Genomic DNA, 57,671 nt, shown 5'->3' on the forward strand with positions numbered 1-57,671 from the left:
GCTAAATTCAAAAAAGAAGCAACGGATGAGTGTTTAGCCACTCCTTACGATAAAGATAATCTGCCTGACTACAAACAGTTTTAAGGCGCCGCAATAAGATCGATCATAAAAAAGAGGGAAGCGTAAGTTTCCCTTTTTTTTTCGAAATTAATTACAAATTTTGATTAGCATTAAAATAGAAAAGCTTATATAAAAATAAGATAAATAAACAAAAGGAGCGGAACAATGGAAGTGGTCGCATACCTGAATAATGCCGATCTTCTGCTTGAAGATGCCAATGGTGTTGCTGTAATTAATGGCAGCCATTATGTCCTAAGTTTAGGGGATCGAGTCTATCTTAAAAATATGATCAATGAACATGCCAAAATTTATGAGGTACACATTAGTTTTGCCTGTGCCGAACACCGCATGTTACATGATGATGAAATTCTGGTCAGATTCGAAGGAACACGAGAAAGTCTGCAACAATATTTAGATCGCACGACTGTCCACTAAGGTTGAATAGTCAAAAAAGGATTTAAAAGGCAACATCTTGTTGCCTTTTATTTATTTCAGATCCGTAAAAGCTTCATGTTAATGTCAGAATTGTTCGATAAAACAACATATTGAACAATGAGTAATCAGAAGAGAGATCATTTAGTAAGAAAATAATGGTCATCACAAAGAAACACTCTTCTTGCATTAACTTTTAACCGGAATTTTAGTAAAATTTAGCAGTCCATATTATTTGCAGGCTTTATAAGCAGGATATTGCAAGTAATTTTTTAAAGAAGAGGAATAACACCGTGCTAGAAGCTTACCGCCAACACGTTGAAGAACGTGCCGCACTCGGAGTCCCACCGAAGCCACTTGATGACGCTCAAACAGCTGCATTAGTTGAATTATTAAAAAATCCACCAGCTGGCGAAGAAGCATTCTTAGTTGATTTGCTTGAAAACCGTGTTCCAGCAGGTGTTGACCAAGCTGCTTACGTAAAAGCTGCTTTCTTGGCTGCTTTGGCGAAAGGTGAAGCGACTTCTCCATTAGTTTCTAAAGAGCGTGCGGTTTACTTACTAGGTACTATGCTTGGTGGTTACAACGTTGCTCCTTTAGTAGAATTATTAGAAGACGCAGCGCTTGGTGCTTTAGCTGCTGAAGCGCTTAAGAAAACACTTCTTGTTTTCGATGCGTTCCATGACGTTGCTGATAAAGCAAAAGCAGGTAACGAAAACGCGAAAGCTGTGCTTCAATCTTGGGCTGACGCTGAATGGTTCACTAGCCGTAAAGACGTTCCAGAAGAAATCAAACTTACAGTTTTCAAAGTTACTGGCGAAACAAATACAGATGACTTGTCTCCAGCTCAAGACGCTTGGAGCCGCCCAGACATTCCGTTACACGCTAACGCAATGTTGAAAAACGAACGTGATGGTATTAAGCCAGAAGTTCCAGGTGAAGTTGGTCCATTAACTCAAATCAAAGAATTAATCGCGAAAGGCAATACTGTTGCTTACGTGGGTGACGTTGTTGGTACAGGTTCATCTCGTAAATCAGCAACAAACTCTGTGCTTTGGTTCTTTGGTGACGAAATCGCTCACATTCCAAACAAGAAAGAAGGCGGTTACTGCTTAGGTTCTAAGATTGCTCCGATTTTCTTCAACACTATGGAAGACGCTGGTGCGTTACCTGTTGAGATCGACGTTGCAAACATGAACATGGGCGACGAAATCACGTTGAAGATTGACAAAGCGACTGCAAAAGTTACAGCGTTCAAAGATGGCGCTCAAATTGCTGAAGCTGAGTTAAAAACTCCAGTACTTCTAGACGAAGTACGTGCGGGTGGTCGTATTAACTTGATCATTGGTCGTGGTTTGACTACTAAAGCACGTGAAGAATTGGGTCTTCCTGCTTCTGACTTGTTCCGTACTCCAGTGCAACCAGCTGCAACTGGCAAAGGCTTCACGCTTGCTCAGAAGATGGTTGGTCGTGCTTGTGGTCTTCCAGAAGGTCAAGGTGTACTTCCAGGTACTTACTGCGAACCTAAGATGACAACTGTTGGTTCTCAAGATACAACAGGTCCAATGACGCGTGACGAATTGAAAGACTTAGCTTGCTTAGGTTTCTCTGCTGACCTCGTAATGCAATCTTTCTGTCATACTGCTGCGTATCCAAAACCAGTTGACGTTCAAATGCAACACACGCTTCCTGATTTCATCATGAACCGTGGTGGTGTATCACTGCGTCCAGGTGACGGTATTATCCACTCTTGGTTAAACCGTATGCTTCTTCCAGATACAGTAGGTACTGGTGGTGACTCGCATACTCGATTCCCAATCGGTATTTCTTTCCCAGCGGGTTCTGGTCTTGTAGCGTTCGCTGCAGCAACTGGTGTTATGCCACTTGATATGCCTGAATCTGTACTTGTGAAGTTCAAAGGTAAAATGCAACCTGGTATCACTTTACGTGACCTAGTACATGCGATTCCTTACTACGCAATTAAAGAAGGTGACTTAACTGTAGAGAAGAAAGGTAAGAAAAATATCTTCTCTGGTCGTATCTTAGAGATCGACTTATCAGAAATGGAAACTGACTTAACTGTTGAGCAAGCATTCGAACTTTCTGATGCTTCTGCTGAACGTTCTGCTGCTGGTTGTGCGATCACACTTTCTGAAGAAAAAGTTGCTGAATACCTTCGTTCAAACATCACAATGTTGAAGTGGATGATCTCTGAAGGTTATGGCGATGCTCGTACTATGGCACGCCGTGTTGAGAACATGGAAAAATGGTTAGCGAACCCATCACTTCTTAAAGCTGATGCTGATGCTGAATACACGAAAGTGTATGAAATCGACCTTGCTGACATCAAAGAACCTATCCTTTGCTGCCCGAACGATCCAGATGATGCAAAACTTCTTTCTGACGTTCAAGGCGACAAAATTGATGAAGTATTCATCGGTTCTTGTATGACGAACATCGGTCATTTCCGTGCAGCTGGTAAACTTTTAGACAAAGTACCTGGTGGCTCTTTATCTACTCGTCTTTGGTTAGCTCCTCCAACTCGTATGGACGAACGCCAATTGATGGAAGAAGGTTTCTACAATACTTATGGTAAAGCTGGCGCGCGTACAGAAATGCCAGGTTGTTCATTATGTATGGGTAACCAAGCACGTGTAGCTCCAAATACAACTGTTGTATCTACTTCTACGCGTAACTTCCCGAACCGTTTAGGTCAAGGTGCAAACGTTTACTTGGCTTCTGCTGAGCTTGCATCTGTTGCTGCGGTACTTGGTAAGTTGCCAACTCCTGAAGAATACCAACAGTATGCTGCTCAAATCGACAGCATGTCTGCGGATATCTACAAGTACTTGAACTTCGATCAAATGAACGACTATACAGAAGCTGCTAAAGACGTTGATACGAAGAAAATTGCTGCTGCTCAATTAAGCTAAGTTATTGAAAAATAATTTATATTGAGTTAGAAATAAGGGCTGAGTAATCAGCCCTTATTTTTGTGTGTTAAAAAATGAAAAAATATTTAATGGTAAGAAGTCCAGAATCTTTAATAAAAGAGAATAGAATTGGATATGGTTGGAAGCAGGTAAACTTTTCACTACATCAAAATATAAAAACTGTGATTCAAGAAATTATCGAGAAAAATGGTTCGATTGGTCGTATGACTAATCAAGTTAAGAACTATTTTGAATTAAAGAGTGAAGATATTGTTATTGTTCCTTTAGGTAAAAAGATTGCGATTGCTAAAGTAATAGGAACCAAAAAATATGATCCTCTATTTAAAGGAGGACATGGTGCTAATCAAATCGATGTAGAGTTTTTTAGAAAAGATGGAAAAGTAATTTATATTCCACGCTCTAAGCTAAAAGAAAATTTAGAAAGCAGATTAAAGCTTAGAACTACAATAGGTGATCTAACAAGATTTTCCCAAGAGATAGATCATATTATTCAAAACTTAAAGGACTTAGGGGATTTTGATATAAAGAGTAGTTTTCAAGAAAAAATCGATCAATATGAAAATGAATTTAAAACAGAATTATTGAATGCCTTATGGAAAGGGAATACACGTTTAAAAGCTGGCGGTAGGGGTTTAGAGGAATTGATTAAAGAACTCTTAGAAATACAAGGTTACTCAAGTGTATTGATTTTAGATAAAAAGAATGGTGAAGGCATAGCGGATATTGATATAGAAGCAACATCAGAAAACAACCCATTTTTAAAAAATATTTTAGTTCAAGTGAAACATCATAGGGGGGAAACAGATAAACATGCAATAAACCAATTGATTGCCTATGAAGAAGAAATAGGTATCAGAACTTACAAATGGGTTATAACAACAGGATATCTTTCAAAAGAGTCGAAAGAATTTGCTGAGTTAAACCAAGTAAATATTATGGAAGGTGAACAATTGGTAGATTGGATTTATGCAAATTTATCAAAATTAAAATCATCGACTAAAGAAGCACTAGGCATTGTGGATGTTCCTAAGTTGAGTTGGGTGTAAAGTTATCTAGAAAGAGAATAATAATGAAAGATTTGATTGATGCAATTAATACACGCGTTAAAGAACCATATTGGGGATTCTTTTTATTATCGTTTTTAGCATTTAATTGGCGTGCCTTATTTTTATTGTGTTTTGCTAAAGGAACAGCGCAAGAAAAAATCTTTTTATTTGATGATCAAACAACTTTTTTAAGTTTAATTGTTTTTCCAATCATTACGGCAGTTGCAATAATGTTGGTAACGCCTTGGTTAAAAGTTTTGTTTGGATTGGTTTCTGGTTTAGCTTATGAAAAATTAAATTCTCAAGAATTGGCTAGGGAGCACAAATATATCGCTGAAAAAAATAAATTAGAACAAGAAAGAACATTAGAAATAGCTAATAAAGAAAAAGACTTAATTGATAAAGCTAAAAGAGATGCAGATATAGAGACAATTGAACATGAAGAAGTTAAAGAAAATCTTAAGAAAGATATTGAAGAGTTAAGAGTGCTTAAAAATGCAGAGAAAGAAATTTTACAAGCAGCCTCTATGGATAAAAACGGTCAAATAATACGTCGGACTTTTATTGGTGGTCGATTTATTCAAGTTGGTAATTTACAGTTAGGTACTCAAAATAATATGGAATTTTTAAAATATGATGAAGCTTTGAACTCTCTTAGAGTTAAGGGATTAATTCAGGATGTTGGTCAAAAGGGTGAAATATTTGAGATTTCTTATAAGGGGTGGGAGTTTATTTCTAAATTTGGATTAGATAAATAAAATTAATAAATCAAAATGTTTATTGACTTTGCTTTACAGTTAAACTTATTAATCGTTTAATCGCAACTTTGAAAAAGATTGATAAAGTTGATCTAACAATGCCTACACAATCCCGCTTCCTCTGTATCGGTGGATTCCTCAACGGAACTCAAGTCAAAGACCAAGGCGACAGCTTTGTTTGTATGACCAATGGAAAGAATGAAACTTATACGAAGAAGGTCATTTTCCATCAAGAAGCATGGGATCATGACTACTACGTGTTTGAAAACATCACCGACCAACAAGCAAAAGAGTGGGTGTTTCAAAAATATGGAGAAACCGTCATCTACCGAAAAAGAAAGCCCATGAAAAAGCCCCGTAATCATTGAATTAACGGGGCTAGTCGTACCACTCGCGTGATACTCATATAAGGCTCATCTCATACTGCCTGCATTAAAACACATTCACACAGATTCGTCATGCTGAATCGAATATAAATTCAAATTGACTACTGTGAAAAGCTTACAAGCCCATAACCATAAATAAAACAGACAGCAACAATCTAAAAATGTGAAATAAATAGAATAAGCAAAAAATGAACACAGCATGAATATAATGAAAACGCTACTTACCTTAAGTTTAATCAGTCTATCGCTCATTGCATGTTCAAGCGTGGAGATTAAAAATTATGATTCAGAAGAAGATGCACGTTATCAGAAATATAAAGATGAAACAGTAAACATGTCTGAATACGATAAACAGCGCTATTACAATCAGCACCACCTAGGTGTAGTCGAGCCAGATCGAGTTCGCGAATCAATTCGAGAACTAAGAAGAAAACAATCGCAATAAACCAACAGTGCAGTACAAATAAATGTACTGCCTATAAATCATTGAAAAATTACATTTCAGTAGCTGAATAAAGCAAAAATCTTTGTGAAAATTGATTAAAATTAAAACATTAGGAAAATACAATGAATTTTGAAGTTGATGCCTTTGGCACCATCGTGATTGCCGTATTTTTTCTATTTATTGGGCGATACCTTGTCAACCGAGTCCAATTCTTTAAAAACTACAATTTACCTGAACCTGTGATTGGCGGTTTAGTCGCAGCAATTACAGCATTCATCTTATTTAAATTCTTTAATATTAGTGCCACCTTTGATGCGCAAATTCAAAGCATTTTAATGCTGATGTTCTTTACCTCTGTGGGCTTAGGTGCAGATTTTGTTAAATTAAAAGATGGCGGGAAAGCCCTATTTATATTTTTGTTCTGTGTGATCGGATTTGTGATCGTTCAAAATATTGTTGGGGTGAGTTTAGCGACGGTTTTAGGCTTAGATCCTCTTATTGGTTTAATTGTGGGTTCAATCACCTTAACGGGTGGTCATGGCACGGCAGGTGCATGGGGGCAAGTGCTTGAAACCCAGCATGGCATTCAAGGTGCTATTGTATTGGGTATGGCAAGTGCAACCTTTGGTCTGATTATTGGTGGTATTGTTGGTGGTCCAGTTGCTAAATTTTTAATTAAACGTCATCAATTGGCTGACAAAATTGAAAATGAGCAAAACGAATCACAATTAGATGATCAGTTAAAATCTGCACCATTTGAATATCCCAAAAAGACACGATTAATTACTGCAAGTAATGCGGTTTCGACCCTTGGTATGTTTGCACTTTGTATATTCACGGCAAACTTAATGACAGATTTTAGTCAGGGTAAATGGTTTGAGCTTCCAACCTTTGTTTGGGCGCTAGGTTCAGGTGTGATTTTGAGAAATCTGCTTGAACATGTATTCAAAGTAAATATCTTTGATCGTGCGATTGACGTGTTTGGAAATGCATCTTTATCACTTTATTTATCTATGGCATTGTTATCACTACAACTGTGGTTATTAGCAGATTTGGCAGGTCCGTTAGTCACGATTCTGATTGTGCAAATGCTGGTATTGATTTTATACACTGCTTTTGTGACATTTAAGGTGATGGGGAGCAACTACGATGCTGCAGTTTTATCAGCAGGTCACTGTGGTTTTGGTATGGGTGCGACGCCAACGGCTATTGCCAATATTCAAGCAGTAACCAATACCTATGGTCCTTCACACAAAGCATTCTTACTCATTCCACTGACAGGTGCTTTTTTCATTGATATTGTAAATGCGATAGTGATCCAGCTCTCCATTGGGATATTGGGATAGAGCAAGTTTAAAAAAACCGCCTTAAAGGCGGTTTTTTACTTATGGAGACTTATATATGCAGTTGAGATTCGATCATCGGCCAAATATTTTGATGCGACTGTTTGAACATCATCATGTGTCCAATCGCTTTATGGCCAAGCTCTTTGGGTTTGAGTTCGATCGCTTCAGTAGGTGCATTAGGATACAAACGAAGTAAATCCTGAACATTTGCTTCGGTTGCAATCTCATCATCACTTGCCCAAATGGCCGTGACAGGAATTCGTATCTCTTTGTGATAATCTTGATCTAGGGTAACCGTTTTGCCAATTGCATTAATAACATAGCCTGGTTGACTACAAAATTGAGCCCAGTCACGTGCAACATCTTTCGGTAGATTTTCCCCCATACCAATGGCTTGGGTAGGGCCGTAACCGAGCATCATACGTGCGAGAGGAAAAATACCTTTAAACATCACAGGGGCAAGTAGTTTCGTACGGCCTTTGAGCCCTTTTACATGCCCAGTCGAACCTGCAATTGCAACGACTTTTGCAACTTTATCATGGTTGGGGGTAATACCAATGAGTTGTCCGCCGGCGCTGTGACCGACAAGAATAACTTGCTTGGCATGGGTGAGTTGTAAGAGTTGATCAATCGCAGCGGGAATATCTAACTGTCCCCATTGCACAATACTTGCTTTGGATTGCTTCAATGGGCCATAAAGAGAAGCACCAATACCACTAAAATCAAACACCATTACGGCATAGCCTTGTTGGTTAAGCCATTCGCAAAATCGATGATAAAACTTTTGAGTAATTCCAGTGGCAGGGCACACCAAGACGGGAAGACGCTTTGAATGCTCGGTAGGAAAAAAGGTAGCAGCGAGTTCGTATTGATCCTGACGAATAATTTTAATTTTTTGCATAATTTAAACTGTGCAAGTATCCGTAATCAAAATACTTTACTGCAGTTCTAAAAGATTAAACCAACAAATAATGACTGTTGCGTTTGTGAAATGACTGTTCAGTCGTGAAAGCAACCTGTTTCAAGAAGTGCCAATAATAATGGAAAGTATTCCTGCTGCAATTAAAGGTCCAACAGGGACGCCACGTAAAATAGCCACACCTGCTACAGTACCAATCAGAAGTCCAGCAACAATATTTGGCTGATTCGCCATAAGCGTTACGCCACGACCACCTAACCATGCCACCAGTAACCCGATTCCAATAGCTAAAATTGAGTTTAAGCTCAAGAATGATTTGAGGATATCTTTACCCGGAATGGTGCCACTGGCAATTGGCGTGAGTACGCCAATGGTGAGGATAATAATGCCGATATTTAAACCATGCTGTTGAAGCAATGGAAAATACTCGTTTAAAGGGGTGATACGAAAAACAATAAGTACTGCGACTGCAATTGTGACAGCTGTATTTTGACTGAATATTCCACATGCCAATAAAATGATTAGAACGATTAAATTGAGGTCTAATTGAGACATAAAGAAGATCCAGTGCTTATCAGGACAGTACTTGAAAGTTATAATAGTTTAACTGATTTAAAGTCTGCATTCAGATGGCATCCTTTAAATTTCAACGAATATTGTAAGTAATGGAAGTGATTCATGGTTCTGGAAAAAATGTTACAGTCTCAAGGCTTTGGATCACGAAAATATTGTCAACAATTAATTAAAGCTGGTGCAGTGGTCATTGATGGTACTGTGATCACGGACCCGAAATATAAACTGAAGCTTCAAGGTCTTAGCTTCCACGTGTATAACGATGAATATACTTATCGTGAAAAAGTTTATATAGCACTCAATAAACCTGTAGGCTATGAATGCTCGCATCAAGCGACGCATCACTTCAGCGTGTTTGAATTAATCGATGACATATTGTTGCAAAGGGGAGTGCAAACAGTCGGACGTTTAGATCAAGACACGACTGGTATATTGTTACTTACAGATGATGGACAATTTCTGCAAGCGCTGACTCATCCTAAAAAACATGTTCCTAAAGTTTATCAAATGCATACAGTAGATCCAGTCACTGAGCAGCAAATCATTCAATTGGGTCAAGGTGTAGAGCTTCGCAATGAAACAGGATTGTTTCAAGCAACAGACATTCAACTCATAAGCGAACAACACCTACAATTTACAGTGCATCAAGGCGTTTATCATCAAGTAAAGCGAATGGTTGCTGCTGTGGGAAATCGTGTTGAATCATTGCATCGACTGCAAATTGGACAATTAAAATTAGATCAGCTTGCTGAAGGTGAATATTGCTATCTCACTGAACAGCAAATACTCGCCGCAAAAAATCAAAGTCCTGATGCTCAACTCCTTAAGATTTAAATCATCAATGCTAAAGACTCTATTCTCAAGACGATATGTTATGTAATGCCTTAAGATAGAAAGCAATGATAGGTTTGGAATTCATTGTCTTTGACGAAGCCCATCTTTTCGTAAAGTTGGTGAGATTGAAAGTTACTTCGTTGTGTCTCTAATGAAATTCGACTGGCTTTTTCGGATTGTGCAAACAAAATTGCAGTGTCAATTAGTTGTTTAGCTGAACCTTGTCTTCTATAAATTGGAGTGACATATACATCATCTAAAATGTAGTAGCTTGAACAAGCATGGGACGAAAAACCTAGATAAAGAATCACGAACCCAGTGATTACATCATTTTTGATGTGAATAAAAATAACACTTTGTTGGTTTTCGAATCGCTGTTTTAGAAAATCATAGGATTGTTGAATATTGGATGATGCACCATAAAACTGTCGGTATTCATCAAAAAGTACAGCGAGTTGATTGAGATCTTCTGTTGTGGCTTTCCGTACTATCACTGTTGAGCTCTCCTCAGATCATTATTTTTAATCTTGTTATGATGAAGAGCTAAACATATTTGCGCAGGGCGCTGTAAATTAAATTGTTTAGAAATACGACAAAGTTAACTTATGTCAAAAATTAATCTTTATCGCTTTCACCCAAAAGTGCATTCAATTCTGCAAAAAAATCGTCGTCATCTAAACTCGAAGTTGTAGTATTGGATTCTTGTTGTTCTTGCTTAAGCTTTTTGAGTTTCAACAATTGATCCATGTTGATCGTTTGATTTTCGATTGCAAAAGGAATGGACTTTGTCAGTACAACTTGTTTGAAAAATAAACGCACTGCTTGCGCTGGTGTAATCCCCAATTGCTTAAAAACTGCAAAGGCTTGTTTTTTTTCTTGTGAGTCAAGTCGGACTTGATAAACTTCTGTTTTTCTCATGAATTAAAACCAAACGACTCTAAATTTAAGTGCTTATTTTAATCTAAGTAAATGTAATTTCAATGTCTGAACGTGAAAATTATATAAATTTGTCATTACAATGAATCTACAATGTCAGTGTTTGCGTGCTTTTAAAGTGCATTTCAATATTTAATATCGGATCAATAAATTGAAGCTCATCAGCAAGTAATTGCAACGGAGCACTGAAATCATCCTCAGCTTTATGCGCGATTAGCGGATAAAAAGGATCATTTTTGATTGGAATGTTGAGCGCATTGAGGTGAACGCGGAGTTGATGTTGCTTACCGGTCAGTGGTTTCAAAATATATCGTCCCCACTGTGAATTGTGTTCTATCAGGTCAATTTCAGTGACAGAATTGGTGACGCCTTCACATACTTTCATTATATAAAATGGATTTCCCTTTTCCATGCGCAATTCTACTGTTTGTGGAAAGACTAAATCTTTTGAGTAAGGTGCGATGGCTTGATATGTTTTGGATACCTTTCGATCTGCAAAAAGTTGTTGATAGACTCCGCGACTTTCGACTTTTTTTGAAAATAAAACAACACCTGCTGTTTCGCGGTCTAAACGATGAATCGGTGTGAGATGAGGATTATCAGTGAACTGCTTTAATCTCACCAATAAGGTTTCTTGAACATATTGACCTGTCGGACTCATGGTTAAAAAATGAGGTTTATCCACCACGAGCAGTTCATCGTTTTCGTATAAAATTTTTTCCTTAAACGGAACATGAATTTCGTTTGCTAAAAAACGATAATAAAAAATATGAGAATTAGGTTGATACGCCGAGTTGATGGAAAGTTTGTTGCCATCTGCATTATAAATAAGACCATCTTGAAAACGTTGTTGCCACGCCAGTGCGTCTATATGAGAAAAGGCTTGAATGAGAAAATCATAAATCGTAATTGGGGAGATTTGTAGATTTGGAAGAAATACTTTGCTGGCTGTTACACCATTGATCATCGGTGGCGTAAAACTTGGGGCACTTTCTGAATTTGATTTTGGCATAACAAGACAACTGAATAAAAAAATGATCAGATGAATGAGTTTTTGAACAAGTCTAGATAGGCACTGTTCAGGAGCATGCTATTATACCTCTTCAACAGATGTCTAATGTGATCCAGATGCAATATTCTTTTCAACTCAACTTAAATGATGAAGCAGATACTCAAAAATTAGCTGCATGTTTAGGGCAGTGTATTGAAAAGGGTGTCATATACCTCATTGGAGATTTGGGTGCGGGTAAAACCACCCTGACGCGTTATTGGCTGCAAAATTTAGGTCATCGTGGTGCGGTTAAAAGCCCGACTTATACACTGGTTGAACCCTATAAAATCAATCAGCAGGATGTCTTTCATTTTGATTTGTATCGTTTGAATGATCCTTATGAACTTGAGTTGATGGGTCTTCGTGATTATCTGGATATTGCTGATGCGCTATTCTTGTTTGAATGGCCCTCTAAAGGTAGTGACGAAATTCCAGAAGCAGATGTTATCTTGAATATTGAGAAATCTGATGATGAGTCAGTGCGTCATGTCACGATTTCTTCAAATGATGAAGCTTTACTCGCAAAATTAAAGACACAGTTTTAAATAAATCTATGGCGCATGATCTTAGCTTGAATCGAATTCAAACCTTATCTCCTGCATTAGCAAACCAAATTGCTGCGGGAGAGGTAATTGAACGTCCTGCATCAGTGGTGAAGGAACTTCTAGAAAACTCCATTGATGCAGGTGCGACTGAATTAATCATTCGAGTCGAACAAGGCGGTAGTACGCTGATTGAGATTATCGATAATGGCAAAGGGATTCATCCTGAGGATCTTCCGCTTGCGGTCATGCGTCATGCGACCAGTAAAATTCAAACTGCTGAAGATTTACATGCAATTGTGAGCTTAGGTTTTCGCGGAGAAGCCTTGGCTTCCATTGCTGCTGTTTCGCGCTTGACCTTGACCAGTAGTCGTGATGATTCAGGAATTGGTTATCAGGTCGAAGTAAACGGCACGGCCTTTGATCATCAAGAGATTCAAGCTGTTGCTACTCAGCAAGGCACACACATACGTGTACAAGATTTATTTTTTAATGTGCCAGCAAGACGAAAGTTTTTAAAAAAGCCAAATACGGAATTTGGTCACATTGAAGAAATCGTACGGCGCTTAGCCTTAACGCATTTCGATATTCGGATTGTGCTGGAACATAATGGTGCTATTCGTTTAAATTTGCCTGTCGCAGACAGTGGTCAACTCAGATTTCAACGTGTACAGCAGCTTTTAGGTCGACAATTTACGGAAAATGCGTATTGGATCGATGCTGATAGTGTCAATATGCGCTTATCAGGATGGTTAGGTCATCCTTCTGATGCTCGAGCACAAAGTGATTTGCAGTATGTGTACGTGAATGGTCGTATCGTAAAAGATAAAACAATCTCTCATGCTTTGCGAATGGCCTATGATGGCATCTTGCATGGGCATCAACATGCAGCTTATTTGTTGTTCTTAGAAGTTGATCCTGAATTTATTGATGTGAATGTGCATCCGACTAAACATGAAATTCGATTTTTGAATCAACGTGAAGTACACGAATTTGTACGTCATTTTGCCAAAGAAACTTTGTCGCAATTTCAAACTGCGACTGCGGATTTAGCCCAGGCTTTAAAGCTTGATCAAGATGTCATCGCACCATCAGTACAGTTACCACGTTATCAAGAGCAATTTAATCTGCATCAAAATGCTCCAGCATCGCCCCCTATGTCCCAGACGTTGCAGGAATCGAGTCATGAGGGGTATTTAACAGATTTTAGTGTTAAACAGCCTCAGTCAGTTCAATATAGTGCGCCGAGCCAGCCTTATTCAAATTCTAATATCAGTAATGCACTCAAGTCTTATTTGGCACCTTTGAAAGAAACGTCATCTAATTTTGAAGTTCCTCATGATGCTGAGATGGAATCAACATCGTCTAGAGTTGATGAGTTCCCCTTGGGGATTGCAATTGCACAACTTCATGGAATTTATATTCTGGCGCAAAATTCTGAAGGTTTGATCATTGTGGATATGCATGCTGCGCATGAGCGAATCTTGTTGCAGCAAATGAAATCTGCTTGGGATAAACCTGAATTTTGGACATCACAGCAGTTGCTGATTCCAAAAGTGATTTCAATTACACGCATGCAAGCCACGCGTATCGAAGACCTTAAGCCTCAGTTGGCGCGGCTTGGTTTAGAAATTGATCAATATGGCGATGAGCAAGTGATAGTGCGAGGTGTGCCTGCTATTTTGCACAAAGCTGATTTTAATGCATTAATCCCAGAACTTTTGAATGATCTTGATCCCAATGATGAGGCCAGTGCTTTACAACAAAAAAGAGACCATATCTTGGCAGGGATGGCATGTCATGGCGCAGTGCGTGCGCATCGAATGTTAAGTATTTCTGAAATGAATGCACTGTTGAGGCAGATGGAACAAACTGAGTTTGCAAGTCAATGTAATCATGGACGACCGACTTGGAGAGCTTTTCCACTTAGTCAATTAGATAAATTATTTGCTCGAGGAGAGTAATTGTACATGTCAAATCAAATGCCAGTCATTAACTTAATGGGGCCGACTGCGAGTGGGAAAACTGCTTTGGCATGCGAGCTATATGAGCGCGGTAATTTTGAAATTGTTTCAGTGGATTCTGCGTTAATCTATAAGGACATGGATATCGGTTCGGCAAAGCCATCAAAAGAAGAGCAGGAACGATATCCACATCACTTGATTGATATTATTACACCGCTCGAGGTTTATTCGGCAGCTCAATTCGTTGAAGATGCATCGCTGCTGATTGATGAAATACATTCACGCGGTAAGACCCCAATTTTGGTGGGTGGGACGATGTTGTACTACAAAGCACTGTTGGAAGGCTTGGCAACGAATCTCCCTAATGCTGATGAAAAGGTACGTCAACAAATTGAAAATGAAGCCATGGCATTGGGTTGGGAGAGCGTCTACGAAGAGTTAAAATGTGTCGATCCTATGGCAGGTGAGAAGTTTAAAGTGAGTGATCGTCAGCGCATTATACGTGCGCTAGAGGTCTATCGTCTGACAGGTCGACCTATCACTGAGCTTCAAGCTGAACAGCCTAAAAAACAGCCATATCGTTACAATTTTCATAATTATGCGCTATTACCTGATCGTGTAGAATTACACAAAAGAATTGAACTGCGCCTAAAAATAATGTGGGATATCGGTTTTTTAAATGAGGTGGAGTATCTGATTGAAAAATACGATTTAAACGATAATTTGCCATCGGCGAGATCTGTTGGATATCGCCAAGCTTTAGATTTCCTTAAAAATAGTGATAGAAGTCTCAAATCTAAGCAAGATATGGAAGACAAGTGTTTGTTTGCAACACGACAACTTGCTAAACGTCAATACACTTGGTTACGTTCTTTGCAAGAAGCGCACAGTTTTCAAACTTTTTTGACGATAAAGCAAGCTCAAGAAGACTTGCGAAACTTATATGGATAAAGCAAAATTTACTCACTATCTTTTTTATAAATTTTAATTGAAAAATAAAGATAGTTTTTTTGCGCTGATTTTATTTTTTGGAGTATAACATGTCTAAAGGTCAAACTTTACAAGATCCGTTCTTAAACTCTCTCCGTAAGGAACGTATTCCAGTTTCAATCTTTTTAGTCAACGGTATTAAATTACAAGGTCATATCGAATCATTTGATCAATACGTTGTATTATTAAAAAACACGGTAAGCCAAATGGTTTACAAACACGCTATTTCAACAGTTGTACCTGCACGTAATCCACGTCCTGCTGGTGCTCCTGCAGGCGCTCCTGCTGGTGCTCAAGGCGGCTTCGGTGGTCAACAAGGTGGCTTCGGTGGTCAAGGTGGCTTCGGTGGTCAAGGCGGCTTCGGTGGTCAAGGTGGCTTTGGCGGTCAAGGTGGCTTTGGCGGTCAAGGTGGCTTCGGTGGCGGTCAAGGTTTTGGCAGTCAAGGTGGCTTCGGTGGTCAAGGTGGCTTCGGTGGTCAAGGTGGCTTTGGTGCGACTTCTACACCAAACTTTGATGGCGAAACAAAATTTGATGATGCTCAAGAAGACGATAACAATCGTTAATTTTTGAGTAATCAAAAAGGCACCTGATGAAGGTGCCTTTTTTTATATGAACAGCCTAAAAATTAAAATTAAAGCCCCCATAGTGGAGGCTCTCAATTAAGAAAAAATTAGTTTTGGTTGGGTTGTTTAATTTCAACGTATGTACTTGCGCGAAGCTCTCTTAACCAGCCATCTAACTCTGCATCAAATTGACGGTCACCAAGAATTTGGCGCGCTATGCGTTTTTGCTGTTCCTGAGTCATGTCTTGCTGACGTGCATCAGTAACTTGCAAAATGTGCCAACCAAACTGTGTTTGAAAAGGTTCACTGACTTCGCCAATTTTCGCAGTCTGCATTTTTTGATCAAACTCTGGCACCATCATTCCTGGTGACACCCAACCTAAGCTACCACCATCACGTGCAGAGCCTGGATCATTTGAATAAGTTGCAGCAAGGACTGCAAAATCGTCACCTGCCTTTACACGGCTATAGATACTGTCAATAGTGTGTTTGGCATTTTCAGGGCTCACCACTTCAGAAGTCTTAATCAGAATATGGCGAGTTTGGTATTGTGGCACAATTGTCTTTTTCTCATTTGACTTGCGCTCTAAGAGTTTCAATAAGTGGATGCCATCTCGAGCCTGAATTAAATCAGTAGTATTGCCTGGTGAAACTAAAGCGATACTCGATGCAAGTTCTTCTGGAATATCTGCGATTGAGCGCGAGCCCATATCTGCACCTTCAACTTTAATTGTAGATGTAGAAAATTGTTTCTGTATCGCATCTACATCATTCGAAGCTTGAAGTGCATCTTGAACTTGTTGCGCGACTTGAGTGAGTTCTTGTTGAGAGGCTTCACCAGAAATTCTGAAGTGAATCACGTGAGCTTGAGTACCCACAGCAGCTTGACCTTCCGGTGATTTGAGGAAGTTTTCAACATCTTGGTCGCTGATTTTAATGCGTGACATCACTTGTTGTTGACGTAAGCGCTGAATAGCAAGATCATCAGCGACTTTAGCACGTAGGTTTTCATAAGTGCCTGGAGCCATACGGTCAAGCTTTTGCTGGAAGTCTTCTAGGCTATTACTGTTCGACTGGCGAGCAACATTAAGCACAGCATCATTTAAAGTTTTTTCATCAACTTGAATGCCATAGCGTTTTACTTGTTCAAGTTGCGCATTTTGGATGATAAGTTTATTCAGAGCTTGATTTTCAAGTACCTGAAGTGGTGGTACATCCTGTTTTTGAGCTTTAAGCTGATGTTGTAGCTCAGCGACACCTTGTGCAATGTCACTTTTTAAAATGGCGCTTTTGCCAACAATAGCAACGATTTGATCTGATGGGTTTGCATAACTTGACACTGATGCAGAAATAACAAGTGCTAACGCTGAAGCTTTAAAGAGTTGTTTTAAATTTTGCATCTTCATTAATTCGTCCAATTTTGTTTAACTTTATCGAAACCCAAGATTCGATTTTCCAGTAAAGAGCTTAACTTACTGTTTAAGCCACCAAGTCCTTTAAGTGTAAACTCTGCCATTACAGCACGTTTTTGTTTGGTGTCTGGTGCATTAACATCATCTAAGTCATTGTAATAAGAGCGACCATAGACCGAAACACCCCAGCAGCACGACTCATAATTAATACCTAAAAGGTACTCGCGTGCAACACTGTTGTCTAGATCATATTGCATATGACCCATCAAATTCCAATTACCTTTCACAGGTTGTATAAAGGATGCTGTAACTTGGTCATAGTGGTCTTGACGATCTTCAAGTCGCTTACGATTAAAATAACCAAAGTTGTATAGGTTACCTTGATCACCTGTGTAATACACTTGTAGATCACGTTGAGCATTATCTCCGTTAGACATCCACATTGAGTTTGCATTCACAGTAAAGTTCTGAGAAAGCTGGCTGGCAATGCTGATCACAGGACCAGTTTGACGCTCAGTATTAAATGGGTCATTTTGACTATTATTCAAAGTCACCTTACGGTCTTCAAAATAGTAACTTTGTCCGATGCTGGCACGTAAACGTTCTAATCCGATTGTATCAAAGAGGCTGTAACTTACTCCGAGTGATAAGAAGTTATTATCTTCTAGGCGGTCGTGGCCATAAAAGCGACGTGGATTAAAGAGTTGATCGTAATTCAGGGACGCTGCGGTTGAGTCAAAGTTCGGTGAACTTTTTTGATTTCTGTGTGGTGCATAAGCATAGAATGCACGTGGTGTGATGGTTTGTAAGAATTTTCCATCTTTTTCAAAGATAAGACCAGCATCTAAAGTAAACTCTGGAACTATAACTGCATTATCTTTGGTGTTTTTTCTTTGTTCTTCAGTGATACGATCAATCGTATTTTGATCAAAGAAAGTATTTATAGAGCGAACTGATGCTTGTGGTATAAAGAATGACCACTGATTGCGGAAGTTATATCGTGCAGAAAACTCATTATAAAGACGTGTACCACTTGGTTGATAAATGGTGTCCATATTTGAGTTGTCTGAAGCATCTAAGTCATTAATATCTTTTTGGAAATATGCTGTATCGTTATTAAATTCATATTCCAGTCCTTGCGGATTACCAGTGATATAATTGACGAGCAATTGCGGTAGTCGTGCATAGGGGCGATCAACATCATCAACATCAGGGTCTAGCGTCTGGAAGTCTTCAACTTTGAGTTGCGCGCGCAACCCTGGAATTCCATTGGCGTAATTAAGATCCCAAGCGCGGCGTTGGTTTAATTCTGTTCTTGTATTCGGATTGCTGTCTAGATCGGCAAAGAAATCTTTATCAGAAACATAGTTGTATTCTAAATTGGTCGTCCATTGGTCATTGATTTTCCAATTGTGCAAGAGGTGTAAATCTTTACGATCTTCATCATCATATTTACGATCTTGTGCTAAATAACCACCCCAAATACGGCCACCACCATATTGTTCAGTCAGATACCTGAACTCACCTTCAGCCATCAATCCACGACCGCCAATGAAACGTGGGGTTATAGTTGCATCATAATTGGGTGCTAAATTGAGATAAATTGGCGCTTCAAGTTCTAAACCACCATCGTTTGTATAACCAAAACCTGGGTTTAATAAGCCAGTGGTACGACGATCATCAATAGGGAAATTGAAATATGGCACAGCCAGCACTGGTGTGTTTTTAATATATAGTTTAGTGCCTTTGGTCACACCACGCCCAGTGTCTTGATTTAACTCAATCGAATTGGCTTGAATCTTCCATGTTGGGCTTTGCTCAGGTGGACACGTGCTATAAGTTGCATTCTGAAGGAGTAAAATATTGGGTGAGGTGCGCTCAATATTTTCTGCACGACCATGCCCATGTGTCGCTTCTGAAATATAAAAGCTGTTATTGAGGCGTCCCGTTTGGGTTTTTAAATTGTAGTCAATTTGATCACTTTGAGCCAATAAACCCGCTTGTGCTAACTGTACATTGCCAGAAGCCTTGGCGTGGGTTTGAGTGTTGTCAATTTTAATTTTATCCGCACGAACCATACGACCTTGCTGATCGATGATGACATTGCCTTCTAATTCTGAATCACCATTTGGATTGTAATATGCACGATCAGCGGTGATGATCGATGTTGCTTGCTCAGGATCAACTGCTTTAGTATCAGGGCTGATTGGTGTCAACCAAGTTTGAGCACAAAATTTCGAGCTTGGGGAGAACGTGCTACGTTGTTGCGCTTCGGCTGAATTTTTATTGACATAATATTGATCAAAGAAGCGCTGACCAGGGTAGCTTTCTTTAATTGCAGTTTGAAGTGCTTGATTGTCCACCTCAGTTGTACTGTCTTTAGAGTCGGCATAACTTGAGACTGTGCTACCACACAATAAGGTTAAAATAGCAGTCGCCAAAGGGCTGAAAGTAAACTGATGCTTCATTTATATCATTAACCAAGTATGCAAATTGCAATTAATTATTGTCGCATCATAGAGAAAAAACGGATTAGTGGCTACACTTAGCACTTTAAATATTCAGCCTGTACTAGAATTTATAGCAAATGAATACACAACGTGAACAATTGATACATACGTGGGTGCAATCTGTACTTCAATCAGAGCAGTTCGAAATAAAATATTTAGCAGGCGATGCCAGTTTCCGTCGCTATGCGCGAATCACCTTGAATAATAAATCATTTATGTTGATGGATGCACCTCCAGAAAAAGAAGATTGTGTACCTTTTGTGACGATTGACGAATTCTTTGATCGTCATGGAGTTCGTGTTCCACATATTGTTGCAAAGGATTTAGATCAAGGGTTATTGCTTCTAGAAGATTTTGGGGATGAGCTTTTAGCAAACCATTTAAATGATGACACGGTAGATCAGCATTATTTACAGAGTTTTAAACAACTCATTCAATTACAGTCTATTCATGGTGTGGATCAGTTTCCAGAATATAGTTACGAAAAATTAATCAGTGAAATGGAGTTATTCACAGATTGGTTGCTTCCATCATTAAATATTCGATTAAATGCTGATGAACAAGGTTTGATTAAGCGCACTTTTGCGATATTGGCAAATGCGGCTTTAGCTCAACCCCAAGTGATTGTTCATCGAGACTTTCACAGTCGTAATCTCATGCTGTTAAGTGATGAGCAAGAGCAAGGTGTAATTGATTTTCAAGATGCGGTAATCGGTGCGGATACCTACGACTTGATTTCAATTACACGTGATGCATACGTGCAATGGCCTCCAGCACGTGTAAAACAATGGTTTAAAACCTTCTATGAATTATTACCAGATGATTCAAAAATTGATCGTGATTTAGAGCGCTTTATTAAAGATGCTGACTTCATGGCGATTCAACGCCATTTAAAGATTTTAGGTATTTTTGTGCGATTGTTTGAACGTGATGGAAAGTCGGGCTATTTAAAAGACTTGCCTCGTGTCATGTGGTATTTACTCGAAGAGTCGAAGCCTTACGCTGAACTCACTCCATTTATTCAATGGGTTGAAGATAAAGTGCTATATGCATTTGAAGCCAAGTATGGTCACTATGAGGTAGTAGCTGCATGAAAGCCATGATTTTAGCAGCGGGTCTGGGTAACCGTATGCGTCCCTTGACGCTTTATAAACCAAAGCCACTGTTGGAAGTGGGTGGAAAGCCTTTAATTGTATGGCATATTGAAAAATTAAAGTCGATTGGTGTTAGTGAAATTATTATTAATTCGGCATGGCTGGCAGACAAATTGATCGGTGCTTTAGGCGATGGTTCTCAGTTTGGTGTGAACATTCGCTGGACGCGTGAAGATGAGGGTTTGGAAACAGCTGGTGGAATCATCAATGCTTTGCCCTTGTTGGGTGAAGAACCATTTATCCTCGTCAATGGGGATGTGTGGACTCAGTTTGATTTTGCTCAGTTGCTTGAGCTTGATTTACAAGAAGATCTGGCACACTTGGTACTTGTACCAAATCCGCTACAACATCCTCAAGGTGATTTCACACTATTAGATGGCCGTGCTTATACTTTTGAGCAAGAAAAAGAGGGCGAAAATCTGACTTATAGTGGTATTGCGGTGATTCATCCTCGTTTATTCGAAGGTCTAGAATGGGGCAAGCGTCCTTTAGCACCTTTGCTTAAAGATGCTATGCACAACCACAGAATTTCTGCTGAAAAAATGGCTGAAACGTGGGTGGATGTGGGTACACCAGAAAGGTTGATGCAGTTAGATCAGCAAATTCGAGAAGGACAATTTAACTAACTGAGTATTCACTAAGCGTTAAATAGTGTTCCACGATGCATAAAACGGTATACTTTGATTAATTTTATTGAGATGTTTACTGTTTATGCATCCTTTTTTTCATGAGTTACAACAAGGTAGTCAAAAACTAGGTTTATCACTCAGTGATGAGGCGTTGAGTTTATTATTAAAATATCAAGATGCGCTTGTATTGTGGAATAAGGCGTACAACTTGACCGCGATTCGTGATCCTAAAGAAATGTTAGTTAAGCATTTATTGGATAGCCTCAGCATCTTGAAAGACTTGCCTCAAGGGCGATTGCTTGATATCGGTACCGGTGGTGGTATGCCGGGGATGATCATCGCGCTATGTCAACCTGAGCGAAGCTGTGTGCTTCTGGATTCGAATGGAAAAAAAATTCGTTTTCTCAAACAGTTTATTGCTGATCTAAAACTAAAAAATGTTGTGGCAGTTCAAACTCGAGTAGAGAATGAAGAGAGTATTAATGAACTGGGTAAATTCGATGTAATTACCAGTCGTGCTTTCGCCTCACTGACAGATTTTATTACTGCTTCTCGTCCTTTTATGCATGAAAACAGTATTATTGCTTCTATGAAAGGTTTAATTCCTGCTGAGGAAATTGAAAACCATAAAGATGAGTTGAGTTGCGAAATTATTGAGCTTCACGTTCCTCGTTTAGATGAACAACGTCATTTATTGCTACTTAAACAAATTTAAAAATTCTAGGGATTGGGGTTACCATGGCTCAAATTATTGCTATTGCGAACCAAAAAGGTGGCGTAGGTAAAACCACGACTGCTGTAAATTTGGCTGCATCATTAGCAGTGCTTAAAAAGCGAGTATTGTTGATTGATATGGACTCTCAAGGCAATGCCACTATGGGTTCAGGTATTCAAAAGAATGATCTCTTATACTCAGTAACTGATGTTTTACTGGGTGAAGTGCCAATTGAAACTGCCATCACTAAAGCTGAAGTTGGATATCGCGTAATTGGCTCCAATCGTGATTTAGCAGGTGTTGAATTAGCCATTGCTGAGCAAGACGGTCGTGAATTTATTCTGCGTGATGCGATCCAACAAATTGCAGATAAGTTTGATTACATCATTGTGGATTGTGCACCAAGCTTAAGTTTGATCACTGTAAATGCATTGGCTGCTGTTAAAAGCGTGATCATTCCAATGCAGTGTGAATATTATGCCTTGGAAGGCTTGGCAGATTTAACACAAACGATTGATCGTATTCAACAAGCGTTAAACCCTGATTTAGAAATCATTGGTGTATTGCGTACCATGTACGATGCTCGAAATGCGCTGACACGTGATGTGTCGGATGAGTTGGAGCAGTATTTTGGTAAAAAATTATACGAAACGGTTATTCCTCGAAATGTGCGTTTAGCGGAAGCGCCAGCACATGGGTTACCGATTATTTATTTTGAAAAAAGTTCTAAGGGTGCAGTGGCTTATTTGAATCTTGCTGCTGAAATGTTAAAAAAAACCAAAGTGAAAAAAGGAAGTAAAGCATGACCGTGAAGAAAAGAGGCTTAGCAAAGGGTCGTGGCTTAGATGCGTTATTGGGCTCTATTCAAAAAGAAAAATTACAATTAGAAGCACAGTCATTAGATCATGGTCAGCTCAAACAAGTAGATGTCAAACTTCTTAAACGTGGTAATTATCAGCCGCGACGTTTTATTCATGAAGAAGACCTTCAGGAATTAGCATCTTCTATTAAAAAGCATGGCATCATGCAGCCGATTGTCATTCGTCCAATTGAGGATGATGTGCATCAATATGAAATTATTGCAGGGGAGCGCCGTTGGCGAGCAGCTCAAATCGCTGGACTAAATGAAGTTCCTGCAATTGTTCGTGATTTGTCAGATCAAGTTGCAATTGCGTTGGCATTAATTGAAAACATTCAACGCCAAGATTTAAATCCAATTGATCAAGCTATGGCATTGCAGCGTTTTCATGAAGAGTTTGGATTAAGTCACCAAGAAATTGCTGAAACAGTGGGCAAGGCACGTACTACAGTAAGTAATTTATTGCGCTTATTAAGCTTAGCGGATCCGATTAAAGACCATATCCAACAAGGTCAATTAGATATGGGGCATGCGCGTGCAATATTGACTTTGCGTGCAAAAGACCAAATTGAAATTGCAAAAATTGTCATTGAAAAAAACCTTTCTGTTCGTCAAACAGAACAGTTAGTGCGTGATTTTAATGCACCAAAACAGGATAAGCCAAAACCATCAATTTCAGCTGATTTAGAGCAACTGACTCAGCGTCTTTCTGAACGTTTCAGTGCAGATGTTAAAATTGATCACAATAAGCAAGGTAAAGGTAAGCTTGTGATTCATTATCATTCACTTGATGAGTTAGATGGTATTCTAAATATCTGTTTAGATGAAAAATAATTAATTTAAAAGCAGTAAATGTGATTTATTTAGATGAGTTTGAGATTTAAGTCATTTAGGTCTCAATACTCCAATTGAGCTAAGGTTTACTTTGATCATTCCATACAATCAGGTCATTGATTTTAGAGTGGGGCAGACTTTAGCATTCGATGTTCGAATTATGTATGATTAAATTGCATACGTGCTGAATCTGTTTAGGTGTTTAAGGATACCGTACCAATTAGAGGTTGTGAGTGAAGCAAGATTTTAAAGTTTATATGCGTTTGTTGAGTTACTTAAAACAGTACTGGACGATTGCATTGATTGTTGTATTTGGTTTTGTGCTGAATGCCGCGACTGAAGTTTCTGTTGCGAAATTATTAGAGCATATTATCAATGCCATTCAAGAACAGGATCGAAGTTTCACGAACTTATTCCCATTTTTGGTTGTTGTTTTGATGTTTGTACGAGGAGTGGGGCTATTTCTAGGTGGATACTACACTTCGGTGATTTCTCGAAATCTAATTTTTAATATTCGCCAAGAAGTTTTTGCTAAATTAATGCGATTGCCGTCGCAATATTATTTAGATAACACTAGTGGTCATATTACTGCCAAAATTATGTACAACGTTGAACAGCTGACTGCTGCCTCAACGGAGTCATTAAGAACCTTATTACAACAAGGTTTGATCACCATTGCGCTGTTAGGATATTTGTTCTATTCCAACTGGCGCTTGACTTTATGTATTTTGATTTTTGCGCCTTTAATCGGTTTTTTGATTAGAAAAGCTGCTAAACGTATGCGTAAGCTGTCTACTCAAGTGCAAGATACGATGGGTGATGTAAACCATGTAGTGCAAGAAACCGTGAATGGTAATTTAGTTGTTAAAGGCTTTGGTGGACAGGCATACGAGCAAACTCGTTTTAAAGAAACCTCACTCGAAAACTTGCGTCGTGGTTTAAAAATGGTTGCAGTACAACAATTAAATAGTCCTGTTGTACAACTTATTATGGCGATCGCTTTAAGTATTGTGATTTGGATTGCTTTAAGACCTGAGATATTACAGGATACTTCAGCGGGTCAGTTTGTTGCGTATATTACTGCAGCCGGTATGTTGAGTAAGCCGATAAAAGCTTTAACCGATATCAATGAAAAATTACAGCGAGGAATGGCTGCAGCACATTCAGTATTTGAATTATTGGATATGCCTGAAGAAAAAAATGAAGGGCAGTTAAAACCACAACTCAAAGGCAATATTGAATTTAATCAGGCAAATTTAACATATAGCGATGGTTTCCACGCGATCCATGATTTTAATTTAAATGTTAAAGCTGGGCAGACTGTAGCGTTGGTGGGGCGTTCGGGGGCTGGTAAGTCTTCTTTAGTTAACTTATTGGTTCGTTTTCAAGAATTAAGTTCAGGGTCAATCAAATTCGATGGCCATGATATTCAAGATATCGAAGTTACAGCGTTACGCTCACAAGTGGCTATGGTCAATCAGCAAGTCGTGCTGTTTAACCGAACTGTTCGTGAGAATATTGCTTATGGTCAGTTACAAGATGCTTCGGAAGAGCAGATTATTGCTGCTGCGAAAGCTGCTTATGCCCATGACTTTATTATGGCATTGCCTCAAGGCTATGACACACCATTAGGTGCTCAAGGTTTAAATTTATCTGGCGGACAAAGACAGCGTATTGCAATTGCTCGCGCAATCTTAAAAAATGCTCCAATTTTAATTCTTGATGAAGCGACAAGCGCATTAGACAATGAGTCTGAATACTTTATTCAGCGTGCTTTTGATGCAGCTATGCAGGATCGGACAACGATTGTCATTGCACATCGATTATCAACGATTGAGAATGCAGATCTTATTGTGGTAATGGATAAAGGTCGGATATTAGAGCAGGGAACACATCAGGAATTACTCGATTTGCGTGGTGCATATTTCCAACTGCATCAACGTAATTTTGAGGAATAAGTTATGTCTATTGCGCAGGTCATTCAAAATGCTTGGAATAAGCAATCCAAGTGGTTGATTGTATTGCGACCCCTGTCATTACTTTATCGATTAGGATTTTCCCTGAATAAATCCTTGTATCAACGTGGTATAAAACCTATTTATACTGCACCAGTTCCTGTCATGGTCATTGGCAATATAACGGTAGGTGGTAGTGGTAAAACACCGTTATTAATTCAATTGGTTAAATATCTTCAACAAAAAAATATTCGAGTTGGAGTAATTAGTCGAGGCTATGGTGGTAAAGGTCCTTTTCCTGCAAGCGTGAATCTCGATTCTGAGCCAAATGAAGTGGGTGATGAGCCCTGTCTAATTGTGCAATCTACAGGCGTGCCGATGGTCGTAGGTGGGCAACGACAGAAAAGCATAGAGTTGCTTCTCTCTCAGCATCAACTTGATTTGATCATTAGTGATGATGGTTTGCAACATTGGGCACTTGATCGTCAATTAGAATGGATTGTACTGGATAACAATCGTGGTTTAGGTAATCAGAAACTGTTGCCTGAAGGCTTTTTGCGTGAGCCAGTAGCACGGTTATGCAGTGGTACAGTAATTGAGCATGCTGAACAACCAAGCTCAAATCTGTATATGCAATTACAAGTCGCAGCGCCGTACTTGTTAAATCCAGTCGAAGATCAAGTTGAATATTTTGCCACTAATTTGAATTATTATGCGGTTGTTGGTATTGGGTTCCCGCAACGGTTTTATAAAACCCTTGAAAGTATGGGCTTAAAGCATTTTCAGTGCCATGAATTTCCTGATCATTATGAGTATCAGATTGACGATTTACAATTTGAAGATTCAAATCCAGTCATCACCACTGAAAAAGATGCTGTAAAACTCCTCCCTTTGTTAAAACAACATCCAGAATTTAGTCGTGAAATTTGGGTGGTTCCTGTTGAAGCAGTTTTATCATCAGCTTGTTATGATTTGCTGGATCAACAGCTTGCAAAACTTGGTATCGTAAACACATAAGGAATATCCATGAAACATATTGTAATACCTGCTCGCTTTGCAAGTTCGCGTTTACCTGGAAAACCACTCCTTAAAATACACGGGCGTGAAATGATTTTACGTGTGGTAGATCAGGCGCGAAAAGTGACTGGGTTTGATGATTTGTGTGTTGCTACTGACGATCAAAGAATTGTTGATCTTTGTAAGGCAGAACAAATTGATGTTGTGTTGACCAGTGCAGAACACCCTTCTGGAACCGACCGATTGAGTGAAGTTGCACGAATCAAAGGTTGGGCGAGTGAAGATATTATTGTAAATGTGCAAGGTGATGAACCATTATTGCCTGCATCTTTAGTCCAACAGGTTGCTTCTTTGTTAGAGCAAAAGCCTGAATGTTCAATGTCCACTTTGTGTGAAGTGATCAAAGAATTAGAAGAATTTAAGCGCGATAGTATTGTGAAAGTTGTCATAAGTAAGTTCAATGAAGCGCTTTATTTCAGTCGTGCAACCATTCCATATGATCGTGATGGATCAAAGCAACAACCACATATACTACATCCTAAAGCCTACCGACATCTTGGTTTATATGCCTATAGAGTGAAGTTGCTGCAAGAGTACGTGACATGGGATCAGGGTGAGCTTGAGGTTTTAGAAAGCCTTGAGCAACTACGTGTTTTAGAAAATGGCCATCGAATTGCAATTGATTTGGCAGAGGTGAGCTTACCACCAGGTGTGGATACGCAACAAGATTTAGACCGTTTTAATGCAATGCCTATTTCTCATTTCCAATAGTATAGATTAGTCAATGACTCAGACTCAGCATGTTTATCCTTGGCAACTTAATGTATGGAGCACACTGACTCAGCGGTATCCTCAAGTTGGTCATGGATTGCTTTTTTATGGCAAAAAAGGCTGTGGTAAAGAAGCTTTTACCCAGCAATTTGTTACTTGGCTGCTATGTTTAGATAAGCAGCCAAATCAACCTTGTGGTCAGTGTTCGAGTTGTTTGTGGCTAAAATCAGATACTCATCCAAATTATGTTTACGTCACGACGGATGAGGACAATAAGAAACAAAACGCTAAAATTAAAATTGAGAAAATTCGTGAATTACAGCCATTCGTGCAACAAACCGTCGATGGTTGGCGGGTTATTGTGATTGAACCGGCGGAAGCGCTCAATATCGCATCGTCAAATGCTTTATTGAAAACACTTGAAGAACCAGGTGAGCGTGTTGTGATTATTCTTTTGGCGGATCATTATTTAAAATTACCAGCCACTATACGAAGTCGCCTACAACATTACGCCTTAGATCGGCTGACTGATGATCAAGCCAATGCATATTTGAATCAACATTTGAATGCAGAGCAGCAGACTTTGAGCACACTGTTGCTTAACCTTTCGAATGGTATGCCTTTAGCTGCTATTGAGTTGGCCTCAAGTGAATGGTTAACTCTGCGAAGTGAGTTTATAAATGATTGGTATCATTTAGTCAGTCAAAAAAATATGCCAATGCAGTACGCTTCTAGATGGAATAAGCAACTCAACTTTTCCGAGTTGATTGTTATGTTTGAGTACTTATTAGCTGATCTTGTTGCCTATAAAATGGAACAAAATGTAAAAAATAGCGATTTAGACTTTAGTTTGTTGGCTGAGCAATATCAATTAGAGCAATTATTTGATATTTATAACGATGTGCATCAAGCAAAACAAATGGTTGAGCAGAATGTTCAATCAAATTTAATTGTTGATCAGCTTTTTATAAAATTAATGAATGTTCAATAATCATGTTTGAATACAGGGGATAGAGATGCAGCCACGTCCGGGCGGTTTATTACAAGTCAATATTAATGATCGCGAAACTCTGCAATCCAGTTATATGCCTTTTGTTGAGGGTGGGGGATTATTTATTCCAACCAAACATTCAGTCAAAATGGGTGAAGAGATTTTTATCTTGGCAACACTTCCTAATCAAACCCAAAAAATACCAATTACGGGTAAGGTGATTTGGATTTCCTATAAGCAATCAGGCATTAAACCGCAAGGTTTTGGATTGCAGTTAACTGGAGATAAAGGAGCCTATTACAAAATGGAAGCAGAAAAAATACTCGCTGGAAGTATGTCAACAGCACGCGCAAGCTTTACAATGTAGGTTCTGACTTAAGAAATTAAAAGGTGTCCTTGTGTTTGTAGATACACACTGTCATTTAAACATGCTCAATCTCGAACCTTACGAGGGAAATATCGATTTAGCAATTCAGCAAGCGATTGATGCTGGTGTCACAAAAATGATGGGGATATCGGTTGATTTAGATGATCATATTATTCTGTCAGAAATTGCAGCTCGACACGAAGGAGTAGGCTACAGTGTTGGGGTGCATCCATGTGAAGATCCAGCAGTCATGCAGCGTGCTACTGTTGAAATTTTGGTTGAATTGGCGAGTAAAGATAAGGTCTGGGCAATTGGTGAAACGGGTCTAGATTATTATCACAGTACTGAATTTGTTAAAGAACAAAAAGAATGTTTTGCACGACATATTCAAGCTTCACAGATGGTGAAAAAGCCAGTGGTTGTACACACACGCTCATCTAAAAACGATACGATAGATATTATAAGAGCTGAAAAGTCGACACACGGAATTTTGCATTGTTTTACTGAGGATTGGGATACGGCAAAAGCGGTTCTAGATTGCGGTTATTACATTTCATTTTCAGGAATAGTATCGTTTAAAAATGCTCAGGATTTACGTGATGTGGCCAAGCAAGTTCCATTAGATCGACTATTAATTGAGACTGATAGCCCTTATTTAGCACCAATGCCATATAGAGGAAAGTCTAATGAACCAAAGTATGTCCCATATGTAGCCAAAGCATTAAGTGATGTATATGATAAGTCAGTCGAGGAGATTGCCTTTATTACAACGCAAAATTTCGAGAATCTTCTACGAATGCAGTAAAAATTTAATACGGAAAATAGAAAGAAGAGAGTTTATAGAGTGAAGATGGATCGTCAGGCTCAGTTTAGAGCGAGAGAAGCATTAATATTTCAGGTCGCAGAACAACTTCTTTTGGAAAACGGCGAAGCGGGCATGACATTGGATGCATTGGCCGCTGAGTTGGATTTGGCAAAAGGAACACTCTATAAGCACTTCCAAAGTAAAGATGAATTGTACATGTTGCTCATTATTCGTAATGAGCGCATGTTATTAGAAATGGTTCGAGATACTGAAAAAGGATTTCCTGAACATTTAGCTTTTTTTATGTTGCACCATTTGCATCATCCAGAACGTACTGTACTCTTTCATCAAATTGAAGAGCGATTGTCTACAACCGGTCAGGGTATTAATCATTTGTTTAATGAAATGTATCAGATTCGCAAAAGTAGACTCAGAATTATCATTCGTATGACAGAAAATCATCTAGCATCCATTCAAAGTAAGATGAGTTCTCGGGATTATTTAGCATCCATTTGGTCGATTACTCATGGTGGTGCTGCGATATTAAACTCGAGTTTCTATCAACGCTATTTAGGCTGTCGAGATACGTTAAGGGTTGCTTTAATTGATCAAGCGTTGATGATGCCTAAACAGATTAATTTGACAGAATCAGTGGCCTAATATGCAATCCCTAGATCACCGTCAAGGCGGATTTACTTTAATCGAATTGATGGTGGTCACTGTGATCATCAGCATCATGGCGGCATTGGTGGTGATGAATATTGGTGGGATTGATCAACGTAAAGCAATGCAAGCTAGAGAGGCTTTAATATTAGATTTAAAACGTATTCATCGAGAGGCTGTTGATCAATCGTTAGTGGTTGCATTGGTGCCACAATCGAATGGTGATCAGTTTCGCTATACATTTCAAAAATATAATGATTTAACTCGTCCAGAGCAGACGCTTGTATCGAATAATAATCGTCAACCTTCCACTTGGGTTGAAATGCCAGAGTTTTCTGCGAGAGAGCTACCTGCAAAGGTTTCATTTCAGATCGAAAGTAGCGACTATAGTTTTGAAAATGCAACTAATGCAGACTTGATGAATAATAATGCACCTAAATTAATTTGGTTGGGCAATGGCGAGGTTAAACCTGTCACAATTCAAATGTATTATGAACAAAAAGCAATTGGTGATCTTATTCAAATAGATTACTTGGGTAAAATCGATGCGGGTGCTTAAAGGATTTACCTTGATTGAGGTTGTGGTGGCTTTGGCTATTTTTGCTGTAGCAGCAATGTCATTGACGAAGGTGGCTATGCAGTACACACAGGCGACTGCAAATGCAATTTTAAGAACAAAAGCACAATTCGTCGCACAAAATGAAGTCGCTGCAATGCAAATTAGTGGTGAATGGCTAGAGGGAACTCAATCGAAGCAAATTACCTCTCAAGGGTTAAGTTGGCAAATTGATAAAAAATCAGAAGCGACTATTAGCCCAGATGTTCAGAAAATAGAAGTGCAAGTGAGTCTATATAACAATGATTTAGGTAAAGTTGAATCAGGTGTCACCACCATGGTGTTTTATAACTATCCTATCAGAGAGCAATCCAACTCATGATCAAGAGTAAACAACAAGGTTTTACCTTGGTAGAGCTTTTGGTTGCCATAGCCATCTTTGCAGTATTGTCTGCTTTAGGATGGAAAATTTTTGATTATTTAAATAAAGTCAAAGATCGCAATGCTGTGCATGAGCAGCAGCTTCTCAGTTTGCAAGATAGTTATTTACAAATGCAAAGAGATGCTTTGCAAATTGTACCGCTGACTGCAAATATCGCAGGACAAATCCAACCTGCATTTTTACTGGATGATCAGTCTTTACAATTTAGTAAGGCAGGGGTCACAGATCCGCTGAAACAGGGTTTGTCTCCATTTGAGAGAATAGAATATCGTTATAATGCACAAGATCGAAAAGTTTATCGTTTAAAGTATCCCAATCTGAATGTTCTTCAAACAACCCAACCTTTATCCAGTACGATCCTAGAGAATGTGGATGAGTTTCAAATCACAATTTTGAACCCGAATGAATTGAATTCGTGGCCGGATGCATCAACAATAAGTTCTAATGGTAATGATGCTCAAGATGGTGTTGCTCGACTATTGCCTAAAGGTATGCGAATTAGATTTAAGCAACAAGATGTTGAATACGAGTGGATTTTCAGTTTGCTTAATACTGACTATTTAAAACCGACATCTAGTCAATAATCATTAGGAAAATGCATGAAGCAGCAAAAAGGAATCGCCTTGATTACGATTTTAATGTTAGTCGCTTTGGCAACTATCATTGCTGCGACGATTGCCCATCGTCAATACAATACCAGTGAAAATACGGCCTATGTGATTCGTCAAAACCAAGCACTGTATTATGCAAAAAGTGCTGAAGCTTTTTTCTCAGAATTATTGGTTCAAGATGCTAAGTCCAATTCAAAATCAGATAATCTTCAAGAAACTTGGGCTCAACCGATGCCACCATTTCCAATTGATGGTGGTTATGTCGCAGGGCGAATTATTGATGAAACGGGTAAGTTTAATTTAAACAGTTTGGTCAAAGATGATGGCGTGCCGAATGATAATGCGGTGAATTACTTTAAGGGATTATTAACAAAGCTTGGTTTGCCAGAAGAATTGAATGAAGCGGTAATTGATTGGCAAGATCAAGATGATTTGACGATTGGCGCGATGGGGGCAGAGAGTAATTATTATTTAAGTTTAACGCGTCCTTATTTGCCAGCGAATGGTCCTTTTCATAGCGTTGAAGAGTTGAAGCAAGTGCGAGGATTTGAAGGTGATAAGTTTTTATTGATAAAACCTTATGTTACAGCGATTCCTTTAAAAGAAATTAAAATTAATATTAATACAGCACCAGCGATGATTATTGCTGCTATAGACCCAAGTTTGGATGTGCAAAATGTACAGCGTGATTTGGATCAGAAAAAAGCCAATGGTGAGTTTTTTGAGTCCGTAGATCAGCTCTGGGAACTCAACACTCTAAGTCAGTTAAGTGAAGAAGCAAAAAGCACAGCAAAAAATAATTTTGATGTTAAATCTGCATTCTATCGAGCAGATATTGAAATCATGCTATCTGATCGAAAGCGATATTTTTCGAGTTATCTGATGCGTGATGAAGATAAGGTTTATGTCTTCTCAAGAAGTTTGGCACCTCTTCAAACCAATTGATTAAATTGCTAAACTATTAATTTAAACAAATTGAATGATAGCTTTTTATTTTTTTGTTTTTAATACGTTTTGCCAATTGCTTAAAACGTTAAAATTAATGATGAGTTGTGTGAATATGCACTATAATCATTTTAATCCATGATTTTTTATTGCTCTGACATATGTTAATTCGAAAATTATTTAAGTTTGAAAACGCGCATATTGTGCGAAATTGCACATCAGACCGCTGTAAGCGTTCAATTCATGGTCATAGCTATAAAGTCGAATTATTATTGAAAGCCTCAAAGCTAGATCATGGTCAAATGGTCTATGATTTTGGTTTGCTGAAAGGTGTGATCAAAGAACTTTATGATAGTTTTGATCATGCGATTTGTTTTTGGCAAGAAGATTCAGCTGAATATATTCAAGCATGTAAAACTTTTAGTGCGCGTTGGGTTTCATTACCCGTTTCACCTTCTGCTGAACAATTTTCTCGAATTTTCTTTTATTTGGCAGAACAAGTACTGAAATCAACTATCACGCAAAATGGTGAAGGTGATGTTGAAGTCTATTCAGTGATCGTGCATGAAACTGACACAGGCTATGCGCAAAGTTTTGCTGAAGATATCGTAAATGAACAGATGGGCTTATTGGCGCTTGATCAAATCGTATTCTCAGAACAAATTCAAAATGAATGGTCTGATCCTAAAATGTACGAACAATTGAAACAAGGATTCACTTTTAAGAACCCAAGTGTAGATTTACAAGTAAAACTTTAAAGCTGTGATTGATTTAGGGATGAACACAATGCAACTCACCGAACAAGAATTAAGTCAACTGAATCAAGTTCGGTTAGAGGATGGTTGGAAGTATGCTTTAGCAGATTTTCTGCTCAGCGATAAAATGGATCAGCTGAAAGCTTTTCTCAAATCTGAATTACAGGCGAATAAGGTGATATACCCACCTAATTCCCTTATATTTAATGCGTTCAACACTACACCCTTAGATCGTGTAAAGGTCGTGATTCTCGGTCAAGATCCTTATCACGGTCCAAATCAAGCACATGGATTGAGTTTTTCAGTGCAAAAGGGTGTTGCATTACCGCCGTCTTTGCGTAATATCTATCACGAACTCAGCACTGACCTTGGAATAGTGCCTGCCAAGCATGGTGATTTAACCCAATGGGCTGAAGAGGGTGTCTTATTGCTGAACAGTGTATTGACTGTTGAAGCGGGCCAGCCGACTTCACACCAAAAGAAAGGTTGGGAAGATTTCACTGATGCTGCGATAGATGTTCTAAATGAGCAACGTGAAAAGATCGTTTTCATTCTTTGGGGTGCGTACGCGCATAAGAAAGGTCAACGAATTGACCAAAATAAGCATTTGGTCTTAAAAGCAGCACATCCATCACCGTTGGCAGCAAACCGAGGTGGTTTTTTTGGGTGTAAAGTTTTTTCAAAAACAAATAATTATCTTAAACAAAATGGCATTGAGCCAATTAAATGGCAGCTGGAAGCATGACAATATCTCCTGAGACGAATCAATATCATCCTGACTTAATTGTTGAAGAAGCACAGAATGGATGGAGAGTGGTTCGATTAAATCGTCCAAAATCTTTACATGCACTTGATGAATCTATTGTGACGGCTTTATTGGCTGTTTTTGAAAAGTTTCATCATGATGATGCGGTTAAAGCGATCTGGTTTGATTCAACAACCCCTAAAGCTTTTTGTGCCGGTGGGGATGTACGCAAACTCCGTCAGTTGGTCATCAATAATGAGGTTGATGCGGCAAATAAATTTTTTGAACAAGAATACGCGCTAGATCTTTTGTTGCATGACTACGCTAAGCCGATTGTCGTTTGGGGTGAAGGTTATGTGATGGGTGGTGGGCTTGGTTTATTTATGGCTGCACCATTCAGACTCGTTACACCTTATTCGCGTCTTGCAATGCCAGAAGTGAATATTGGTTTATATCCAGATGTTGGTGCTAGTCGTTTCTTGGCAGATCGTGGTCCAATTGGTCTATTTACAGGTTTAACTGGATCGATCATGACTGCGGCAGGAGCTTATGGTATTGGCTGGGCGACTCATATTTGTGATGCTCAGCGCGATGTTGTTTTACAAAAGTTGATCAATATCGATTGGGATCATTATCCTGCTGGTGATTTTAGGGCATTAGATGACACTTTAAATAGTTTGCATCGACCAGTTTCTCCAGGGCCACTGCAAATCTCGTTAGACGTGATTCACAGTGTCTGTCGTGGTGCAAACTTTGAAAATGACTACGAAGCAATTATCGGTCTAAGTGATGCACGAAGTGACTGGCTAAGACAAGCCAGTGAAAATCTGGCAAAAGGATCACCAAGTACAGCTGCGATTACCTGGTTGTTATGGCAATGGGGGCGTCAAGTTCATCCTTGGCAAGAAGTATTTGAACTTGAAACTCAAATTTCTGATTGGAAAATTAGACATCCTGATTTTGTTGAAGGTGTACGTGCACGTTTAGTGGATAAAGATTTATCTCCTGAATGGACACCTGCAGAATCTATGTCCTTAAAAGGAGTTTTAGGTGCGCACCCACCAGTTACAAATATCGAGAGCTGGAATAACTTGTTAAAACAGTACGGTATTATTTAATTTTGACTGAAATCCAATTTGATGCCGAAGATCTAAAATGGATGCAGCGTGCCTATGAGCAGGCTGCATTCGCAGCTAAATTGGGAGAAATTCCTGTTGGAGCTGTCATTGTGAGTCAAGGAAAAGTAATTGGTGAAGGATATAATCAACCCATCCTGAGTCATGATCCAACTGCTCATGCAGAAGTGGTCGCACTTCGCCAAGCATGTAATCAAATTCAGAACTATCGTCTACCAGAAGATGCAACCCTTTATGTAACCCTTGAGCCATGCACGATGTGTGTGGGGGCTTTAATTCATGCTCGAGTTCATCGTGTTGTATTTGGTACTTTAGAGCCGAAGGCGGGTTCTCTGGTCAGTGCGCGACAGCTATTGAATAATCAAGGTTACTATAACCATATATTTGAATTTGAAGGGGGCTGCATGCAATCAGTGTGTGCTCATCAGCTTTCAGAATTTTTTAAATTCAGACGTGAACAAAAAAAACAACAGCGTGTACGACAAAAAATAGAAAATAATCAGGAATGATTGCTATTGTTGATTGTGAAAAATTGACATAATGTATTGTCAGTATGAAGCGGACTCAATGAAAAGGAATAAAAAATGAATTCAATCCAAGTTAAACAAGAATTTAACCAGCCTATAGATCGTGTATTTGAAGTTTTGTCAAAACATGCGACTTATAATGATGTATTTGCACCGATTCAGGTTGTACGCATTAAAGATGCAGCTGATCCGAGTCGTCCTGATGGGATTGGATCAGTACGAAAAATGGGATTAGGCCCAATAAAGCCAATTCAAGAAGAAATTACTGTACTAGAGCCAAATAAGCGTATTGAATACAAAATTATCAAGAATCCATTAATCAAACATCATCTTGGAATTATTGAATTTAAAGAGCTTTCAACAGCTAAAACTTTAGTCACATACACGATCGAATTACAGGCAAGAGCACCGTTTGTGAGCAAATTAATTCTTGCACAACTCAAACTTGCTATTACACTTGGTTTTAAGAAATTAGCAAAACGCCTTTAAGGCGAAGTTGGTAAAGTAATGACAATTCAAATTATCACGATCGATGGACCAAGCGGTTCAGGCAAAGGAACTTTGGCAGCAAAATTGGCACAGCATTACCAGTTTCATTTACTAGATTCTGGCGCTTTGTATCGTTTGTTGGGATTGTCATTACATCAGCTGAATTTAATTGATTCAATTCACAATCCAGATGTGTTGGTTAAATGCGTAGAAATAGCGACTCATCTCGATATTCAATTTGTTAGTGATCATTTAAAAACAAAAATTTTACTTAACGGGCATGATGTAACGGATGAAATTCGCACTGAAAAAGTCGGTGAGTTTGCATCCAAGGTTGCAGTTGTACCTGAATTAAGACAGGCATTATTCGAAAGACAACGTGCATTTGCTCAAGCACCAGGTCTTGTTGCCGATGGCCGTGATATGGCGACTTCAATCTTCCCAGAAGCCCAAGCAAAAATATATTTGACGGCTTCTGCTGAGTCGCGTGCTGAGCGACGTGTAAAGCAGTTGCAGGCCATGGGGCAAAATGTTAAAATAAGCGACATTTTATCTAATATCCAAGCACGTGATAAGCGTGATATGGAAAGAACCGTTGCGCCGCTTAAGCCGGCTGAAGGGGCTTACATTATCGATAGTTCAGATCTGGACATTGACGCTGTATTTAACCTGATGACCGCATATATTGATGCGCAATAAGATAAATTAATGAATATTAGTGGAAGCATAGCTTGATCAGTTCTATATGGACTATGTCGATACTTAACTAAACCGGCCTTGTCTGATCCAAGACCGCTGACTTTTCTAGGTATATCATGACCGAATCTTTTGCAGCCCTCTTTGAAGCAAGCGAATTAAACCTCAACGTTGAAAAGGGTGCAGTCATCCAAGGTATCGTTGTTAGCATCGATTCTGACTGGGTAACTGTAGATACTGGCCTTAAATCTGAAGGCGTAGTAGCTCGCTCTGAATTCTTAAACGAACAACGTGAACTTGAAGTTAACGTTGGTGACACAGTTGACGTAGTTGTTGAAGCGCTTGACAACGGTATGGGTCAAACAGTTTTATCACGTGAAAAAGCTAAACGTGCTGAAACTTGGACTAAACTTGAAAAAATCTTTGAAGACGGCGAGATCGTTACTGGTGTTATCTCTGGTAAGGTTAAAGGCGGTTTCACTGTTGACATCGGTCCAGTACGTGCATTCTTACCAGGTTCTTTGGTAGACACTCGTCCTATCCGTGACACGACTCACCTTGAAGGTAAAGAGTTAGAATTCAAAGTTATCAAACTTGACGCTAAACGTAACAACGTTGTTGTATCACGTCGTGCAGTTATGGAAGCTGAATCTTCAGCTGACCGTGAAGCTCTTCTTTCTCAACTTGAAGAAGGTCAAACAGTTACTGGTACAATCAAAAACCTTACTGACTACGGTGCTTTCGTTGACCTTGGCGGTATTGATGGTCTTCTTCACATCACTGACATGGCTTGGAAACGTATCAAGCATCCATCAGAAGTTGTTGAAGTTGGTCAAGAAGTTACTGTTAAAGTACTTAAATTTGACAAAGAGCGTAACCGTGTATCATTAGGTCTTAAACAACTAGGTGAAGATCCATGGTTAGCGATCATGAACCGTTACCCTAAAGGTTCTATCGTTAAAGCGCGTGTAACTAACTTAACTGATTACGGTTGCTTCGCTGAAATCGCTGAAGGCGTTGAAGGCTTAGTACACGTTTCAGAAATGGACCACACAAACAAAAACATCCACCCATCTAAAGTTGTTCAGATTGGTGATGAAGTTGATGTTATGGTTCTTGAAGTTGATGAAGAGCGTCGTCGTATTTCTCTTGGTATCAAACAAACTCGTGCTAACCCATGGGAAGAGTTTGCTAAGGCTCACGACAAAGGTGAAAAAGTTTCAGGTACAATCAAGTCTATCACTGACTTCGGTATCTTCATCGGTTTACCAGGCGGTATCGATGGTCTAGTTCACTTATCTGACATTTCTTGGAATGAACAAGGCGAAGAAGCGATTCGTCGTTACAAGAAAGGTGACACTGTTGAAGCGGTTATCCTTTCTGTAGACGCTGAAGGCAACCGTATCAGTCTTGGTATCAAGCAAATGAACAGCGATCCGTTCAACGATTTCTTAGCTGCTAACGAACGTGGTGCTCTTGTTAAAGGTACTGTAGTTGCAGTTGATGCTCGTGGCGCAACAATTAAGTTGGCTGACGAAGTTGAAGCTTCTCTTAAAGCTTCAGAAATCAACCGTGACCGCGTTGAAGATGCAACTAAATTCTTAGAAGTTGGTCAAGAAGTTGAAGCTAAGATCATCAATGTTGATCGCAAATCACGCGCAATCAACTTGTCTATCAAAGCGAAAGACGAAGCTGAAGAGAAAGAAGCTGTTGCTAACTTGAAAACTGCTTCTGCAGGTCAAGACAACGGTCCTAAGACAATTGGTGATTTGATCAAAGCTCAAATGAACCACTAAGTCTTTCGTGTTCAATGTATTGTTAATGTAATTTAACTAATACTTTTTACACAAATACTGTAAACGGTAGCGTAGTATTGACTTACTGCGCTACCGTTTTGTATTTAAACAGGTTATTATCTCGCTATGCACAGAGTAGCTTGATAATTAAAGAGGTCGCAGATGACTACTGAAGCACTTAATAAGTCTGACTTAATAGAACGTATTTCTATCAAAAACCCTCATTTGGCTGAGCCATTGGTCGAAGAAGCTGTTAAAATTATGATCGATCAAATGATTGAGTCATTATCAGCTGATAATCGTATTGAAATTCGTGGGTTTGGAAGTTTTGCTTTACATCATCGCGAACCGCGAGTTGGGCGTAATCCTAAAACAGGTAAGTCAGTTGAAGTGGCTGCTAAAGCTGTACCTCATTTCAAACCAGGTAAAGCACTAAGAGATGCTGTAAACGAATCAGCAGGAAAATAATAAATTACTCAGGGGTGGTTATGCGTTACGTATTAGTTGCACTGTTAGTTGTAATCTTCGGATATGCATTGGCATTGGTTCTGCAAAATGGTACAGAACTGACTGTTGATCTTCTATTCACTCAAGTACCGGCAATGAGATTAGGTTTATTGCTTTTGTTGACTTTGGCACTTGGGATCATCGTTGGATTATTACTCGGAGTTCAAGTTTTCCGTGTATTCCAAAATAGTTGGGAAATTAAGCGTCTTCGCAAAGATATTGAATATCTTCGTAAAGAACAAATCCAAAATGCTCAGTTAGCTGCTGCTGAAGCTGCTGCAAATGTACGTCATGAAAAGACAGTACTAGATGTGCATTCAGATCCGCGTAACTCAAATCCGCTGTAATTTATAAATATTTAAAAAACCTCTAAAATTTATTTTAGAGGTTTTTTTTATTGAAAATAAACTGTTGAGTTTTAAACTGAGTTTTTAAAAGTTAATTTTGCAGCTTAAGTTGAACATCTTTATAATGACGCAACTTTAGATGGACGGAAGAACAACCTTGAGTATCATTGTTGCTTTAGATGCAAAAAGCCAATACGACGCATTGAAAATGGCTGAAAATTTGGATCCTAAACTTTGTCGTGTAAAGGTGGGTAAAGAACTTTTTACACATGAAGGTCCGACCGTTGTAAAAGTATTGCATGATCAGGGTTTTGAAGTATTTTTAGATTTAAAATTTCATGATATTCCAAATACTACAGCACAAGCCGTTTGCGCTGCTGCAGATCAAGGGGTATGGATGGTTAATGTTCACGCATCTGGTGGACGAAAAATGATGGAAACTTGTGTAGAAAGATTAAAAGCAGGTAACTATCAAACACAGTTGATTGCAGTTACCGTATTAACTTCAATGGGGCGAGAAGATCTACGTGATCTAGGTTTGGATATTGAGCCTTTTGAACATGTAAAACGTCTAGCGACTTTAACTCAAGAAAGTGGCTTGGATGGTGTTGTATGTTCTGCGCAAGAAGCAAAAATGTTACGCGAAACTTTAGGTCAGAACTTTGCTCTCGTCACTCCGGGAATTCGTCCGGAAGGTTCTGCAGCGGATGATCAAAAACGTATTGTTACACCTAAGCAAGCAATGTTAGATGGTTCTACACACTTGGTTATTGGTCGTCCGATTACTAAATCAGAAAATCCAAATCAGACTTTAAGAGACATTCTGGCGACTTTGTAATTTTCCAATTACAGATATTAAGTATTTTAAAATGCCATGAATTTTCATGGCGTTTTTTTTAATTTTATGATGTATCAATAGTTGAAGTTATATTATCTCTAAAGGGAACTACTGACCATTATTGTTAGACTCAAGAAAGTTTTAAACAAGGTTTAGAAAGGAGTGAGAAGAAGCCTGGTGCTAAGAAAGCTAAAACTTAAAAACATAATAGAACTAAAGGATTGTATAAAAGGTTTAACAAATAAAGAAATTGAAAAAGCTATTAGGCATGGCGTTGCTGCTGCATAAAAGGTATGAAAGGAAAAAAATATGGAAGCTTGTAATTGGCATTGGGGAGCAATTGCTACTTTAATAGGGGCTGGAATAGCATCTACTACTGCATGGTGTATTTCAAATGAATGGAGAAATCAAAAAGTTAGTGAAGTCATTGCAAATGAAACAAAAGAATATATTTATAATTTAAGTAAACTTGAATTAATACAGAACGAAATTGAAACTAAAAGCACTACAGCAAAAAGAAGGAAGGAACTATTAGAAGAATATATTTTATATAAAAATAAAGCATCTAAACATTCAAATTTTCTCGGAAAAGCATGTTCTAAGGATTTATAAGTAACTTAAGCTCAAATTATGGTTCTCAATGTATAAGATATATAAACTTTATTAAGGAAGAAAAGAATTATGACATGAAAGATACACCACATCCGAATGATGCATATTTACTCATTGAACACTTACTCATATATGCCTTGTATAAAAATGGTTCTATAAAAAGTAAAATAACTAGTAAATTAAAAAGTTACCATCATGCATAAAGAACTAATTTTTTAAATCCCATAGGCATACTACAACTCACACTTGAGAGTGATCCAAACATTATCATGGGCAATCCATTCTTTTTAGTTCTCTCTCCTTTTGGGAGAGAGTTAGAGAGAGGTTTGTTAGAAAATATCATTTTCCGCTCAAACTATGCCTAGAATCATCAATCAAAAAAATAAGCCCTCTAAAAAGAGGGCTTAAAATTAAAGATCATGCACGATTAGAGAATTGATTTTAAGCGTTTAACAACTTCTTTACATTGGTCTAAATCTGCTACGAGAGCAAGACGAACATGGCTTTCACCTGGGTTTCCTTGTTCAGTATCACGAGATAAATAACGACCCGGTAAGACTTTGATATGTGCTTTTTCCATCAGCATTTTGGCAAAAGTTTCATCATTATCTACCTTTAACCAATAATAGAAACCCGCATCAGGCTTTTTCAGTGGTAGCAAATCACCTAATTCTTGTTGGAATAAATCAAATTTAGCACGATATTGTTTACGGTTCTCTTCAACATGTGCTTCATCATTCCATGCAGCAATAGATGCCAATTGATGTTGTACTGGCATTGCAGCTCCGTGGTAAGTGCGGAATTTTAAATAAGGTTTTAATAGACTAGCATCACCAGCAACAAAGCCAGATCGCATACCTGGTAAATTAGAACGTTTAGATAGAGAATGGAATACGATACAGTTTTTATAGTCATCACGACCTAGTTCAGCACAAACTTCGAGTAATCCTACAGGGGCTTCATCAAACCATAGTTCTGAATAGCATTCATCAGATGCGATGACAAAATTGTATTGATCAGAGAGCGCAATTAATTTTTTGAATTGTTCTTTTGAAAGCACAGCACCTGTCGGATTTCCGGGGGTGCAGACAAAGAGCAAAGCTGTCTTCTCCCATACTTCCGCAGGGACAGCATCGAAGTCGCCAAGGTAACCATTTTCTTCAGTACAGTTGATGAAATAGGGTTGAGCGCCAGCGAGTAAAGCTGCACCTTCGTAAATTTGATAAAAGGGATTCGGCATAACTACATAAGGTGCTTCATCACGATTGATCAGCGCTTGTACGAATGAGAAAATTCCTTCACGTGTGCCAGTCACAGGTAAAATATGATCTTCTGCGCTAATAGCATTTAATTTGAAACGGCGTGTGAGCCATTGCGCAATACTTTCACGTAATTCTGGTAAGCCTTTACTGTTTGGGTATGTCGAAAGATGATTGAAGTTATCGACAATAGCTTGTTTTACGAATTCAGGTGCAGGATGTTTTGGCTCACCAATTGACAATGGAATTAACGGAAGATTTGCAGGTTTTACATCCTGAAAAAGTTTATTCAACTTTTCAAATGGATAAGGATGTAATAGGTTTAAACTAGAGTTCATGAAACAGTTACCGTCGGGTTAAATCTAAATTTTAATGATGATTACAGACCTGATTTGAAGCCTCATCTAATGCTGCTTTTAATTGTTCAGCAAAAGCCTGAGCTTCAGTTAAATTCATAGGTTCGCCATTCTTTTTGGTTACAAAGAAAATATCTTCTGCGCGCTCACCCAAGGTGGCGATTTTCGCGGAATGGATATCGAGACCTTGCATCATAAATAAGCCACCGATACGGGCAAGTAATCCAGGCTGATCGAGGGTAGAGATCTCGACCATATTTTGCTGTAGCGCCTCGTTCAACGTAATATCAATTGTGTTTTCGATATCAAAATGACGAAGTTGGCGTGGAATACGGCGTTGCATTAAACCTGGATAATTTTGTGAATCTGTTAATGCGTGCACCAATGATTCTTTTACCGTATTTTCACGTTCTGGATCTGTCACTAATGTGCCAAAACGATCAAGCACCACGTAGGTGTCTAAGCTAAAGGATTTAGTTGCTGTAATAATGCGTGCATCTTGTACATCTAGATTCATACGATCTAGAACTGCAACAGTGGTGGCAAAAAGATTAGGTTGATCTTGAGTGTAAATAAAAATCTGCACAGCATCTTGCGCTGATTTACGGTGCGCGCGCATCATCACCAATGGTGCTGAATTATCACCATGATCTAGGATTGCACGTGTATGCCATGCGACTTCATCTGCAGTTTCTTTGAGGAAGTATTCGTCACCAAGTTCTTGCCAAACTTTTTCAACAGCTTCTAAAGCATAATCATTGACAAGTAATTCACTTGCTGCAAATTTGGTATCTTCGATCAGCATTTGGTAATCGACAGGACGACCCAAACCACTACGAATAACGTCACGAGCATTGGTATATAACTGACGCATGAGCGATGCGCGCCATGTGTTCCAAAGCTTAGGATTGGTTGCGTTAATGTCAGCCACTGTAAGCGTATACAGATAGTCTAAGTGTTCCATATCACCGAGCTTCTCGGCAAAATCTTTTACAATATCTGGATCAGAAATATCTTTTTTCTGCGCAGTCATCGACATCAATAGATGATTTTGGATTAACCACGCAACAAGATTACACTCACGCTCAGTAAAACCGTGCTTGCTACAGAACTCAATGGCATCAACCGCGCCCAATTCACTATGGTCTCCACCACGACCTTTGGCGATATCATGGAACAAAGCAGCGAGGAATACGATGTCTCGGCGCACCAGACGCTGGAATACGGAACTTACGACAGGAAAATCTTTAGCAAATTCTGGCGCTTTAAAACGATTTAAATTACGTAAGAGTAGGAGTGTATGTGCATCTACAGTATAGATATGGAATAAATCGTATTGCATAAGGCCCATGATTTGCCCAAATGCAGGAATATAGTTGCCGAGTACACCATAACGTTTCATCGCAAGCAATGTTTCATATAAGTTATTCGGTGATCGGATGATCGCCATAAACAAGGCTTGATTAACTGGATTGTCTCGATACGCTTGATCAATGCGTTTTGCAGCTAAAGTAAGCAATCGAAGTGTACGAGCTCGAATGCCATCAATATCAGGGCGATTTGCTAGGATATAGAAAATCTCAAGGATGGCTGTAGGCTTCTCTGCAAAAATTTTATGGTGTTGAACTGCGAGTTTACCATCCACCAATTTGAAGTTTTCATTCACTTCCTCAATTTTACGCTCATAGTTGGGTAAACGAGGAGTGATGACAGACTCATTAAAATAGGCGAGTAGCATTTCATTCAGGGTTGAAACCTGCTGAGCTGCTCGATAGTAGCGTTTCATGAACTGTTCAATTGGATAATTGATATGTTCACCTTCGACTTTGTGGTAACCAAATTTTGCTGCGATATCGCGTTGGTAATCAAACAATAGTCGGTTTTCATCACGCTTAGTTAAGCGGTGTAAATGATGACGAATTTCCCAGAGAAAATTCTCAGCATCTTCGAGCACCCCAAGTTCAAACTCAGAAATGAAACCTAAATGTACAAGATCGTATATACGATTTACTCGGAAATGCCGTTTTGCAATCCAACCAATTTGGTTAATGTCTCGAATGCCGCCCGGTGCATTTTTGATATCAGGTTCTAAATTACTTTCAGTGTTGTTGTGCTGAGCGTAGCGTTTGGCTTGTTCTTCCATCTTGGCATCAAAGAAGGTTTTATCCGTCCAAGTTTGTGAAACAACACGACGAGGCCATTTCGCTAAGTGTTCATTGCCAATAATTAAACGAGACTCAATGAGAGATGTTGCTACCGTTAAGTCATTCATGGCCTGTTCAAAGCACTGTTGAATGGTTCTTACACTTACGCCAGGTTTAAAATTTCCAACATCCCATAGAGAGGAAATAAAAATGGTAATGGCATTTTCTTGTTCTTGTGTAAGATCATCTTCTGAAAGGATCAGAATGTCGACATCAGAGTAGGGCATCATTTCACGACGACCATAACCTCCTACAGCGAACAAGCCCAGATCGGTTTGATCTAACTCAGCATGTTGCCAAAGGAATTTAAGTGCCTCATCAATCAGGTTAGATCGAGTGAGGATGATCTCACGTATCGCCTTACCATTTTCAAACTCATGTTGTAATTGATTTTCAACATCTGAGCGCCATTGATTAATTGCCTTGATGTCGTGATTACTCGAAACATAGTTTGCTAATGGAGACGTATTGATCATGAAATGATGGCCTACCTAATGAATTATTTGTTTTGATTTACAATTACTTTTGAAGCTGCTTCAGTCGCTAATTCGCGTGCAATGTCAGTTGTTTCAGCACGTGCAGTTGCGACCCCCATACGGCGACGTTTAAAACCTTCAGGTTTACCAAAAAGACGTAAATCGACATTAGGGTTTTGCATAGCAAGATTTACGCCAGAAAATGACAAATTCGTATCATCAACACCTGCATAGATCACAGCGCTTGCAGCAACACTGTGACGTTGCGTGTTCACTGGAAGACCTAAAATCGCACGGGCATGAAGTTCAAATTCACTTTGATATTGAGATGCAAGTGTCACTAATCCAGTGTCATGTGGACGAGGAGAAACTTCACTGAACCAAACTTGATCACCTTTAACGAATAATTCCACACCAAAAATACCGCAACCGCCGAGCGCTACTGTGACTTTATTGGCAATACGTTTTGCTTCATCAAGGGCAGCTGTGCTCATAGGTTGAGGTTGCCAGCTTTCTACATAGTCACCTGCATCTTGACGGTGTCCAATAGGATCGCAGAAGTGCGTTTCGATTTCTCCTGTTTCAGGATTTTTTGCCCGTACTGTGAGTAATGTAATTTCGAAATCAAAATCAATTTGCGATTCTACGATGACAGTACCTTGATTGACACGACCACCTGTTTGAGCATATTCCCAAGCTGTGTCGACTTCATCAAAAGATTTTACGCGTGATTGTCCTTTACCTGATGATGACATCACAGGTTTTACAAAATTTGGATAGCCAATATCATCACATGCTGCACGGAATGATTCCAAACTATTGGCAAAACGATAAGCCGAGGTTGGTAGCCCTAGTTCCTCAGCTGCGAGGCGACGAATTCCTTCACGATTCATGGTGAGATTCACGGCTTTCGCAGAGGGAATAACTACGGCAGTTTTAGCATCTTCGATTTCCACTAAGACTTCAGTGGCAATGGCTTCAATCTCAGGAACAATTAAATGAGGTTGAACTTGTTCAATCAGTTTTTTTAATTCTTTTGGGTCCGCCATATTTAAAGTGTAGGAATGATGAGCAACTTGCATGGCAGGTGCATTGTCATAGCGATCTGCTGCATGTACTTCTACACCTAATCGTTGTAATGATATTACCACCTCTTTACCCAACTCACCTGAACCCAATAATAGAACTTTAAACGCCGAAGATTGAAGTGGAGTACCGAGTGTAATAAGCATTTGATTCATCCGTGCTTGATATTATGGACTTTTAGCATATCAGAACTAAAACCTCTTGAGCGCGATGAATACAAGAAAAAGCAAGAAATTATTTTGATATCGTTTAATTTTTTTATTGATAAAAATTTATAAGCCTTATCCGAGGATCAGGCTTATAAATTTAGAATCTGAATGAATAATACGCGAGAAATGTTTTAAAGTGGGAAATAGGTATACACCAAACCGTATGTGAGTGCCGCTGTGAGTGTTGCAGGTACAATCTGTTTAAATTTGAAATACAAACCCGAGAGCACAATAAAACCAATTAACATGGCAACGCTCTTATTGGGTGTTTCTAAGAGCGGCGGTAAAGTCGCGACCACGAGCATTGAACTGATTGCTGCAATACCGATAGATCCAAGGGCGATTTTAAGCCAAAGAGCACCGCGTTTCTGGCGACCTTGTTGTAGTTTCTGAATAACAAAAAAAGGACCAAAGCGTGAGGCGAAATTCGCGATGCCGACCAGAATACCGACACAAATAATTTCTAGATTCATGATTGTTCACCTGTGTGCAAAGGATCATGTTGCTTCAGTACATAATGTTTAAACAAACCAGCCAAAATACCAGAGCTTATGCCAATGAATATCGCTGCAGATAAATCGATAAAGTAACACGAAATAGCAGAAACAATAATGGTGATGGTCACGACAAAGGTATGTTTTTTCTCAAATGCAGCCAATAAAAAGCTCAAGAAAAGTGCAGGTAATAGAAAGTCGAGCGCTGCTTGCAAAAATTGGGGGAGATGACTGACTTGATCTGCAAATAAGCCCCCGAGAAAAGATCCAAGTGCCCAAGACAACCAGCTAAACAGACTCAGACCTAACATCCAAGATTCAGACCATTCTTGACGGCGTTGCGAAAGTTTAATCATGCCTGATGCAAAGACTTCGTCGGTCAAGCCCCATGACCAAATTGCTGTTTTTTTCAGATTGAGTTTATCTTGAATTAAGTTTTGTAAAGCAGGGCCATATAACAAATGTCGAATATCAAGTGCTATTACAGTTAAGGCTGTCATCCAGATAGAAGTGCCACTGCCGAGTAAGGCAACCACCAAAAATTGACTGGCACCTGCATACATCGAACAGGATAAAAATAATGCTTCCCACGCCGTAAATCCAAATTGAGTTGCAGATACACCAAACGCGAATGAAACAGGCAAATAGGTGAAAATGATGGCTTGACTATCTTTGGCACCTTGCCAAAAACCTGCCGGTGTCATGTGTGGGGAGCTTGATTGGGTCACGATAAACCTAATTGGAGATTGGAACAAAAGGTATAAAACGAGATTGAGTATTCTACCCGAATTTACTAGCATAGTGCCGAATAGTTTATTAGAGCGATGTCATGTTTGCGATTCAATCTCCCTTTAAATTAGCTACATTGACTACATTCCTCATCTTCACTTTGTCAGGTTGTGGTGGTCAGGCAGAAACTGCCGATCAAAAGGTTGAAATTAAAGAAGCACCGAAGTTGACCAATGATGCAACTGAATATGCAAATCATGCTTGGCAATTGATGAATCAGGTTGATCCTATTCTGTATCAAGCCAATAAAGCGCTTATACCATCACAAGTACGCGAGCCTGTGCGTCAATTGGTATTGGATTGGCGTATTAATGTCAAAATGACCGACTCAGTGACTGAAGGGAAATATGCGCTTTGTCGTAAAGCGCTAACAACCATAGATGCTTGGGCACGTGCAATCGTGGAAAATGAGGGCCAGCTCGCACAGCGTCAAGCCAATTATGAACGCGATAAAGCGCAGTGCAAAACTGCAATTGAGCAACCAGAATTAGGAAACACCAAGGCGTATACAAAATTATTTTAAGTGACCCTAGCCAACCCAATACAATGATTAATCCAGATTTTACTGAAGCTCTTCATCTTTAGTCGGTTAAGTTTGATCGGCTAAAACTTTAAGTTGATTGAGATCAATCACCTCAATTTTTTTAAATGCAACTTTAATTGCGCCAATTTTTTCTAAATGCTGTAGTTCTTGATTAATGGTCTGTCTTGAGCAGACCAACATTTGTGCCAATTGTTCTTGAGATAGGTTGATGGTGTTTTTTTCAATCTCTTTGAGATTACCGTATCCATTTAAGATAAAGATTAATCTTTGTGCTAAACGTTGAATAAGGGGTTGTGTTTGAATAGAGACCAACTCCATGAAAGCATAACGGAGTTTATGACTCACCAATTGAGCCAGATAAAACCAAAATTTTGGATATTGTTCTAAAATTAGATCAAGTCCTACACGACTTATTTTGAGGATTTTGGATTTTTTACTGGTAATCGCATGATGAGAGCGGGGTTGTTGATCAATCAACGAAATTTCACCAAACCACATAATGGGATCTGCGATAACTGTCACCGCCTCACGACCTTCTACGTCAATATGTGCTAAACGAACAGCACCATCAATCACGGCATAAATGCCATCAAATTGATCAGCTTTAGAAAATATCAGTTGCTCTTTGCCATATTCAATGAGCTGTGCATGTTCGAGCATCAGCTGTTGTAGTTCATGATCAAACTGGCTAAACCACCAATTATTTTTTAAAAGATAAACGTATTGATTTGAAAGCAAAATTATCCCTTTTATGCTGTTTATTTGTCGTCTAGTCGACAACTTATTGGTTTACATTTATATATAGTGAAGGAAATAGTCAGAAAAAGGAATGATAACATGACTCGTTTAGAGAGCTTGCTTGGACAATATGCAGCTTATCACCTAGATCGTAAAAACGTATTTTCACATTTTATTGGAATTCCCTTGATTGTATTTTCGATCTTGTGTTTTGCAGCCAAAGCGCAATTTACAGTTGCAGGATATCCCATTGATCTTGCAATGTTATTGATCGTCACATCGGTGATTTATTACTTGAGTTTGGATCTCATTTTTGGGGTAGTGATGGCAGTGCTATTTGCTTTAATTTATCAGCCAGCCACACAAGTAGCAGCTTTAGCGACATCCTCTTGGGTATTGGTAAGTGCTGGATTTTTTATTGTGGGATGGATTATTCAATTTATTGGGCACTATTATGAAAAGAAAAAACCAGCTTTTGTAGATGATCTTGTTGGACTCGCGATAGGTCCTTTATTTGTCGTAGCAGAATTTATATTTCTTGTTGGTTTACGTAAGAAACTGGAAGAGAAAGTATTGGTTCGAGCTAAACAATTACGCTATGACATGGACCATAAACACGTAAATCACTCGAGTACTTCAACTCAAAATCCATGATCTCAATCTTTTAAATAATCTTTGCAAAAAAAACAGCCTTTCGGCTGTTTTTTTAATGACTTAAACGTTGAAACGGAAATGTAAAACATCACCATCTTGAACGACATAAGTTTTACCTTCAAGACGCCATTTTCCAGCTTCTTTAGCGCCAGCTTCGCCGTTGTATTGAACAAAATCGTCATAGGCAATGCATTCTGCACGAATAAAGCCTTTCTCAAAATCAGTGTGAATCACACCAGCAGCTTGAGGAGCGGTCGCACCGATTTTTACAGTCCAAGCACGAACTTCTTGAACGCCTGCAGTGAAATAAGTTTGTAGGCCAAGTAAGCCATAACCTGCACGAATAACCACGTTAAGACCTGGTTCTTCCATGCCCATCGCTTCTAAAAATTCAGCACGCTCATCATCTTCAAGCAAAGAGATTTCAGCTTCGATTTGGTTGCAAAGCGGAACTACAATAGCATTCTCTTCTGCCGCTAATTTTTTAACAGCATCAAGGTGCGGATTGTTTTCAAAACCATCTTCAGCAACGTTAGCAATATACATTGTTGGTTTAAGGGTTAATAAACCAAAGCCACGAACTAATTTGCGCTCGTCGTCATCAAGATCAGCTGCGCGAGCAGGGCGACCTTCATCAAGTAATGGCTGAATTTTTTCTAGTACAGCTTTTGTTGCAACAGCTTCTTTATCACCACCTTTCGCAGACTTTGCTAAACGTGTAACCGCTTTTGATACTGTTTCTAAATCTGCTAAAGCAAGCTCAGTGTTAATAGTTGCAATGTCATCAAGTGGGTCAATTTTGCCGTTCACGTGAATAACATTTTCGTCTTCAAAACAACGTACTACGTGTGCAATTGCATCAGTTTCACGAATGTTGGCTAAGAATTGGTTCCCTAAACCTTCACCTTTAGAAGCACCAGCAACTAAACCTGCGATGTCTACAAATTCCATTGTGGTTGGAATAACACGTTGAGGTTTAACAATAGCAGTTAATTTATCTAAACGTGGATCTGGAACAGGAACGATGCCGGTGTTTGGTTCAATGGTACAGAATGGGAAGTTTTCTGCAGCAATAGCAGCTTTCGTCAATGCATTGAAAAGTGTAGATTTACCAACGTTCGGCAAGCCGACAATACCGCAATTAAAACCCATGAAAAGACTCACACAGTGTTATTTAAAAATTGTCGGTGATTTTACATCAAAGCCATGACAAAGTCAGGTCATGGCTTGGATGTTTCTCGAAAACACAGATGAGACTCAATTGAATAGTGTGAATTAGATTTTACGTTTGTCCAAACTATGTGCCAATTGATCACCCAAAGCTTGAATCAGCATGACCAATACGACTAATACGATGATCACCGCCAACATAATTTGCATATCGAAGCGTTGGTAGCCATATCGGTAGGCGATGTCACCTAAACCACCCGCACCAATAGCACCCGCAATCGCAGAGGAATTGATCATGGTTACAAGCGTGACAGTAAAACCTGCCACAATACCAGGCAGTGCTTCTGGTAAAAGCACATGCCAAATAATTTGTTTGCGATTACAGCCCATGGCTTGTGCAGCTTCTATGAGCCCATGATCAACTTCTCGTAGACTGACTTCCGCAATACGTGCGAAAAAAGGTGTAGCCGCAATAGTTAAAGGTACAACCGCAGCCCATACCCCATAACTGGTCCCCACAATCAGTCGAGTGAAGGGAATGAGCGCCACCATTAAAATTAAGAAGGGAATAGAGCGCGTAATATTTACCACCCAACCCAAGGCATGATTGATTTTTTTTGATGGATAAATCCCATTTTCTGAGGTGTTGACGAGGATTACAGCCATAGGCAATCCAATAAGAAGCGCTAAAAATGCAGAAATACCGACCATTAACAAAGTATCAATGGTACCCGTAATTAAAAGATCAATGAGCTGGTTGTGCATAGCCAAGCACCTCGATTTGTGATGTTTTATGGTGGAATTGCTGATGAAGCGTATGCACATCAACATCTAATTGAGGAATACCTACGATGAGTGAGCCAACCAGATGATGTTGAATAGTGTCTACATGGCTTTGATATAAATGCACAGGCAGTGCAATTTTAGAAAGTACATCATTTAAGTTGGGAGGATTTTTCAAATCAGTTGCATAGCTGATTTTCAAAATGGTATGCGTTAAATGTGTAGCTCGCTCTTGATGTAACTGGAATGGCAAATCAAGCTGTTCCAAATTGAGGAGTTCTTGCGTGATTTTCTGCTGGGGACGAGAGAAGACTGACCAAACTTGCCCTGATTCAACGATTTCACCTTGATCAATGACCACCACTTGATCACAAATTTCACGAATCACCTGCATTTCATGTGTAATGAGAACGATGGTGAGTCCTAATTTTTGATTAATTTCTTTCAGTAAAGATAAAACAACAGATGTGCTTTCTGGATCAAGTGCCGATGTTGCTTCATCACACAATAGTATTTCTGGTTTACTGACCAATGCGCGGGCAATCCCAACTCGTTGTTTTTGCCCACCCGATAACTGTGATGGATAGTGATGATACTTTTCAGCTAAACCGACTAGATTTAAAACCTCATCCACACGAGTTTGAATCTCAGCAGCAGGCACTTTTGCGATTTTCAATGGAAGCGCGACATTTTCCCAAACTGTTTTGGCAGATAGTAAATTAAAATGTTGAAAAATCATGCCAATACGCTGGCGTAGGGCGATTAATTCATTGTGATTAAGCTGCCCTAGATCATGTTGATGTATATGAATACTACCATCAGAAATAGTTTCTAACCCATTTAAGGTGCGAATCAATGAAGATTTGCCCGCACCACTTTTGCCGATAATGCCGAAAATTTTTCCTTCGGGAATATCCAAATTAATGTTTTTGAGTGCGTGAACTTGTTTTCCTTGTACATCGTAATACTTATTCAAATGACGAATCGTAATATGGGGTACTGCAAATTCAATGTGTGAACCAAAACTCACCATGATCATTCTCCTTATTTCCAGCCTTCAAACCACAAACCTTGTCCAAAGTCTTTGTCTAAAATTTGACGGACTTTCTCAGAATTCTGGAAGGTTTCAACCACAGTTTTTAATTTGTCGTCCTGATCTTGATAATCTCGACGCGTTACAAACAAAATCGCAAATTTTTTATTAATCGGATCTAATAACAGTGCAGACGTAGGATCAGCAACTTTTGCCATTTTCAAATAATGAGGAAAACCCATAATTAAGTCAGCTTCATTGTAAGCATGCGCGGTTTGCGGGCCTTCAACTTCAATAATCTTGAGTTTTTTAGGGTTACTGATAATGTCTCGGGTGCTGGTGAGCTCATTATTAATATCTTTGACTTGAATTAAACCTGCACGAGCCAGCAAATTTAAACCACGTGCCATGTTGACTGGATCATTCGGTACGACTACTTTCGCTTGATCAGGTATGTCTTGTAGGGATTGATATTTTTTTGAATAAAGTCCGACATGACTGCCTGAACCTTTTGCAAAAGGCACAAGGTCATAGCCTGTTTCACGCACTGCATTCGCTAGAAAAACACTTTGTTGAAAGAAATTAGCATCAATATCACCATTTTGCACAGCGACATTGGGTGCTTGCCAGTCTGAAAACTCAATCAATTCGAGATGGATTCCTTGTGCTTTTACATCCTCAGCGACACTTTGCAGTAATTCAGCATAGGGTGGGCTAATACCGATTTTAATCACTTTATCATTTGAGTTTTGACTGACATAACGATATCCCACTAAGGCCGCCAGTACTGCGACGATGACGACTGTAATTTTGATGAATTTAGATGATTGTGTTGAAGTAGACATGAACGCTCCTTATTTCCAGCCTTTGAACCATAGTTTTTCACCAATATCCTCATTCAATGCTTGTTTAACTTTGTCTGAGCTTTGATAAATTTGGATAAATTTTTTCAGTTGAGCTGCTTTTTCAGGCTGAGTTTGTTCAAAGTCATCGCGAACAACAAATAAGATGGCATAAAGCGTGTTATTAATTTCATCCAAAATTAAGGCATCATTTGGATCAATCGTTTGTGCTAAGCGTAGGTACATTGGATAGCTAAATACGAGGTCTGCATCATCTACGGCACGCGCAGTTTGCGGACCTTCGACTTCAATAAAGTTTAATTTTTTCGGATTGGTTTGAATGTCTTTTAAGTTGGATAAGTGGTTGTTGGAATCCTTAAGTTGTATTAATCCAGCGTGTTGTAAGAGGAGTAGGGCGCGACCCTGATTCACAGGATCATTTGGCAGTACAACTCGAGCGCCATTTTCAAACTCACTAATCGCTTTATATTTTTTTGAATATAAACCGACATGTGTTCCTGAGCCGATGCCCAAGGGTTTGAGCTTAAAGTTGGTTTCTTTTAACGCATTATTTAAGAAAGGTTGATGCTGAAAATAATTTGCATCAATATCCCCATGATTTAGGGTGATGTTGGGTGTATTCCAATCTGAAAATTCCACCAAACGTACATGAATGCCTTGAGCCTTTGCTTCTTCAATTGCGGCTTGAAGTGGTTTTGCAAAAGGTGGGCTAATACCAATGACAATTTCTTGTTGATCATTTTTTTTCAAAAAGGACCATGCAAACGCTGCAATCACAATAATGCCGATTGCAACGCCGATCCATTTAAGTCGAGAAGACTGAGCTTGTGCCATAGAAAGACCCCTAAATATTAAAAACTTAAGCTGAATGTTGGTGTATAGGATTTAAATTTGATTGTTGTATATCTTGTTTTGAGCTTGGACATCGGAAATGATGTGCAGGATGTGAATGTGGTAAATGATCTCCTGCATTGAATAGCTTGTGCCTTAAGCTACCCTCAGCATAGGCGGTCTTATAGCGACCACGTTGTTGGAGTTCAGGAATGACATAACGAATAAAATCTTGATGTGACTCTGGAGCGACTGTACGGGCAAGGTTAAAACCATCTAATCCAGAAATATCAATGAATTCGATTAGCTGTTGAGCAACTGTTGCTCCACTGCCAACAAATAAGGGATAACGTCCACCGAGTACATGCTGAGCTTTTAAATCTGCCAAAGTGACTTTGTTTTCCTTAAAGCGCTCATTTACAGAAACGATGCTATTGGTTTTTTTATATGGAATAGCATCCTCATCTTTTAGATGACCTAAGTCTGTTCCGATTGAGCTTGAGAAATGCGCAATGCCAGCTTCAGGACTTGCATATCGAATATATTCCTGTAGTTTTTCTTGCGCTTGTTGATCTGTTTCAGCAGTGACGACAGTGATGCCTGCAAATAATTTAATTGCTGTACCATCACGACCGTGTGAATGGGCTAATTGGCGAATCTTTTGTGTTTGAGACGCAATTTTTTCAGCGGTATCTCCACCAATAAACATGGCTTCTGCATGCCGAGTGGCAAACTGTAGTCCTTTAGGTGATGCTCCCGCTTGATATAGCACAGGTGTACGTTGCACTGAAGGCGAGACTTGGAAGACGCCGTGACTGTTATAGAACTCTCCTTGATGGTGGATCGCATGTACTTTACTCGGATCGGTAAAAATGCGATTGAGCTTATCTTGGATGACAGCATCATTTTCCCAAGAGCCTTCCCAAAATTTGTAGCAGAGTTCTAAAAATTCTTCGGCTTGTTCATAACGTAAGTCGTGATCTTTCAGCCCTTGCTGACCGACTAATCGTGCTGCGCTATCCAAATAGCCTGTGACGATATTCCATCCCAAACGTCCTTGGGTCAGATGATCCAGACTCGCGAAGCGACGAGCAAATTGATAAGGAGATTCATAACTTAAGTTCACTGTGATACCGAAACCCAAATGCTGTGTGACGGCTGCCATTGCAGACACCAGTGTGCTTGGATCATGGCTCGGCAGTTGAATCGATTCTTTTAAGGTTAGATCAATGCTATTTTGATAGACATCGTAAACGCCAGTAATATCGGCAATGAATAATCCATCGAAAAGACCTTTCTCTAAAGTTTGAGCGAGTTCTGTCCAATAACTTAATTGATTAAAACGGTAGGATTGATCACGTGGATGTGTCCAAAGCCCATGATTAATATGACCCACACAATTCATATCAAATGCATTGAGCAGGATCTGTTTTTGAGGATTCGATTTATTTTTTGTCATTACAGCGTACCTCGTCTTGGGGGGAATACGCCGTTTAAAACATAATTGGCAATAAAAAAATATTTCCAACGCGCTGGATCATGTAAGGTATGAACACGTGCGTTTCTCCAGTATCGATCAAGATTATCTTTTCGTTGACTTCCACGGCTACCAGCCAGTTCAATTAGTTTTGACGAGACTTTTAGTGCAGTTTCGGTACTGTGTGCACGTGCTTTAGCCACTTGAATAGAAGCATGTGCAACTGAATGTTCTGAAGGGGCGACCTTGGCGTCTTGAACCGCTTGCGCTGCTTGTTTAAGTAGTAACTCAGTGGCCTTGACGTCTGTTGCAATTCGACCAATTTCGTACAGTGTCAAAGGGTCTTGAGTGGCATGTTCAACTTTTGCATCTATCCAAGGGCGTGCTTGACGAACGCGTATTAATGTTTCTTCAAAAGCAGCTCGAGCAATGCCTGTTTCAATTGAGGCATGAATAATTTGTGCAAATGGACCTGAAATGGTGGCGGTTGAATAAGCTGAATCAAAAGGGACTACATCCTCTGGGTCAATCTGTACATTTTCAAATTTAACAGTCCCACTGCCAGTGGTGCGTTGTCCAAATCCACTCCAGTCATCTATTAGGCTTAAGCCCTCGCTATGACGTGGAACAAAGACCAGAAACTGGCGCTCTTGTTCATCACTAGCAAGGGTTGGAATACGGTGAGCGAATAGACTGCCAGTGCAATAAAATTTTTCTCCATTGAGGACATATCCATTTTCGACTTGTCTTAAAGAGGTATGGCGTTGTGCTGCATTTTTAGTTTTAAACTCAGCCAAGGCATTTCCAAAGCGTGCACCTTGTAAAACTTCAGTAAATAAACGTCTTTTTTGAGCCTCAGACCCAGTATTTCTCAAAATTTCAAGTGCATAGAAATGATTTTGTGGAATTTGTCCGATAGAGCCATCAACACCACTCATTAATGCGATGATTTTTGTCAGTGTATGAATAGAAACATCGGCACCGCCATATTGTTGAGGTACTGTAATGGCCCATAAGCCAGATTGACTGTAAGCTTCTATTTCTTCATGAGGAAGTTCACGATTTAAATCTCGCTCAGATGCACGGTGTTTAAACTTTTCTGCGAGTTCGTGTGCGACTTTTAATGCTTCTTCATCAGAGCGAATAATATGAGCTGGTCTATAGCTGCCTGATTCTTGGATCTCTAAAGCTTGTAAAGATGACATGATGACTCCTCAAATCC

The 57,671-nt window shown here is 39.2% G+C and carries 63 protein-coding genes (2 of these 63 only partly in view); 42 read left to right on the forward strand and 21 right to left on the reverse strand.

Features of this window, described 5'->3' with window-relative positions:
- From FTV32_RS01370 to gltS, 8 genes are all read left to right on the forward strand, one after another.
- Positions 1-84, forward strand: partial view of a hypothetical protein gene (locus tag FTV32_RS01370; RefSeq protein ID WP_180027655.1) — the final stretch only. The gene continues 294 nt to the left of window position 1, outside the view; 84 of the gene's 378 nt are visible here — the last part of the coding sequence; its start codon lies beyond the left edge, outside the window; its stop codon occupies positions 82-84.
- Positions 85-225: 141 nt separating this feature from the next.
- A complete protein-coding gene (locus FTV32_RS01375) occupies positions 226-495 on the forward strand; it encodes a hypothetical protein (protein WP_180027656.1) in 270 nt (89 codons plus the stop codon).
- Between the two features lie 290 nt (positions 496-785).
- Entirely contained in the window at positions 786-3,425 is a 2,640-nt protein-coding gene (locus FTV32_RS01380) for a bifunctional aconitate hydratase 2/2-methylisocitrate dehydratase (RefSeq protein ID WP_180027657.1), read from the forward strand.
- Between the two features lie 74 nt (positions 3,426-3,499).
- Positions 3,500-4,492 carry a restriction endonuclease gene (locus tag FTV32_RS01385; RefSeq protein WP_180027658.1) on the forward strand — a complete coding sequence of 331 codons (993 nt, stop codon included), beginning with the start codon at positions 3,500-3,502 and terminating at the stop codon, positions 4,490-4,492.
- Between the two features lie 23 nt (positions 4,493-4,515).
- The gene (locus FTV32_RS01390; protein ID WP_180027659.1) at positions 4,516-5,250 is read left to right on the forward strand and encodes a hypothetical protein; all 735 of its coding nucleotides are present in this window, start codon (positions 4,516-4,518) and stop codon (positions 5,248-5,250) included.
- A 98-nt stretch (positions 5,251-5,348) separates the two neighbouring features.
- On the forward strand, positions 5,349-5,618 hold the full coding sequence (locus FTV32_RS01395; protein ID WP_180027660.1) for a hypothetical protein: 270 nt from the start codon (positions 5,349-5,351) through the stop codon (positions 5,616-5,618).
- A 217-nt stretch (positions 5,619-5,835) separates the two neighbouring features.
- A complete protein-coding gene (locus FTV32_RS01400; protein ID WP_180027661.1) occupies positions 5,836-6,081 on the forward strand; it encodes a hypothetical protein in 246 nt (81 codons plus the stop codon).
- A 122-nt stretch (positions 6,082-6,203) separates the two neighbouring features.
- On the forward strand, positions 6,204-7,427 hold the full coding sequence (gltS, locus tag FTV32_RS01405; RefSeq protein ID WP_180027662.1) for a sodium/glutamate symporter: 1,224 nt from the start codon (positions 6,204-6,206) through the stop codon (positions 7,425-7,427).
- Positions 7,428-7,476: 49 nt separating this feature from the next.
- Here gltS and FTV32_RS01410 read toward each other — a convergent pair whose 3' ends face one another.
- Together FTV32_RS01410 and FTV32_RS01415 are read right to left on the reverse strand one after the other, a co-directional pair.
- Entirely contained in the window at positions 7,477-8,328 is an 852-nt protein-coding gene (locus FTV32_RS01410) for an alpha/beta fold hydrolase (protein WP_180027663.1), read from the reverse strand.
- A 120-nt stretch (positions 8,329-8,448) separates the two neighbouring features.
- Positions 8,449-8,901, reverse strand: coding sequence for a DUF441 domain-containing protein (locus tag FTV32_RS01415; protein ID WP_092766204.1), 453 nt, complete (start codon positions 8,899-8,901; stop codon positions 8,449-8,451).
- Positions 8,902-9,024: 123 nt separating this feature from the next.
- Here FTV32_RS01415 and FTV32_RS01420 point away from each other — a divergent pair, with 123 nt between their 5' ends.
- A complete protein-coding gene (locus tag FTV32_RS01420) occupies positions 9,025-9,753 on the forward strand; it encodes a pseudouridine synthase (protein ID WP_180027664.1) in 729 nt (242 codons plus the stop codon).
- A gap of 50 nt (positions 9,754-9,803) precedes the next feature.
- On the opposite strand, the gene FTV32_RS01425 is transcribed toward FTV32_RS01420, so the two are convergent.
- From FTV32_RS01425 to FTV32_RS01435, 3 genes are all read right to left on the reverse strand, one after another.
- Positions 9,804-10,247 carry an N-acetyltransferase gene (locus tag FTV32_RS01425; protein WP_035264628.1) on the reverse strand — a complete coding sequence of 148 codons (444 nt, stop codon included), beginning with the start codon at positions 10,245-10,247 and terminating at the stop codon, positions 9,804-9,806.
- Positions 10,248-10,368: 121 nt separating this feature from the next.
- Positions 10,369-10,671, reverse strand: coding sequence for a type II toxin-antitoxin system RelB/DinJ family antitoxin (locus tag FTV32_RS01430; protein ID WP_180027665.1), 303 nt, complete (start codon positions 10,669-10,671; stop codon positions 10,369-10,371).
- 106 nt (positions 10,672-10,777) lie between these two features.
- Positions 10,778-11,701, reverse strand: coding sequence for an RluA family pseudouridine synthase (locus tag FTV32_RS01435; protein ID WP_180027666.1), 924 nt, complete (start codon positions 11,699-11,701; stop codon positions 10,778-10,780).
- Between the two features lie 116 nt (positions 11,702-11,817).
- Here FTV32_RS01435 and tsaE point away from each other — a divergent pair, with 116 nt between their 5' ends.
- From tsaE to hfq, 4 genes are all read left to right on the forward strand, one after another.
- Positions 11,818-12,285 (forward strand): tRNA (adenosine(37)-N6)-threonylcarbamoyltransferase complex ATPase subunit type 1 TsaE, encoded by a 468-nt coding sequence (gene tsaE, locus FTV32_RS01440; protein ID WP_180027667.1) that lies wholly within the window; start codon positions 11,818-11,820, stop codon positions 12,283-12,285.
- Between the two features lie 8 nt (positions 12,286-12,293).
- Complete coding sequence (gene mutL / locus FTV32_RS01445) at positions 12,294-14,246, forward strand: DNA mismatch repair endonuclease MutL (RefSeq protein WP_180027668.1); 1,953 nt, start codon at positions 12,294-12,296, stop codon at positions 14,244-14,246.
- Positions 14,247-14,252: 6 nt separating this feature from the next.
- A complete protein-coding gene (gene miaA, locus FTV32_RS01450; protein WP_180027669.1) occupies positions 14,253-15,197 on the forward strand; it encodes a tRNA (adenosine(37)-N6)-dimethylallyltransferase MiaA in 945 nt (314 codons plus the stop codon).
- A gap of 89 nt (positions 15,198-15,286) precedes the next feature.
- On the forward strand, positions 15,287-15,799 hold the full coding sequence (hfq, locus tag FTV32_RS01455) for an RNA chaperone Hfq (protein WP_180027670.1): 513 nt from the start codon (positions 15,287-15,289) through the stop codon (positions 15,797-15,799).
- Between the two features lie 107 nt (positions 15,800-15,906).
- Here the strand turns inward: hfq and FTV32_RS01460 are convergent, their stop codons facing one another.
- Entirely contained in the window at positions 15,907-17,205 is a 1,299-nt protein-coding gene (locus FTV32_RS01460) for a peptidylprolyl isomerase (RefSeq protein ID WP_180027671.1), read from the reverse strand.
- A complete protein-coding gene (locus tag FTV32_RS01465; RefSeq protein WP_180027672.1) occupies positions 17,205-19,679 on the reverse strand; it encodes an LPS-assembly protein LptD in 2,475 nt (824 codons plus the stop codon). Before FTV32_RS01465 ends, FTV32_RS01460 begins: the two co-directional genes overlap by 1 nt.
- A 119-nt stretch (positions 19,680-19,798) precedes the next feature.
- Here FTV32_RS01465 and FTV32_RS01470 point away from each other — a divergent pair, with 119 nt between their 5' ends.
- The 27 genes from FTV32_RS01470 to FTV32_RS01600 all read left to right on the forward strand — a co-directional run bounded on the left by FTV32_RS01470 (position 19,799) and on the right by FTV32_RS01600 (position 41,483).
- Positions 19,799-20,815: an aminoglycoside phosphotransferase family protein gene (locus tag FTV32_RS01470; RefSeq protein WP_180027673.1), complete on the forward strand. Its 1,017-nt coding sequence runs from the start codon at positions 19,799-19,801 to the stop codon at positions 20,813-20,815.
- Positions 20,812-21,501, forward strand: coding sequence for an N-acetylmuramate alpha-1-phosphate uridylyltransferase MurU (murU, locus tag FTV32_RS01475; protein ID WP_180027674.1), 690 nt, complete (start codon positions 20,812-20,814; stop codon positions 21,499-21,501). Before FTV32_RS01470 ends, murU begins: the two co-directional genes overlap by 4 nt.
- A gap of 85 nt (positions 21,502-21,586) precedes the next feature.
- Positions 21,587-22,219, forward strand: coding sequence for a 16S rRNA (guanine(527)-N(7))-methyltransferase RsmG (rsmG, locus tag FTV32_RS01480; RefSeq protein ID WP_092766213.1), 633 nt, complete (start codon positions 21,587-21,589; stop codon positions 22,217-22,219).
- 23 nt (positions 22,220-22,242) lie between these two features.
- Positions 22,243-23,025, forward strand: coding sequence for a ParA family protein (locus tag FTV32_RS01485; protein ID WP_180027675.1), 783 nt, complete (start codon positions 22,243-22,245; stop codon positions 23,023-23,025).
- The gene (locus FTV32_RS01490; RefSeq protein ID WP_035264597.1) at positions 23,022-23,912 is read left to right on the forward strand and encodes a ParB/RepB/Spo0J family partition protein; all 891 of its coding nucleotides are present in this window, start codon (positions 23,022-23,024) and stop codon (positions 23,910-23,912) included. Before FTV32_RS01485 ends, FTV32_RS01490 begins: the two co-directional genes overlap by 4 nt.
- 233 nt (positions 23,913-24,145) lie before the next feature.
- On the forward strand, positions 24,146-25,870 hold the full coding sequence (msbA, locus tag FTV32_RS01495) for a lipid A export permease/ATP-binding protein MsbA (RefSeq protein WP_180027676.1): 1,725 nt from the start codon (positions 24,146-24,148) through the stop codon (positions 25,868-25,870).
- 3 nt (positions 25,871-25,873) lie between these two features.
- Positions 25,874-26,884: a tetraacyldisaccharide 4'-kinase gene (gene lpxK / locus FTV32_RS01500; protein ID WP_180027677.1), complete on the forward strand. Its 1,011-nt coding sequence runs from the start codon at positions 25,874-25,876 to the stop codon at positions 26,882-26,884.
- 9 nt (positions 26,885-26,893) lie between these two features.
- Entirely contained in the window at positions 26,894-27,655 is a 762-nt protein-coding gene (gene kdsB / locus FTV32_RS01505; RefSeq protein WP_180027678.1) for a 3-deoxy-manno-octulosonate cytidylyltransferase, read from the forward strand.
- Positions 27,656-27,668: 13 nt separating this feature from the next.
- Entirely contained in the window at positions 27,669-28,646 is a 978-nt protein-coding gene (locus FTV32_RS01510) for a DNA polymerase III subunit delta' (protein WP_180027679.1), read from the forward strand.
- Positions 28,647-28,671: 25 nt separating this feature from the next.
- Positions 28,672-29,013: a PilZ domain-containing protein gene (locus FTV32_RS01515; RefSeq protein ID WP_180027680.1), complete on the forward strand. Its 342-nt coding sequence runs from the start codon at positions 28,672-28,674 to the stop codon at positions 29,011-29,013.
- A gap of 31 nt (positions 29,014-29,044) precedes the next feature.
- Positions 29,045-29,818: a TatD family hydrolase gene (locus FTV32_RS01520; RefSeq protein ID WP_180027681.1), complete on the forward strand. Its 774-nt coding sequence runs from the start codon at positions 29,045-29,047 to the stop codon at positions 29,816-29,818.
- A gap of 45 nt (positions 29,819-29,863) precedes the next feature.
- On the forward strand, positions 29,864-30,478 hold the full coding sequence (locus FTV32_RS01525) for a TetR/AcrR family transcriptional regulator (RefSeq protein WP_035264575.1): 615 nt from the start codon (positions 29,864-29,866) through the stop codon (positions 30,476-30,478).
- Between the two features lies 1 nt (position 30,479).
- Positions 30,480-31,040, forward strand: a complete 561-nt coding sequence (locus FTV32_RS01530) for a Tfp pilus assembly protein FimT/FimU (protein WP_035264572.1) — start codon at positions 30,480-30,482, stop codon at positions 31,038-31,040.
- Positions 31,027-31,419: a type II secretion system minor pseudopilin GspI gene (gene gspI, locus FTV32_RS01535; protein WP_035264570.1), complete on the forward strand. Its 393-nt coding sequence runs from the start codon at positions 31,027-31,029 to the stop codon at positions 31,417-31,419. The genes FTV32_RS01530 and gspI overlap by 14 nt, the downstream gene beginning before the upstream one ends.
- Positions 31,416-32,063: a type II secretion system minor pseudopilin GspJ gene (gspJ, locus tag FTV32_RS01540; RefSeq protein ID WP_035264568.1), complete on the forward strand. Its 648-nt coding sequence runs from the start codon at positions 31,416-31,418 to the stop codon at positions 32,061-32,063. The genes gspI and gspJ overlap by 4 nt, the downstream gene beginning before the upstream one ends.
- A 15-nt stretch (positions 32,064-32,078) precedes the next feature.
- Complete coding sequence (gene gspK / locus FTV32_RS01545) at positions 32,079-33,035, forward strand: type II secretion system minor pseudopilin GspK (RefSeq protein ID WP_035264566.1); 957 nt, start codon at positions 32,079-32,081, stop codon at positions 33,033-33,035.
- A gap of 161 nt (positions 33,036-33,196) precedes the next feature.
- Positions 33,197-33,793, forward strand: a complete 597-nt coding sequence (locus FTV32_RS01550) for a 6-carboxytetrahydropterin synthase (RefSeq protein ID WP_180027682.1) — start codon at positions 33,197-33,199, stop codon at positions 33,791-33,793.
- Positions 33,794-33,821: 28 nt separating this feature from the next.
- Positions 33,822-34,535, forward strand: coding sequence for a uracil-DNA glycosylase (gene ung / locus FTV32_RS01555; protein ID WP_035264670.1), 714 nt, complete (start codon positions 33,822-33,824; stop codon positions 34,533-34,535).
- Positions 34,532-35,653, forward strand: coding sequence for an enoyl-CoA hydratase/isomerase family protein (locus tag FTV32_RS01560; RefSeq protein WP_180027683.1), 1,122 nt, complete (start codon positions 34,532-34,534; stop codon positions 35,651-35,653). The genes ung and FTV32_RS01560 overlap by 4 nt, the downstream gene beginning before the upstream one ends.
- Before the next feature lie 2 nt (positions 35,654-35,655).
- On the forward strand, positions 35,656-36,180 hold the full coding sequence (gene tadA / locus FTV32_RS01565) for a tRNA adenosine(34) deaminase TadA (RefSeq protein ID WP_180027684.1): 525 nt from the start codon (positions 35,656-35,658) through the stop codon (positions 36,178-36,180).
- Between the two features lie 75 nt (positions 36,181-36,255).
- Positions 36,256-36,687 (forward strand): SRPBCC family protein, encoded by a 432-nt coding sequence (locus FTV32_RS01570; protein WP_180027685.1) that lies wholly within the window; start codon positions 36,256-36,258, stop codon positions 36,685-36,687.
- Between the two features lie 18 nt (positions 36,688-36,705).
- Positions 36,706-37,386 (forward strand): (d)CMP kinase, encoded by a 681-nt coding sequence (cmk, locus tag FTV32_RS01575; protein ID WP_035264559.1) that lies wholly within the window; start codon positions 36,706-36,708, stop codon positions 37,384-37,386.
- 116 nt (positions 37,387-37,502) lie between these two features.
- Positions 37,503-39,179, forward strand: coding sequence for a 30S ribosomal protein S1 (gene rpsA, locus FTV32_RS01580; protein WP_035264556.1), 1,677 nt, complete (start codon positions 37,503-37,505; stop codon positions 39,177-39,179).
- A 162-nt stretch (positions 39,180-39,341) separates the two neighbouring features.
- Positions 39,342-39,647, forward strand: coding sequence for an integration host factor subunit beta (locus FTV32_RS01585; protein WP_035264555.1), 306 nt, complete (start codon positions 39,342-39,344; stop codon positions 39,645-39,647).
- 20 nt (positions 39,648-39,667) lie between these two features.
- Positions 39,668-40,033: a lipopolysaccharide assembly protein LapA domain-containing protein gene (locus FTV32_RS01590; RefSeq protein ID WP_035264552.1), complete on the forward strand. Its 366-nt coding sequence runs from the start codon at positions 39,668-39,670 to the stop codon at positions 40,031-40,033.
- A 139-nt stretch (positions 40,034-40,172) separates the two neighbouring features.
- Positions 40,173-40,871, forward strand: a complete 699-nt coding sequence (pyrF, locus tag FTV32_RS01595; RefSeq protein WP_180027686.1) for an orotidine-5'-phosphate decarboxylase — start codon at positions 40,173-40,175, stop codon at positions 40,869-40,871.
- A 309-nt stretch (positions 40,872-41,180) separates the two neighbouring features.
- Positions 41,181-41,483, forward strand: a complete 303-nt coding sequence (locus FTV32_RS01600) for a hypothetical protein (RefSeq protein WP_180027687.1) — start codon at positions 41,181-41,183, stop codon at positions 41,481-41,483.
- Between the two features lie 427 nt (positions 41,484-41,910).
- Here the strand turns inward: FTV32_RS01600 and dapC are convergent, their stop codons facing one another.
- The 5 genes from dapC to FTV32_RS01625 all read right to left on the reverse strand — a co-directional run bounded on the left by dapC (position 41,911) and on the right by FTV32_RS01625 (position 48,271).
- A complete protein-coding gene (gene dapC, locus FTV32_RS01605; protein ID WP_035264538.1) occupies positions 41,911-43,080 on the reverse strand; it encodes a succinyldiaminopimelate transaminase in 1,170 nt (389 codons plus the stop codon).
- Between the two features lie 31 nt (positions 43,081-43,111).
- Complete coding sequence (gene glnD / locus FTV32_RS01610; protein WP_035264535.1) at positions 43,112-45,778, reverse strand: [protein-PII] uridylyltransferase; 2,667 nt, start codon at positions 45,776-45,778, stop codon at positions 43,112-43,114.
- Positions 45,779-45,801: 23 nt separating this feature from the next.
- The gene (purT, locus tag FTV32_RS01615; RefSeq protein ID WP_180027688.1) at positions 45,802-47,019 is read right to left on the reverse strand and encodes a formate-dependent phosphoribosylglycinamide formyltransferase; all 1,218 of its coding nucleotides are present in this window, start codon (positions 47,017-47,019) and stop codon (positions 45,802-45,804) included.
- Positions 47,020-47,204: 185 nt separating this feature from the next.
- Positions 47,205-47,546 (reverse strand): L-valine transporter subunit YgaH, encoded by a 342-nt coding sequence (gene ygaH, locus FTV32_RS01620; RefSeq protein ID WP_179998205.1) that lies wholly within the window; start codon positions 47,544-47,546, stop codon positions 47,205-47,207.
- The gene (locus FTV32_RS01625) at positions 47,543-48,271 is read right to left on the reverse strand and encodes an AzlC family ABC transporter permease (protein ID WP_180027874.1); all 729 of its coding nucleotides are present in this window, start codon (positions 48,269-48,271) and stop codon (positions 47,543-47,545) included. The genes ygaH and FTV32_RS01625 overlap by 4 nt, the downstream gene beginning before the upstream one ends.
- Before the next feature lie 125 nt (positions 48,272-48,396).
- On the opposite strand from FTV32_RS01625, the gene FTV32_RS01630 reads away from it, so the two are divergent.
- Complete coding sequence (locus FTV32_RS01630; protein WP_218947283.1) at positions 48,397-48,879, forward strand: hypothetical protein; 483 nt, start codon at positions 48,397-48,399, stop codon at positions 48,877-48,879.
- A 66-nt stretch (positions 48,880-48,945) separates the two neighbouring features.
- Here FTV32_RS01630 and FTV32_RS01635 read toward each other — a convergent pair whose 3' ends face one another.
- Positions 48,946-49,638, reverse strand: coding sequence for a Crp/Fnr family transcriptional regulator (locus FTV32_RS01635; RefSeq protein ID WP_257227570.1), 693 nt, complete (start codon positions 49,636-49,638; stop codon positions 48,946-48,948).
- 99 nt (positions 49,639-49,737) lie between these two features.
- Between FTV32_RS01635 and FTV32_RS01640 the strand changes: the two genes are divergently transcribed.
- Positions 49,738-50,292 (forward strand): DUF962 domain-containing protein, encoded by a 555-nt coding sequence (locus tag FTV32_RS01640; protein ID WP_180027689.1) that lies wholly within the window; start codon positions 49,738-49,740, stop codon positions 50,290-50,292.
- 60 nt (positions 50,293-50,352) lie between these two features.
- On the opposite strand, the gene ychF is transcribed toward FTV32_RS01640, so the two are convergent.
- From ychF to FTV32_RS01680, 8 genes are all read right to left on the reverse strand, one after another.
- On the reverse strand, positions 50,353-51,444 hold the full coding sequence (ychF, locus tag FTV32_RS01645; RefSeq protein WP_035264512.1) for a redox-regulated ATPase YchF: 1,092 nt from the start codon (positions 51,442-51,444) through the stop codon (positions 50,353-50,355).
- Between the two features lie 123 nt (positions 51,445-51,567).
- Complete coding sequence (locus tag FTV32_RS01650; protein WP_092766235.1) at positions 51,568-52,227, reverse strand: methionine ABC transporter permease; 660 nt, start codon at positions 52,225-52,227, stop codon at positions 51,568-51,570.
- The gene (locus FTV32_RS01655) at positions 52,208-53,278 is read right to left on the reverse strand and encodes a methionine ABC transporter ATP-binding protein (RefSeq protein ID WP_180027690.1); all 1,071 of its coding nucleotides are present in this window, start codon (positions 53,276-53,278) and stop codon (positions 52,208-52,210) included. Before FTV32_RS01655 ends, FTV32_RS01650 begins: the two co-directional genes overlap by 20 nt.
- 11 nt (positions 53,279-53,289) lie before the next feature.
- Positions 53,290-54,123 (reverse strand): MetQ/NlpA family ABC transporter substrate-binding protein, encoded by an 834-nt coding sequence (locus FTV32_RS01660; RefSeq protein ID WP_180027691.1) that lies wholly within the window; start codon positions 54,121-54,123, stop codon positions 53,290-53,292.
- Between the two features lie 9 nt (positions 54,124-54,132).
- A complete protein-coding gene (locus FTV32_RS01665; RefSeq protein WP_180027692.1) occupies positions 54,133-54,975 on the reverse strand; it encodes a MetQ/NlpA family ABC transporter substrate-binding protein in 843 nt (280 codons plus the stop codon).
- A 25-nt stretch (positions 54,976-55,000) separates the two neighbouring features.
- Positions 55,001-56,431 carry an LLM class flavin-dependent oxidoreductase gene (locus FTV32_RS01670; RefSeq protein ID WP_180027693.1) on the reverse strand — a complete coding sequence of 477 codons (1,431 nt, stop codon included), beginning with the start codon at positions 56,429-56,431 and terminating at the stop codon, positions 55,001-55,003.
- A complete protein-coding gene (locus FTV32_RS01675; protein WP_180027694.1) occupies positions 56,431-57,654 on the reverse strand; it encodes an SfnB family sulfur acquisition oxidoreductase in 1,224 nt (407 codons plus the stop codon). Before FTV32_RS01675 ends, FTV32_RS01670 begins: the two co-directional genes overlap by 1 nt.
- Positions 57,655-57,663: 9 nt before the next feature.
- Positions 57,664-57,671 carry the final stretch of an SfnB family sulfur acquisition oxidoreductase gene (locus FTV32_RS01680; protein ID WP_180027695.1) on the reverse strand. Its footprint extends 1,195 nt past the window's final position, so 8 of the gene's 1,203 nt are visible here — the last part of the coding sequence; its start codon lies beyond the right edge, outside the window — the gene reads right to left on this strand; the stop codon is at positions 57,664-57,666.

Source organism: Acinetobacter sp. YH16032 (genome assembly GCF_013417345.1).
Classification (GTDB): domain Bacteria; phylum Pseudomonadota; class Gammaproteobacteria; order Pseudomonadales; family Moraxellaceae; genus Acinetobacter.

Excerpts from the sequence above, each read along its gene's own strand:
- FTV32_RS01640 (WP_180027689.1), top strand. The coding sequence starts at position 49,738 with ATGACTCGTTTAGAGAGCTTGCTTGGACAATATGCAGCTTATCACCTA.
- FTV32_RS01430 (WP_180027665.1), bottom strand. The coding sequence starts at position 10,671 with ATGAGAAAAACAGAAGTTTATCAAGTCCGACTTGACTCACAAGAAAAA.
- FTV32_RS01625 (WP_180027874.1), bottom strand. The coding sequence starts at position 48,271 with ATGACACCGGCAGGTTTTTGGCAAGGTGCCAAAGATAGTCAAGCCATC.
- gspK (WP_035264566.1), top strand. The coding sequence starts at position 32,079 with ATGAAGCAGCAAAAAGGAATCGCCTTGATTACGATTTTAATGTTAGTC.
- FTV32_RS01650 (WP_092766235.1), bottom strand. The coding sequence starts at position 52,227 with ATGCACAACCAGCTCATTGATCTTTTAATTACGGGTACCATTGATACT.
- FTV32_RS01390 (WP_180027659.1), top strand. The coding sequence starts at position 4,516 with ATGAAAGATTTGATTGATGCAATTAATACACGCGTTAAAGAACCATAT.
- lpxK (WP_180027677.1), top strand. The coding sequence starts at position 25,874 with ATGTCTATTGCGCAGGTCATTCAAAATGCTTGGAATAAGCAATCCAAG.
- FTV32_RS01530 (WP_035264572.1), top strand. The coding sequence starts at position 30,480 with ATGCAATCCCTAGATCACCGTCAAGGCGGATTTACTTTAATCGAATTG.
- FTV32_RS01490 (WP_035264597.1), top strand. The coding sequence starts at position 23,022 with ATGACCGTGAAGAAAAGAGGCTTAGCAAAGGGTCGTGGCTTAGATGCG.
- dapC (WP_035264538.1), bottom strand. The coding sequence starts at position 43,080 with ATGAACTCTAGTTTAAACCTATTACATCCTTATCCATTTGAAAAGTTG.
- FTV32_RS01585 (WP_035264555.1), top strand. The coding sequence starts at position 39,342 with ATGACTACTGAAGCACTTAATAAGTCTGACTTAATAGAACGTATTTCT.
- mutL (WP_180027668.1), top strand. The coding sequence starts at position 12,294 with ATGGCGCATGATCTTAGCTTGAATCGAATTCAAACCTTATCTCCTGCA.
- FTV32_RS01385 (WP_180027658.1), top strand. The coding sequence starts at position 3,500 with ATGAAAAAATATTTAATGGTAAGAAGTCCAGAATCTTTAATAAAAGAG.
- FTV32_RS01395 (WP_180027660.1), top strand. The coding sequence starts at position 5,349 with ATGCCTACACAATCCCGCTTCCTCTGTATCGGTGGATTCCTCAACGGA.
- murU (WP_180027674.1), top strand. The coding sequence starts at position 20,812 with ATGAAAGCCATGATTTTAGCAGCGGGTCTGGGTAACCGTATGCGTCCC.
- kdsB (WP_180027678.1), top strand. The coding sequence starts at position 26,894 with ATGAAACATATTGTAATACCTGCTCGCTTTGCAAGTTCGCGTTTACCT.
- FTV32_RS01675 (WP_180027694.1), bottom strand. The coding sequence starts at position 57,654 with ATGTCATCTTTACAAGCTTTAGAGATCCAAGAATCAGGCAGCTATAGA.
- FTV32_RS01600 (WP_180027687.1), top strand. The coding sequence starts at position 41,181 with ATGGAAGCTTGTAATTGGCATTGGGGAGCAATTGCTACTTTAATAGGG.
- pyrF (WP_180027686.1), top strand. The coding sequence starts at position 40,173 with ATGGACGGAAGAACAACCTTGAGTATCATTGTTGCTTTAGATGCAAAA.
- purT (WP_180027688.1), bottom strand. The coding sequence starts at position 47,019 with ATGAATCAAATGCTTATTACACTCGGTACTCCACTTCAATCTTCGGCG.
- FTV32_RS01515 (WP_180027680.1), top strand. The coding sequence starts at position 28,672 with ATGCAGCCACGTCCGGGCGGTTTATTACAAGTCAATATTAATGATCGC.
- gltS (WP_180027662.1), top strand. The coding sequence starts at position 6,204 with ATGAATTTTGAAGTTGATGCCTTTGGCACCATCGTGATTGCCGTATTT.
- ygaH (WP_179998205.1), bottom strand. The coding sequence starts at position 47,546 with ATGAATCTAGAAATTATTTGTGTCGGTATTCTGGTCGGCATCGCGAAT.
- ychF (WP_035264512.1), bottom strand. The coding sequence starts at position 51,444 with ATGGGTTTTAATTGCGGTATTGTCGGCTTGCCGAACGTTGGTAAATCT.
- tsaE (WP_180027667.1), top strand. The coding sequence starts at position 11,818 with ATGCAATATTCTTTTCAACTCAACTTAAATGATGAAGCAGATACTCAA.
- FTV32_RS01420 (WP_180027664.1), top strand. The coding sequence starts at position 9,025 with ATGGTTCTGGAAAAAATGTTACAGTCTCAAGGCTTTGGATCACGAAAA.
- FTV32_RS01375 (WP_180027656.1), top strand. The coding sequence starts at position 226 with ATGGAAGTGGTCGCATACCTGAATAATGCCGATCTTCTGCTTGAAGAT.
- gspJ (WP_035264568.1), top strand. The coding sequence starts at position 31,416 with ATGATCAAGAGTAAACAACAAGGTTTTACCTTGGTAGAGCTTTTGGTT.
- FTV32_RS01415 (WP_092766204.1), bottom strand. The coding sequence starts at position 8,901 with ATGTCTCAATTAGACCTCAATTTAATCGTTCTAATCATTTTATTGGCA.
- FTV32_RS01485 (WP_180027675.1), top strand. The coding sequence starts at position 22,243 with ATGGCTCAAATTATTGCTATTGCGAACCAAAAAGGTGGCGTAGGTAAA.
- FTV32_RS01670 (WP_180027693.1), bottom strand. The coding sequence starts at position 56,431 with ATGACAAAAAATAAATCGAATCCTCAAAAACAGATCCTGCTCAATGCA.
- FTV32_RS01465 (WP_180027672.1), bottom strand. The coding sequence starts at position 19,679 with ATGAAGCATCAGTTTACTTTCAGCCCTTTGGCGACTGCTATTTTAACC.
- FTV32_RS01665 (WP_180027692.1), bottom strand. The coding sequence starts at position 54,975 with ATGGCACAAGCTCAGTCTTCTCGACTTAAATGGATCGGCGTTGCAATC.
- FTV32_RS01510 (WP_180027679.1), top strand. The coding sequence starts at position 27,669 with ATGACTCAGACTCAGCATGTTTATCCTTGGCAACTTAATGTATGGAGC.
- glnD (WP_035264535.1), bottom strand. The coding sequence starts at position 45,778 with ATGATCAATACGTCTCCATTAGCAAACTATGTTTCGAGTAATCACGAC.
- FTV32_RS01655 (WP_180027690.1), bottom strand. The coding sequence starts at position 53,278 with ATGGTGAGTTTTGGTTCACACATTGAATTTGCAGTACCCCATATTACG.
- rpsA (WP_035264556.1), top strand. The coding sequence starts at position 37,503 with ATGACCGAATCTTTTGCAGCCCTCTTTGAAGCAAGCGAATTAAACCTC.
- FTV32_RS01570 (WP_180027685.1), top strand. The coding sequence starts at position 36,256 with ATGAATTCAATCCAAGTTAAACAAGAATTTAACCAGCCTATAGATCGT.
- miaA (WP_180027669.1), top strand. The coding sequence starts at position 14,253 with ATGTCAAATCAAATGCCAGTCATTAACTTAATGGGGCCGACTGCGAGT.
- FTV32_RS01630 (WP_218947283.1), top strand. The coding sequence starts at position 48,397 with ATGTTTGCGATTCAATCTCCCTTTAAATTAGCTACATTGACTACATTC.
- cmk (WP_035264559.1), top strand. The coding sequence starts at position 36,706 with ATGACAATTCAAATTATCACGATCGATGGACCAAGCGGTTCAGGCAAA.
- FTV32_RS01400 (WP_180027661.1), top strand. The coding sequence starts at position 5,836 with ATGAATATAATGAAAACGCTACTTACCTTAAGTTTAATCAGTCTATCG.
- rsmG (WP_092766213.1), top strand. The coding sequence starts at position 21,587 with ATGCATCCTTTTTTTCATGAGTTACAACAAGGTAGTCAAAAACTAGGT.
- FTV32_RS01460 (WP_180027671.1), bottom strand. The coding sequence starts at position 17,205 with ATGAAGATGCAAAATTTAAAACAACTCTTTAAAGCTTCAGCGTTAGCA.
- FTV32_RS01550 (WP_180027682.1), top strand. The coding sequence starts at position 33,197 with ATGTTAATTCGAAAATTATTTAAGTTTGAAAACGCGCATATTGTGCGA.
- FTV32_RS01410 (WP_180027663.1), bottom strand. The coding sequence starts at position 8,328 with ATGCAAAAAATTAAAATTATTCGTCAGGATCAATACGAACTCGCTGCT.
- FTV32_RS01560 (WP_180027683.1), top strand. The coding sequence starts at position 34,532 with ATGACAATATCTCCTGAGACGAATCAATATCATCCTGACTTAATTGTT.
- FTV32_RS01590 (WP_035264552.1), top strand. The coding sequence starts at position 39,668 with ATGCGTTACGTATTAGTTGCACTGTTAGTTGTAATCTTCGGATATGCA.
- FTV32_RS01435 (WP_180027666.1), bottom strand. The coding sequence starts at position 11,701 with ATGCCAAAATCAAATTCAGAAAGTGCCCCAAGTTTTACGCCACCGATG.
- FTV32_RS01660 (WP_180027691.1), bottom strand. The coding sequence starts at position 54,123 with ATGTCTACTTCAACACAATCATCTAAATTCATCAAAATTACAGTCGTC.
- gspI (WP_035264570.1), top strand. The coding sequence starts at position 31,027 with ATGCGGGTGCTTAAAGGATTTACCTTGATTGAGGTTGTGGTGGCTTTG.
- FTV32_RS01525 (WP_035264575.1), top strand. The coding sequence starts at position 29,864 with ATGGATCGTCAGGCTCAGTTTAGAGCGAGAGAAGCATTAATATTTCAG.
- FTV32_RS01470 (WP_180027673.1), top strand. The coding sequence starts at position 19,799 with ATGAATACACAACGTGAACAATTGATACATACGTGGGTGCAATCTGTA.
- hfq (WP_180027670.1), top strand. The coding sequence starts at position 15,287 with ATGTCTAAAGGTCAAACTTTACAAGATCCGTTCTTAAACTCTCTCCGT.
- ung (WP_035264670.1), top strand. The coding sequence starts at position 33,822 with ATGCAACTCACCGAACAAGAATTAAGTCAACTGAATCAAGTTCGGTTA.